The sequence below is a fragment of the Mangrovivirga halotolerans genome (genome assembly GCF_026241165.1).
Lineage (GTDB): Bacteria > Bacteroidota > Bacteroidia > Cytophagales > Cyclobacteriaceae > Mangrovivirga > Mangrovivirga halotolerans.
In genome coordinates, this window is record NZ_JAPFQN010000007.1 from 171,517 (window position 1) to 224,735 (window position 53,219).

Here is a 53,219-nt window from a genome sequence, read left to right on the forward strand (position 1 = left end):
AGTCCGTTTTTTTCCTCTGAAAGGGCCTCCACTTGCGGTTAATATTATTTTCTCTATCGGATTATGAAATTCTCCTGCAAGACACTGGAAAATCGCCGAATGCTCTGAATCTACCGGATAGATATTAACTCCTTTTTGACGGGCTAATTCTGTGATTAGTTCACCAGCTACCACAAGGGTTTCTTTATTTGCCAGTGCGATTGGTTTTCCACTTTCGATTGCTCTTATCGTAGGCTTAAGACCTGCATAACCCACTACTGCCGTAAGAACAATGTCGATAGTATCCATTTCTAAAACGGAAGAAAGTGCATTTTCACCTGCATAAACTTTAATATCATGCGGATCTAAAGCATCAAAAACTTCCTGATACTTGTCTTCATTTGCAATAACTACCGCATTGGGTTTAAATTTCAAAGCCTGCTCAATAAGCTTCTCAGCACTATTTTGTGCTGTTAAAACCTCTGCTACAAATCTATCAGGGTTTGCTTCGATCACTTCTAAGGCCTGAACACCAATAGAACCAGTCGACCCCAGTATCGCAACATGTCTCTTCTTCTGATCTTTATTTTCAATCATTATTTTCTAAAAAATTCTGCAGTTCATCAGCAAGTGACCTGTCGTTTGAAAGTCGTGGTACTTTATTTTGACCACCCAGCTTACCTCGCTGCCTCATCATTTCTATGAATGCATTCTTTTTTAATGGCCTGACTTTCAGCTTTCGTAAAATATTTCCGCTAATCAGGTCATCGTAATAAACATTCAATTCCCTTAATTTATTATCAATTTCTGTTTCGAAATCCTGCAAATTTAATGGTTCTTTATCAAATTCTATATACCATTCGTGTAAAGGAAGCCCTTCGTCAGGATTTACTTGTGGAGCAACCGTAAATTCTACAATTTCTGTTTCCGGAAATTTCTCCACCGCTGATGCTAGTGCCTTTTCAACTTCTTCTCCAATAACATGTTCTCCGAATGCTGAAATGAAATGTTTAATTCTTCCTGTCACTACCAATCGATGAGGGAATTTGGATACAAATTTTACTGTATCTCCAATATTATAACCCCATAAACCGGCATTATTATTAATAATTAGTGCGTAATTTTTATCCAGCTCAACCTCTCCTATACTCAGCCTTGTAGGATTTTCATCAAAGACTTCATCAGCAGGGATAAACTCAAAAAATATGCCGCTATCCACCAACAATAGCAAGCCTTTATCTCCTTGCCTATCCTGGTAAGCGATAAACCCTTCTGATGCAGGGTATGTTTCAATACTATCGACATGACGACCAATACTTTCAAATAACTTGGCCCGGTAAGGTTCAAAGTTTACACCTCCATAAACAAATAACGAGAAGTTTGGGAATAATTCACCTGCCTTCTTACCTGTCTCTTCTTTTAGCTGGTCAAAATACATTTGCACCCAGGGAGGAATACCCGAGATCAAAGTCATATCTCTTTCCTTGGTCTCACTCACTATCGCATCAAGTTTTTCTTCCCAGTCTTCAATACAATTGGTTTTATAACTTGGAAGCTGGTTAGTTCTTAGATAATTAGGTACGTGATGGTTAACAATTCCTGATAATCTACCTGTGAGGATTCCGTTAGTTCGGTACATTTCCGGGCTTCCGGACAGAAATATCAGATTGCCTTCAACGAAAGAACTATTCCCTGTTTCGTGGATATAATTCAACAAGGCATTCCTGGCACTATTAATATGATTAGGGATTGAGTCTTTGGTAATCGGAATATACTTGGTGCCGGAAGTGGTACCACTTGTTTTGGCAAAATATTTAGGCTTTCCCTTCCATAGAATATCAGGTTCACCATTAACAACCCTGTCAAAATACGGTTTCAATCCTTCATAATCCCTTATAGGGACTCGCTTTTTAAAATCATCGTGACTTTTAATATTCGCGAAATCATGATCTTTACCGAAAACAGTCTTACTTCCAACCTTGATCAGGTTGTCGAATGCTTTTTGTTGATATTTTACCGGATCAGCAGACCATTTCTTCTGTTTAGCAGCTATATAAGCCGCAAATGGTTTACTTAAAAAAGACTTTAATCCCATAGCCATGCAAGTTAATAAAATTAATGCTTAGGACGTCAACTTTTCCCCCCACAACAACTGGCATTTATTTTGATACGTAATAAAAGAATAACTTTAAACATAAAAGCAAAGGAGTCAGACATGAAAAAAACACTTTTTGTCATAGTTGTGTCATTTTTGTCAGGAATTGCTGGTGCTTTTTTTTATTCAAATATCAGTGTTGACCCGACAGATGATAATGATTTTGTTTTTGCCTCAAATGAGTATAAGCAATCTCAAACCCAATTTACAAGTGATAATTCCAGGAATATTGCGAGAGAGAGTATTGAAAATATAAATATTGATTTTCGCGAAGCTTCAGAAAAAGCAACAGAAAGTGTGGTTTACATAAAAACCATGGCTAGCGGAAGAAGTGGCGATTCATTTTATGAATGGTTTTTTGGAGGTGGTAGCCCCACGCCAAGAGTAAGTTCTGGATCAGGAGTAATTTATACATCAGATGGATTTATTATCACAAATAATCACGTGATCCAGGGAGCAGACAGGATCGAAGTGATGGCTAAACAGCGATCGTATGAAGCAACTGTAATTGGCACAGACCCATCAACTGATATTGCTGTATTGAAAATCGATGCTAAAAATCTTCCAGCTATTGAGATTGCCAGCTCAAGGGAAGTTGCTGTTGGAGAATGGGTATTGGCCGTTGGAAACCCATTTAATTTAACGAGTACTGTTACTGCCGGGATAGTAAGTGCTAAAGGAAGATCTATAAATATTTTAAAAGGAAACTTTCCGATCGAATCCTTCATCCAGACTGATGCAGCTATTAACCCTGGAAACAGCGGTGGAGCTCTGGTCAACGCAAAAGGTGAGTTGATTGGAATAAATACTGCGATACTATCAAAAACAGGATCATATGCTGGATACGGGTTTGCCGTTCCAATCGATATAGCAAAGAAAGTTGTTAATGACCTGATAAACTACCGGGAAGTTCAAAAAGCATTTATAGGAGCATCTGTAATCGATATTACCTATGAAAACAGGGAATATTCACCAGACGGATCTACTAATGGTGTACTTATCACCAAATTATACGATGATGGAGCTGCAAAAGAAGCCGGCCTGAAGGAAGGGGATATGATCACTCGAATTAATGATATCCCTGTTCCAAATAAAACAGCATATGATGAGACACTTGGGTATTTTTCTCCGGGTGATAAAGTTACTGTTTACTTAAAAAGAGATGATAATGTAATCTCAAGACAAGTCACGCTTACAAATGCACTTGGCACCACTAATCTTATAAAAAGAGAATTCTATTCTTCTGAAAGACTTGGAGCAGATTTCGAATCCCTTTCTCCGGATGAACTAAAAGCCTATGATGTCGAAGGTGGATTAAGAATTAAAAATGTTAAACCTGGTCTGATAGAAAGAATGGATCTGACAGAAGAGTTTATAATTACCAAAGTAAATGGTGAGGTAATCGACTCAGCTCAGGAACTGGCAGATATTCTCCAGGGAGCACGGGGCAGAGTGGTAGTTGAAGGAATAAATCAACGGGGAGTAAAAGGATATTTTAGTTACTTATTCTAAAACAAAAAAGGCTGCGATTGCAGCCTTTTTTATTTATCTGTTATACGATTTTATCTGTAATTTCTTTCTGATATTATCGACCTCATCTTTAAACTTACTATCAACTTCCATTAAGTCACTTACAGTTTGTACTGCGTGAATCACGGTACTGTGGTCACGACCTCCAAAATGATAACCAATCGATTTTAATGATAAAGAAGTATGCTCTTTGCTGAAATACATTGCTACCTGTCTGGCAACCACTATTTCTTTCTTCCTGGTTTTTGATTTAATATCATCCAGGCTCACATCGTAATGCTCAGCAACTGTTTTTTGAATAAAGTCTACTCCAACATCACTATCAATATCCTGTACTATATTCTTTAACGTATCCTTAGCTAATTGAAGGTCAATTTCTTTTCTGTTAAGGGAAGCCTGAGCAACCAGTGAGATCAAAACTCCTTCAAGTTCTCTTATATTCGTATCAACGCTATAAGCAAGGTACTCCAAGACATTATCAGGAATATCAATTCCTTCAGACTGAAGTTTTTTCTGCATAATCGCAATACGGGTTTCAAAATCTGGTGTCTGAAGGTCAGCAGTTAATCCCCACTTAAACCTTGATAGCAATCTTTCCTGTAACCCCTTAAGATCTCGTGGCGGGCAATCACTAGTCATGATTATCTGCTTTCCAGACTGATGAAGGTGGTTAAAAATATGGAAGAAGATTTCCTGAGTCTTTTCTTTTCCTGACAGGAATTGTACATCATCGATAATAAGTGTATCTACCTGAAGATAATAATTACTAAAATGCTGAATATTATTATTTCTCAGTGCTTCAATAAACTGGTTAGTGAATTTTTCTGATGAAACGTAAAGAACGAATTTGTCAGGATACTGCCCTTTTATTTCATTGCCAACGGCTTGGACCAAATGAGTTTTTCCCAGACCAACCCCGCCATATAAAAGCAATGGGTTAAAACTAGTTACCCCTGGTTTCTTTGCAACAGCATATCCGGCTGAGCGAGCCAGCCTGTTACAATCGCCCTCAACAAAATTATCGAAGATATAATTTGAATTTAAATTTGACTCATGTGTAGGTGCCGAAGACTTAATATCAAAAGGACTGAAATTTTCAATATTGCTCTTCCCATTTACCTTGCGGTCAGAAGTCGGGTAATTGACCGACATTGGCTTATGGCTCTCGTCACCTTTATCGACTATTACAGAATACTGAAGTCTGGCCTTGTTTCCGAGATTCGCCAAAAGAGACCTCCTCATAGGCCCTATAAAATGTTCTTCAAGGTATTCATAAAAAAACTGACTGGGTACTTGTATGGTAAGTACCTGTCCCTCTAATTTTAGAGGCACTATTGGTCTGAACCACGTATTAAAGCTTTGTTCTCCGATCTCGGCTTTAATATGGCGCAAACAATCTTCCCAAACTGTCTTGCAGTCTTTTTGCATTTAACTTAAAAACGATGGCTTTCTATGGATTATTCCCAAAACGGGAAGACAAATTTGACGAAAAAATAGTTCTAAAAAAAATGTGTATTACCTTGACTTTTTGTAAAAATGCCATTCCTCTAAATATTATAGGATTAAGGAAGAATAAAAATCTATAATTCATGATATAATACCACACATTATTAAAAAAAGACAAAGTGTGTTTTAGGGTATTTTAATGATAAAAATAGCTATCTGAGGTAAAATCACTGTAAAATCATCAGTTTCGGTGTATATTTGAAAAGAATCAATGAACAATATTTCCCGTGGATAAAATTAAACTTGAGAACCAATCTTTTAACCCGATCGATAAACCTCAATGGTATGACAAGATCATTGAGGATCTCAAAGGAAAAACTTCCATTGAAAAATTAAAGGCTAAAACCTATGAGCCTTTTGATATAGACCCTTTTTATACTGAACAGGAATCAGGTCAATGGAAATACCTGGAAATTTTAAATCGTCCCTCTGATAAAAATAACCCGAGAGAATGGTGTTATCTGGAGAGAATTAAGGTAACCAATGATTTCAATGCTAATAAGGAAATTAAAAAAGCATTAAAAACTGATGTAGGTGGGTTTATTCTTGACCTTTATGATGATCCGGATATTCAATTCAATAAAATTCTGGACAGCATAGAAGAAAGCAAATTTAAAATATTTTTAGAGTCCGACAACAGGGCTTTTACTTGTCTGAACAGGTTTACAGACTATTCAAAAAATGAAGTGATTCAGAACCTCTCCGGAGGAATACTTTATGATCCGTTGTCTCTTCTTAGCAGACATGGCTCAATTGATGATGCGGTATTTTCCAAAATCATTTCTATGCTTGAGAGAACTGAAAATATAAAGGATTTCACAGTTTTTTCAGTTGACTCTTCTACTTTCAGCAACGCAGGTGCATCTGTTACCCAGGAATTAGCTTTTTCGTGTTCTGAATTTTCTGAATACTGCACGAGGCTTTCCGATATGGGAGTTCCTCTCCAGAAAACCATTTCTGAGAAACTGACTATTGAAATGGGAACTGGGCAAAACTTCTTCCTGGAAATTGCCAAAGGAAGAGCCCTCAGATACCTTTTTTATAAGATTGCACAGGAATTTGGTGTTAAGGACATCAGTCCTCACGATTTTAATATTCTCAGTAGAACTAGCATGTGGAATAAAAGCCTTTTTGATCCCTATGTTAATATTTTGAGGACGACTACTGAAACAATGTCTGCTCTGTTAGGTGGAGCTGATTATATAAAAGTTGCTGATTTTAATGCTCCATTCCGTGCGAGCGACGATTTCAGCAGAAGAATTTCAAGAAACATAAGTCACCTGCTTCGATATGAAAGTCACTTTGATAAGGTTGCAGACCCGGTAGCAGGAAACTGGTTAATCAATAGTCTGACAGATAAATTGATTGGTGCTGCATGGGACTTATTTATTAAAACTGAAGAACATGGGGGATATATGGAAGCCCTCAAAGAAGGTTTCATCCAGCAGGAAATCAATGAAGTGAGACTAAAAAAGATTAGTGACCTCGCTGCTCATAAAGAAGATTATATCGGAACCACAAAATATCAAATGTCAGCAGAAATTATTGATCCGGATGCTATCAATCATGATTTCAATGGGGAGCCGAAGATCGATAAAGCCCTAACCCCTATTTCTGCGATGACTGAATTTAACCAATTGCGTCTGAGGACAGAGGCTTTTGTTAAAAGACATGGTCAGGATTTTAGACCTAAGGTTATTCCAGTTTTACTAAATAAAACATCTGTTGCACGAGCAAGAAAAGATTATGCAGGCTTATTCTTCGGTTCTGCAGGATTTCGTTTTGAAGACTCAATGGTTAATAAGCCTCTTGATGAGCAGTTAGAATATGCACATAAATTTCCCAAAGCAATCATTGCTTTTTGCGCAGATAATGAAGCCCTGGTTGAAGAAGAGATCAAGCTTTTTGAAGATTATAAGCATCATGAAAAATCAGAGGATCAAATCCTAAGCGTACTTGGTAAGCCTACTGATTATGACAAACTAAAGAGTTGTGAAGCAATCGACTTTTTTATTAATCAAAAAACAAACACAATCGATCTGCTGACCCACATGCAAAAGAAGCTGGGAGTAATTTCAACTGTAAAAGAAACTGAAGCATGAGACCCGATTTTAATAAAACTGATCTAAAAGAAAATAAAAAATTTAATACCCCTGATTCTAATGGCCATGACCCTTGGCTGTCAGGGGAGCAGATCAAAATCAAATCTGTATACGAAAAAAGTGATCTGGATGATCTTAATCACTTACATTATGGGGCAGGTGAACCTCCTTACCTCAGGGGGCCTTACAGCTCGATGTATGTTACCAGACCCTGGACAATTAGACAGTATGCAGGGTTTAGTACAGCCGAAGAATCTAATGCATTTTATAGAAGAAACCTGGCAGCAGGTCAGCGCGGTTTGTCTGTCGCTTTTGACCTGGCAACTCACAGAGGTTACGACTCCGATCACCCTCGTGTAAAAGGGGATGTTGGTAAAGCCGGAGTGGCTATCGATTCGGTACTGGACATGAAGGTGCTTTTTGATCAGATCCCACTGGATAAAATGTCTGTTTCAATGACTATGAACGGAGCTGTTATTCCGATCATGGCATTTTACATTGCAACTGCTAAAGAACAGGGGGTATCTCCAGAAAAATTAACCGGAACAATTCAAAATGACATCCTTAAGGAATTCATGGTTCGGAACACTTACATTTATCCTCCAGAACCCTCGATAAGAATCATTGCGGACATTTTTGAATATACTTCCAAAAATATGCCGAAGTTCAACTCTATCAGTATTAGTGGTTATCATATGCAGGAAGCTGGTGCTACCGCAGATATCGAACTCGCCTATACTCTGGCAGATGGACTCGAATATATCCGAACTGGTTTAAAAGCCGGGATGGACATCGATAAGTTTGCTCCACGACTTAGTTTCTTCTGGGGTATTGGTATGAACCACTTCATGGAAGTTGCTAAGATGAGAGCAGCTAGAATTCTCTGGGCTTCGATCGTCAAGCAATTCAATCCTGAGAACCCAAAATCAATGGCTCTTAGAACTCACTCACAAACAAGTGGGTGGAGTTTGACTGAGCAAGACCCATATAATAACGTGGCAAGAACGTGTATTGAAGCAATGTCTGCAGCTTTGGGCCACACGCAATCACTACATACCAATGCCCTTGATGAGGCGATTGCCTTACCTACTGATTTCAGTGCACGTATCGCACGAAACACTCAGCTGGTTCTTCAGGAAGAAACAGGTATAACCAATTTCGTTGATCCGTGGGCTGGTTCTTATTATGTTGAAAAGCTTACCAAAGAACTGATAGATAAGGCCTGGAAACATATCGAGGAAATCGAAGAACTGGGAGGTATGGCAAAAGCGATTGAAACCGGCCTTCCAAAAATGCGAATTGAAGAGGCTGCAGCCAGAAAACAAGCGGGTATCGATACAGGAAAAGATGTGATCGTCGGAGTTAATAAATATATTTCTGAAGAGGAAACCGAGCTTGAAATACTTGAAATCGATAACTCTGCTGTAATGAAATCGCAGTTAGACCGACTTGAGGAGCTTCGAAATAATAGAAATGATGAAGAAGTTCAGGAAGCAATGGATGCAATCACTAAAGCAGCTGAAAGTGGTGAAGGGAATCTACTGGAACTCGCTGTTATCGCTGCTGAAAAAAGAGCTTCATTAGGAGAAATATCTTATGCCATGGAAAAAGTATTTGGAAGACATAAAGCAGAAAGCCAATCCGTATCCGGAGTTTATGGCGGAGAATCTAAAGAAAATGAAGCATTTAAGAATGCGGTAAAAATGTCTGATGAATTTGCTGAAACTGAAGGTCGCAGACCTCGGATTATGATCGCCAAAATGGGTCAGGATGGTCACGACCGTGGTGCCAAAGTGATTGCCTCAGCTTTTGCGGATATTGGCTTTGACGTTGACATTGGCCCGTTATTTCAAACCCCTGAAGAAGCAGCAAAGCAAGCTGCTGAAAACGATGTTCACTTTATTGGAGCGAGTAGTCTTGCCGGAGGTCATAAAACACTTATTCCAGACCTGATCAATGAACTTAAAAATATCGGAAGAGATGATATTATGGTAATTGCAGGTGGTGTGATACCTCAACAGGATTATCAATTCCTTTACGACTCAGGTGTGTCTGCAGTGTTCGGACCTGGAACAGTGATACCGGATGCAGCAGTGAAGATTATGAAAAAATATCTTGAAGAATAAAAACTAACTGGAACTTTAAGTTTTAAAAGCGAGGATGGATGTTCTCGCTTTATTTGTATAATTCGGATTGCAAATCCTATGATAGTGATTCGACATTGCAAATGTCGAACAGCGGCTAACGTTTATTTACTTAAGGCAGCAATATCAGCGTTATAAACGCTGTTCTCAATAACAACCTCGTTACGCTTTGCTAAACAAGGTCGATGCATCATTTTTTATTAATGTTCCCTACAGAGAAGTTTATCGTCCTCGTTTGCAACGAGGATGATTGAGATTGGCGATTGTATCGCCATTAAGCTATACCTACTTTCAACTAATTCGGATTACAAATCCTATGATAGTGATTCAACATTGCAAATGTCGAACAGCAGCTTTTATTTTTGATTCAAGTTTTTAAAATGTGGATCATCTTAAATAGATGCTCTTCGGAATTTGTAATTCCAAAGCCTTATCCCTGGATTTGTAATCCGGTTTTAGATTTCATAAGTCAGTTCCACCCCAACAACTCCCTGATTTTAATTTAATTAAGATTTTTTTTTGTTATTTTTGAATTCGGTGGATTAGATTTTTTCGATTATGCGACATATTTTACTTTTTCTTACTCTTTCAACAATTACATTATCAAATTCGATAGCTCAAGATTCAAAGCTTGACAAATATCTTTCCCGAATAAAAGATGAAATCCTGGAGGGGGATTATGATAAAGCCCAAAAATTCAATGAAAAGTTGCTGGAAAAATCAAAAAAGAGATACGATTCCAATAATCCATACCTGGCTCATCATCAGCTCAACATTTTAAAACTTGATTTTTACACTGGTCAACCAAAAAATCTAAATCAAGATATAACAAAGCTTCTCGAACTGATTAACGTGATCTATAAAAATGATGATCCACAAGGGCCTTACCAGATACTCGAGGCTGCAGAAGTATTTTCAGATTACGGTGACATCCTTTTTTCAGATAGCCTTTTGAACCTGGCAGAGAAAAAAATCACAGAAAACGATCTGCCCCGTACAGGAAGCTATCTTTCACTATACCGTCTAACCAAACTAAAAAACCTCACTACTAAAGGCCAATATCAAGAGGTGTTCAGCCTTTACAACGAATATAATGAATTCTTCGGTCAGCGACTTTTTAAGGCTCAATCATCAAAAGCAGAGGATCTTACAATGGTAATCAACCATTATTCGTCATGGAATAATTACTATGGACTTGCACTTGCTAAATATGGAGAAATTCAGAAGGCTTTTTCACATTTGACCTCCACAGCTTCCTTTATCCGAAGTAAAAAAGGGGACGAAACCCAGGGTTATGCAGAAAACAAATTCTTTACCGGGATCATTGCGAATGAAAACGGAAGTTTTGACGTTCCTGACGAACTGATTGTTGCCTATCACGACTTTAAAGATGCCGATGACAGTCACTTTCTAAAGATGCAGATACTTAGAGAGTTGGCTTTAGCCTACCTCTACCGCGGCAATGAAAGTGGTTTTAGGAAATATGAGAGCCGATATAGAAAAGAAGCAAGATCATATGATGAATCTTCAGTTTACAATCTCCACCATAAGGCTTTAAATACTGGCCGTAAACTGACCGATTCTGAGCTTTCCACAGTAGAAAATACTTTGAATAATATTCTACATGCACCTCAGTTACCTGAAAATTATCCCGGTAAAATAGGTTGGTATTATTCACTTGCTGAAGTAGCCATTCTAAGAGAAACCCCTTCGAATGTTGAGAACTATCTTAAAAAAGCCCTGGATCTGAAGAAAAATATCTACGGTACAGAATCAGTGGAATACCACTGGTCAAAAATCGATCTGGCTAATTTCTATGTTGATTTTACCGCTAAGCTCAAATCAGCCGGAGAGATCTATAAAAACAGCTATGAAAAAATCATAAAAGATCAATCCACCAATCAGCATACAAAAGTTCTGAATCTGCTCAACCACCTGGCTACCTATTATGAAATGGCTGATGAACATCAACTGGCTATCCAAACTCTTGAAGAAGCTAAAGATGCAACAGATAAAAAATTCAGAGGTGTGGAAGACGATCCGGCAAGAGCAGTACAGTTGGAATACATGGCATCTCTTCAGGTTAAACTAGCCGATTATGATAAAGCACGCATAAACCTGGGAAAAGCACTGGAGATCCTGGAAGAAAACAAAAAAGATACTGAGTATGGGATCTATTATCCAAAAGCCCTGCTTACCAAAGCTAACCTCAAAACAATTGAAGCGGAATATGATGAGGCTGAAGAACTGATTGAAGATGTGGATAAGCTTATCCGCAAGGCTGATATCATTATGCAATCAAAATTCAAAAGCTTTAGTACTGAAGCTGAAAAGGCAAAGATCTACCTGGCTATCGGAGAGTATGACGAAGCGCTCGATATTATCCATACACAATTAGCTGATACAAAGGCTAAATATGGGGAAGGCCATTTTAAAATGATCATTCCGAACACCCAAAAAGCGGAGTTGGAGTTCATTTATGGTGATTATTCTACCGCCGAGGTATTTGCATCCAGAGCGCGAAATATTGCTTTGTCTTATTATGGTGAGAATACTTCCAAGGCAATTCAACCAGCGAAAATACTGGCTAAATTAAGCACTGCCATTGGTGATTATAAAAGTGCCGAAGAGCTTACCCGCGAAGTACTTGAAACACAGATCAGGTATTTTGGTGAAGACCACATTGACGTAGCCTCTTCCCAGGCTTACCTGGCATTATTGCTTAATTACCAGAATAAGAATGAGGAAGAAATTGAAAAGCTATTTAAGAGTGCTATTGCCACACTGGGTGCTAAATTAGGAACTAAAAACCCGGATTTTGCTTCCGTATCCAAAGATCAGGCAGTTTATTATATCAGGAAAAAAAGATATGCGGATGCCATGAGACTTCTCAATCACGCAGAAGCAGTTTATGAGGATAAAATCGGAAGAAGAAACAACGTTAACCTGGCGTCTATCCTCTCGTTAAAAGGCGACTGGCACTACAGTAAAAAAGAATATTCCAAGTCTGAAGATTATTATGAAGATGCCAGAAAGACACTTCGAAAGATTTTCAATGAAAAGCATCCTGAATACGTAAAAAACACAGCTAAACTTGCCCGGGCAGAGTACATGCAGGACAATACGAAACGTGCAGAGATTTATTTACAGGAAGCACTGGACAATCATCTGGTCTACCTGACTGACTATTTCCCTGCCCTTTCTGAAAGAGCAAAAACCCAATACTGGAATACTATTCGTGATGATTTTGAATTTTATCACTTTCTGATAAGCAAAAAAGATGATCCGAAAGATAAAGAGCTGGAGCAGGCTTATGATTATGCCCTGGTAACAAAGGCTATTCTTCTCAATTCAGGACTAAAATTGAGGAATCGCATTCTGAATTCAGGTGATGAAGAACTGATCGACATGTTTGAAACGTGGCGAATGTCTAAAGAACTTATGGCACAAGCAGTTTCAATGAGTGCAGAAAGACAAGCCGAACTCGGTATTGATATCAATGACCTTTCAAAGCAAACTGAAAAGCTGGAAAAACAACTTACCAGTAAGTCAGTATTGTTCTTGCAGGAAGAAGACAGAAATAAGATTACTTCAGGAGATGTTCAAAAAAGCCTGGATGGCCAGGAGACAGCAATTGAAATGGTCAGAATCAGAACCTTCGATCAATATTTTGGCGATAGCGTCATCTACGTTTGTTATATGCTGACCGATAAAGAGATCAAACGGGTAAACTTACCTCGAGGAAACTACATGGAAACAAAAGGGCATTCCTTATATAAAAACTCAATATATTTTGGTCTTGAAGACAATGAATCTTACCACCTGTACTGGAAATCAGTGGCGAAACAGATTCCTGATGCATCAAAGATTTACTTTTCACCAGATGGAGTGTACAACCAGATCAACCTCGAAAGTTTAAGTGATGAAAATGACAGCTATGTATTTGATGAAGCCAACATTATTCTGGTAAGTAACACCAAAGAAATCTACCAGAAGAGAAATAAAAAGGAAATCAAGAATAACAATAACAAGGCAGAGATTATTGGTTCACCTCAATTTTACTCCAGCAATAACGTGAGTAAGCGGACAGTAAAGTCATTGCCCGGCACCAAAAAAGAAGCAGAAGAACTAAATACGCTGCTATCGTCTAACGGATGGACAACCAATACGCTGACCGGTGCAGAGGCGAGTGAGCAAAAGATAAAAGAAATCAAAAACCCGAAAGTATTTCACGTGGCTACTCATGGTTTTTTCAATGAAGGTTCCGGCCAGGGACCAGACTTACAAAACCCGCTTTATAATCCGTTATTGCGTAGCGGTTTACTATTATCTGGCGCAGGAGACCTGCTAGCTGAGCATCCGGCAAATTACAATGCAGATAATGGCGTGCTGACAGCTTTTGAGGCCATGAATATGGATCTTGACAATACTGACCTTGTGGTATTGAGCGCCTGTGAAACTGCTGGTGGAGACATCAAAGTTGGTGAAGGAGTGTATGGATTACAGCGAGCCTTTTTAGTTGCCGGTGCAGAAACTCTTGTAATGAGTCTGTTCAAAGTCGACGACAAAGTGACCAGTGAATTTATGATCACATTTTACAAAGAAATGCTGGATGGCAAAGACAAAAGAGAAGCTTTCTATGCAGCCAAAAAGAAGGTGAAAGAAGATCATGCCGCACCAAAATATTGGGCTCCTTTTGTTATGATTGGGATGTAATTATTTTTCTATGGCCATGGTTCGTGTCCTCACGAACCATTTTTAATGCAGAAACTTCTCCCTACAACTGGCGCAAGGTACTGTCTTAAAGATATGAGCGTCGCGCTTGTGCCTACTTTCAATTAATTCGGATCACAGATCCTATGATAAGAGTACGACATTGCAAATGTCGAACAGCTGCTTTCTTTAATGAAAGCTCTTTCAATTTTGAACCTCTGTTTAATAAAAAACTATTGCTCTTCTGGATTTGAAATCCACATTCAACTATCTTGAAACAGCTATATCAGCGTTGCAAACGCTGTTCTCACCAACAACCTCGTTACGCTTCGCTAAACAAGGTCGATGGGTCATCTTTTATTTATGTTTCCTACAGAGAAGTTTATCGTCCTCGTTTGGAACGAGGATGATTGAGATTGGCGATTGTATCGCCATTTTTCATGCTCTTCGGCATTTATAATTCCGAAGCCCTATCCATGGATATAATCCATATTTAAGATCTAATTCTATCCCCCTCCACCCTAAAAACAAAAAAAGTCCGCAGCTCTCACTACGGACTTTACACAACCTATTTTTGTCAATTAATCACCTTATGCAATTTCCGTGATGAATTCTTCCTTTGGAGTTCTTACCTTCTTCATATTTACTAACCAGTCGTTTTCTTCATCTCTGTAGCCTAATGCTAAGATTAATGAACTTTTCAATCCTTGTTCTTTAAGATTTAGTAGCTCATCGACTTTCTCAGGAATAAATCCTTCCATTGGTGTAGCATCAACTTTCTGTTCTGCCGCTGCTGCGATAGCAAGTCCAAATGAGATGTATGCCTGTTTCGCTGCATGGTGTGCATGCCATTCCTGCCCTAACGGCTCGTACAAACTCCAGATATTATTTCTGTAATCGTTCATCGTTTCACGAGGAAGGCCACGCTCATCCATCATAAAATTGAATACATTTTCGATTCGTTCGTTGGTGTATCCATCCCACGAAGCAAAAACCAAAAGATGTGATGCATCAGTTACCTGAGACTGATCCCATGCAATTGGTTTCATCTTTTGTTTAAGTTCTTCATTTGTGATTACAAAAATCTTGTAAGGCTGTAGTCCTGAGGAAGAAGGGGCTAACCTTGAAGCTTCGAGTATATAATCAAGTTTATCCTGAGGCACGACTTTTCCATTCATTTTTTTAGTCGCGTATCTCCACTGCAAATCATCTACTAAACTCATTTTCTGTTTCTTATTTAACTATTGAATTTTTAAATATTTGTTTAAACAACTATAAGAACGAGAAGGTTAAATAAAGGTTCGGGAAAGTTTACGGTTTTTTAGAAAATGTAAGATTGTGACTTTCATGGTTGATTTTCAGGATAATAAAATATCACCATGAAATGTAGAAAAAGCAGAAACCAATCCAAACAACGTCACCTCGACGTCAGGAGAGGTCTGTTTATGCATAGCACATACCTTCAACTAACTGCTTACCATAAACAGATTTCTCACTTAATGACTTGGCTCACACCTCGCATTACCAGACGTTCGAAAGGACGAGTAGAGTGGTGGTTTGAATAGTTTTATGGCAATTCTTGTAATCATCAATTACTTACATAAATAAAATTAAAAAAAGCCTCCAGAAATAATCTGAAGGCTATTTATTTTAATAATAATGTATCATGATACCGAACTTGTATTGCTTCGTTAAGCGCTTGATTGGAACAGCAATTTCAGCGTTACAAACGCTGGTCTCAATAACAACCTCGTTACGCTTCGCTAAACAAGGTCGATGGGTCATCTTTTATTTATGTTTCCTACAGAGAAGTTTATCGTCCTCGTTTGGAACGAGGATGATTGAGATTGGCGATTGTATCGCCATTTTTCATGCTCTTCGAAATTTGTAATTCCGAAGCCCTATCCATGGATTTTTAATCCATATTTATCACTAAATTCTATTATACGAATTCATCAATATTATTTGATACATATATTCACTGACATCCTATCATCCTCCTATCCTACCAATCCTAGCACTGACGAAACAAAGTTTGTCAGCATTTACAATTCAGACAAAAAAAGCCTTCAGAAATAATCCAGAGGCTATTTATTTTAATAATAATGTATCATGTTACCGAGGATAATGAACAAAAGTATATTTAATAGTCCTATTTTCATTTACAAGAGTTAAATACAAAGTATCACTAAATTCTTTTTTTAAAATATAATCTCCTTTTCCTGCTATAATTCCAAACGACCCTGATACTACTTGCCCCTCAACCAACCTTGGTGCAAAATAAAATGTTTTACCATTCTTTAAATTTATTCTTACCCCCCCGGTTGATGATTTTATTTCATCGATATATCCTGAAATACTCATTGAATCGAATTTGGTGAATTCGCTAGCAAAGTTTTTTCTTTGATTCAAGCCAAAAAAAACAACCATAAGGCTAACAAAAGTAATTAATCCTAATATTGAAAGAATAATTTTTAAAGATTGTTTATTCATAAACTACATTATTAATTATACCAGCTGACCTCACAAAATTAGATACCTAACAAAAATAATTACTTTGGATCGCAGATCCGTGGATAATAGTCCAGTCTTACAAATTTAAATCAGTTACAAAAACAAAAATCCCCCCCTGGCGCAAGTATTCACTTGTGCCATCGCCATTAAGCAAAACTATAAAATTAATAACTTTAATGCTGGATCATAGATCGGTAGATAACTGTTCCCGTTACGAATAACTAACATCCAAAAAAACAAAAAATCCCCGGAATAACCCGGGGATTTCTTTATCAATTGTTTTTCACTCTGTAATTCTAGTTTTCAATCTTTGTATACTTACTCTGCACTCGCAGCATACATTAAATATGTATTTCTGAATACCTCCACATCCGGAGCCAATTCCACTGCCTTATGATACGCACTCAGAGCATCTACTCTCAACCCGTGCTCCTCAAAGAATGTTCCCAATATTAACATGTCAAGTGCATTATCTTCACTTAATGATTCCTTCAGCTTTTTCAATTCAGGTTCGATTTCACTTCTCCTATCTTCTTCAAGCTTTTTGATTCCGACCTTGTTCGAAGTTACCATTGGTCTTCCATCAACACTTACATTGATAAGAAGCATCTTAGACTCATTAAAAGGAGCTTCATCAAAACTTAAGGTGAAACTGGTATCCTGAACAGCTTCTTTTTTAAGCACTTCATCATAGATATTTTTCACTTCAACCAGATAACTTGAATTATTCAGATCAGGCATGCTCGTCCAGGTAAAATTTACTTCAGGACCATACGCCTCACTTAATTCAGGCATCAAAACAAGAATCTGATCATCGGCACGCTTTACTGCCCCGGTGACGTTCATATACCTTTCCTTATTCTTATTAATATCTTCATTGTCTGATTCTGATAGCTTATTCACAACAAACTCTGCGTATTTATCACTTAATTCGGTACTCCCTGCAGAAGCAACCGCTTTATCGTTGATCTTTTTAAGGTCGTAAACTCCAGCCTTTTTGATCTCGAATGTCTTCCCGGTTTGATGTATTAATCCGACATATGAACCATCCGCAGTCTTGATCTTAGAATTACCAGAAAGCTTTACCCCAACCTTTAAAGGTTTCCAGGCTGCCCCTCCCTCTGAATATTGGTTAGCACCGCTAACAGCCAGTACTCTGAAGCTGGTACTTTGTGCAGACATACTAAATGTTAGTCCAACAGTTAATAAAAAAATTATTATTCTGACCATGATAGTTTTGGTTTGATCTTTCTTTTAATCTTTATACTTATATTCTTTATTACTCCATTATATATCTCCAGCATATCTCCGGATAAAGCAATCGCGATGATAGCTAACTCCAAATGCATTTTATAGCTGTAAACCGCAAAAACGTAAATAATTACGAAAAACAAAAAAATCACCTCAACCAACTGTATCAGCTTCGTAATCCCGTCATACCAGTCAGGCAGACGATAATATACTATCATAAAGCATGCCACGTTTAATAAACACAGTAAAATAGCCCAAACAATTGACTGAGTTTGTCCCATTTCATTGATATAATCCTCGTCAAGGATCATGCTTATAATATTCGCATGGATAACGGCTCCGAACATATCCGGATTGGTCCGTCCGGCATAATTAACATTTAGTGGGGTGATATATTTATCTTCCCAGCTTGGGTCCAGAATGTTCTCCCCGAGGTATCCAAGAATAACTATTCGATCTTTAATAATCTCCGGTTCAAAATTTTCTTCCAGTATTTGGAATGGATCCACAGATAAGTATCTTCCGTGAAAAACACTGTATCCATACGGATCAAAAATATTTCTCCTGAAATTGATTAATTCATATGGATTGCCTCTTTCGAGAAAAGAATTGGTTTTTTCCGGTGAATACATTTTTGCCAGCGCTACACTAAACGCCATCATCGAATCCCTGGTTGTCGGTTCTGCAGGAGAAAACGACCGGCATGTTTTTAATTGCTCCTGACTACCGGCGGGAGAGATCAGGTTTGCATATGAAAGAGTGCCGTGCTCCAGAAAAGATTCAGGTGGCGTAACTACATTAAATATCCCGGAACTACTGTCATATTCCAACCTGGAAATTAATACCAGGTTTTCAGTTTCTGCCAATCCGAATTTCAACATCAGGTCGCTAATGGAATCTTTAGCTCCGTCAAATTCAATATCAACACCCACAACCTTAGGGTCGTATTTATTTATTATTTCCAGTTGCCTTGCTATTCCTGCCCGGTTGAGTTGCCCGATATTTACTAATGTAATCCGTTCATCATCGGTAGGTTCTTCCCTGAATTCGATAAAAGCAATATCAGTAAAATCAAAATCAGCCAGTGCTTCTCCGACAGGATCAAGAAAATCTAATGAATTCAAAAACTTCCCGGCGATAAAAATAAAAGCAAAAATAAAAAATGTAGCCCCGATAACATGACGAAAAAAACTTCCGGAGCGTATTCTAAAATCCGAATTCCGCTTCATGGGGACAAAATACGGATAATTAGTTAAATTCCAGCAAAATTTTTAATATCTGTTCATGGACCAGGCAAACAAAAGGAGAAAAAAAAGACGACTAACAAAGGAAGAATATCTCAACGGTATTTTGTCCGGAGACCGCTTTATCCTAAGTAAAGCAATCACCCTGATTGAAAGCACGAGAGACGATGACAGGGATTTGGCTAAAGATATTATAAAAGAAATACCTAAAAAGGATGATACGATAAGAATCGGAATAACCGGGGTACCGGGAGTTGGGAAAAGCACCTTTATAGAGTCATTTGGCTTAAAACTAATAGAGGAAGGATATAAGATCGCAGTATTGACCGTTGACCCATCAAGTAGAGTTACGAGAGGTAGTATTTTGGGTGATAAAACAAGAATGGAACACCTGAGCCGTAATCCAAATGCCTACATCAGGCCATCTGCAGCCGGCACATCTTTGGGAGGTGTGGCCAATAAAACCCGTGAAACCATGCTTTTATGTGAGGCTGCCGGCTATGATATGATATTAATTGAAACAGTAGGGGTTGGCCAAAGTGAAACGATGGTCAAAGAAATGGTTGATTTCTTTTTATTATTAATGCTCAGTGGCGCAGGAGATGAACTCCAGGGAATTAAAAAAGGAATTATGGAAATGGCAGATCTTGTTACCATTACGAAAGCCGATGGTGACAATGTAAAACAAGCCGAACGCGCCAAACGCACTTATAAAAATGCAATGCATCTATTTCCTCCAAAACCCAATGGCTGGACTCCACAAGTAACAACCTCCTCTGCTATTAAAAATAAGGGCATGAATGAAGTGCTTTCTATAATAAAAAAATTCGTTTCACAAAATCGAAAATCAGGGCACTTTGAGGAAAATAGAAAAAATCAAAACTTATATTGGTTTAATACATTAATCTCCGAGGAGCTTCTTGACATTTTCTATAAAAACCCTGCTGTAAAGGAAAAAATTTCGTCGATAAAATCCGGGGTTTTGTCGGGAAATATTGACGCTTCGGCAGGAAAAGACAAGTTACTTGACATTTTTCTTAGAAATAGTGTTTGAATGTTAAACTTTTTTTCTATCTTAGCGTTATCACATTAGCATAGTTGATAAATCCTAATGTTTTGGTTGAAAGATGGCTGTCCTCCCCGGACAGCTTTTTTTATGCCCAAATCTTTGTTCCTACCTATGTATGATATGTGGATAACCTGCCCAATATTATCTTGCTTATTTCGTTAATCTGTTATACTTTGAGTAAACATTTAAGCTATATAAAGGCACTATATTTTTATGGATAGTTCTGAAGAATGGCTATTGCCAAAAGAAAAAACTGAGTTCAGGCAATTTTTAGACACTAAAAATATCGCTACCTCAGAGAAGCATTCAGGGTTGAAGTCCACAGTTGAGAAATTCAGGACACTATTCAACAGAGCCAATTTATTTTTGTATTATATACTTGGCTTTTTTGCGGTATTATTTATTCCGCTTTCCCTGGTTACAAAGAGTTTCCAGACGGGCATTTGTCTGGCATTGGCAACATCAGTATTTATTGCCAATTGGTCAGTAATACATTACCCACGAGGGTTCTTTTCTCACACAAATAAAAAAATGCAAAAGGCTCCTGTTGAAAAGCAGGAAAACATCAAACATTAATCCTACTTTATATCGATAAATCCAAAATGGGTATCGTGTGCTCCGGGACTTGAGGCTGGATATGTTTTCTCTACAATTTCACCCTTCTCAAAAGTTATTGGATCCTTAAAAATCGGCCCGTCATAAACAAAGGTGTGGAATTCACCATTCTCACCGCATGGATCAACATTTTCAGGAAGATCCTGGATAAATGAATAATCTATTTCTCTTCCCAAAAAAGATTTATCTAATTTCTCCAAACTACAGCAAACGACAATCGCTTTAAAGCCCAGGTTGATCCATTCCAGTAAAAGGTCTTTAGTATTGTTCCGCTCAAAAATCGGGAAGTGTGCTGTTAATCCGGCTTCCTTCATTTGTTCTTCCCTCAATTGCTTTAGATCTTCAAGAAAAATGTCTCCAAAAACACAACCTGAATATCCTTTCTCCTTTAATTTAATCGTTTCCTCGCGCATAATTTGCCGGTAACTTTCCATGGAGGTTTCCGGAGACAAATTAACTGTATGCAGAGGCAAGCCAATAGAATTAGCCTGTTTTTCAATTAACTCAATCCTTACTCCATGCATGCTTACTCGATTAACTGAAGCCTGAACAGAGGTGAAAAGCAAGTCGATATTCATCCCCTCTTTTTGGGCAATATATAAAGCAAGAGCGGCATCTTTACCACCGCTCCAACTTATGTAGTTTTTATTTTTGGACATATGTAAATCCATTTGGAGCTATTCCAACAGTTTCTTTTTTAACAAATGAACCATCTGTATTAAAGATATGAATTTCTCCAGCAGTAGTAAACCCAACTGGAACAGCTACAGCTATCCAGTCATTTGCTTCAATATATTCCATCCCATAAACTCCTGAGATATCAATTAAAGACTCAGTCAGTTGACCAGTCTGTACATCTAAAACATGAATTCCATCAGATGTACCCAGATAGATTAATCCTGAAGTTGAATTGTACGATGCAGAATTAAAATATCCTCCATCCGGACCCGCAATTTCTTGCTCAAAGTTTCCATTTCTATCATACTTCATGATGGAAGAAGGTCTTACGCCTTCTGCAGGCCAGGACTTCCCCTTACAAATAACCCATACTTTTCCAGCTGCGTCCTCAATGATAAAGGCGGGGTTTATTCCTGTATATATTTCTTTATCAAATGAAAGGTCAGTATTAAAAATTGATACTGTACTATCGGTCGAATAACCTCCTGCATTCGGTACCCATATTTTTCCATTGATAGCATTAGGCAGGCTTGGTCCGGATCCCGTTTCAACAGAATCAATAACTTGAAAATTAGAAGGATCAACTTTCTTCAACCAACCGTTATAGCCATCATTCCAATCTGAAACATAAATTCCTTCACTACCAGCGTAAGTATATCTTGGTGAAGTCAGTCTGGAATCTACAGTTGATATTTCACTAAAATCAGTAGAATTAATTATTTCGATTTTACCTGAATTCTGAATAGTTAAAAAAATGTTACCGTCATATCCGGTAATTCCCTGAGCCTGATCACCAAGGCTTCTATTATTTGCAGCAAAGAAAACATCATTCGTTACGGTTGAATCGGACATTGAAAAATAAGAAAGTGAAGCATTACTTCCTTGAAATGCGCCTTCATTAAGAATTAAAAATCCGTTTTCTGAGACTGTAGGTTGTGGACTTTCATTATCATCACAAGCAATAGTAAAGGCCATTCCTAAGGCGATAATTAAAAATTTTAATTGTTTCATATTAGTGGTTTAATAAAAGGTTTATTGAAATTCCATAGTTTCTGCCGGGCATAATCCGTTCTCTTCGAACTTCATACTCGGTATCAAAAATATTTTTTACTTCTCCTGATACAGAGATTTTATTTTTCCCTACACTAAAAATATAGGCCAGGTTAACATCTGATAAAAACCAGCCTTCCAGTTTCCAGCGCTCATTATTATCGAGGGTAGTATATTGATCACCGGTGAACTGATTAAAAATAGCCAGCAACCATCGTCTGTATTTCACTGAGAGGTTAGCTCCAAAAATATGTTCAGGAGTGTAAAACAATTGATTTTCTGTCCCGGTATATTCATCAGAAATAGTGTTGTCCTTCATCAGCGATGCCCTGGTCATTTGGTAGTTTAACCTCAGCAAAAATTCAGACTCTCCATACCTGATGCTCGAAACTGATTCCAGTTCTATCCCCCGTGACCATACCTTTTGTAAATTCATCGGAGTCCAGTCGCCTTCAGAATCCGGTGCCCATACAATCTGATCATTCAGGGTTGTACTATACAGGTCTAGACTTAAAGATGAATTAAAATATTTCGCTGGGGATGTTTTAAAGTTTATCCCAATTCCGCCATTGTAACCAGATTCGGGTCTAAGATCCGGATTTCCTTTGGCTCCGGCTCCCTGCCAATAGAGATCATTGAACGTTGGTATTCTGAAAACCCTGCTAAATTCTCCATGCACGGTTAAAACCGAGCCCAATTGGTGTGACACAGATAGTGAAGGGGTAGTCGGGATACTGATATCTTCGGCCATCGATTGATTTATTCCTGCTGTAAAGATGGTTCCGGCCTTAGGTTCATATCTGATAAAACCTGACAACTCACCGGTCAGGCGTTCTTTTATCCTTGGATAGCCCTCATTATTGAAGGTTACTTCTTCTCTGTTTGCTTTTCCGGTAAAATTAAAAGTCCAGTTATCGAGATAATAAGTGTACAGCAAATTGTTTTGCCACCTGAAGCTTGTAGTCTCCGATTCTAGGTCAGTTGCATTATTGAGATAAAGTATCTTTTGTAAATCAACACCAGAAGTAAAGCGAAGATCATATTGCTGGTCTTTTACTGAGAAATTTACAGCCCCGCGGTGATACCTGTCATTTTGTTCTTCCTGGGAACCTGAAGTTTTTGAAGCTAGAGGTGGTAATTGACTATCTGAAAATAAACCCCAATAAGAGGATGACAATTTTATTTTATCAGATAACTGAAATGAATAATCTGCAGAAACAGACCCGGACTCTCTGTTTGCATGAGCGAGTCTTTCTTTCGGTGCCCCACTTTTATAGGTGTTTATAAATGGATAATCATTATCAGATTTTTGGTAAAATATCTTTATATCTCCACTATGTTTACCTTTGGATAGTTCAGTCTTTCCTCCTGCAGTCAGGCTGCCAAAACTTGCTGCCCTGAGAAATAATTGACTTTGATTGTCTCCCCTGGTTTTCGCATCCAGAGGCTCCAGATTTAGAATCCCTCCTATTGCTGCTGATCCTGCTACTGCGGATTGGCCGCCACTATACAAAGTCATGTTGTCAAAGAAAAAAGCAGGTATTTGACCGATATCCAGGCTGCCATTTGAAAGACTCTGCAAATCGATCCCATGCCATAATATTTTGGTTCGGCCCCCCCCAAATCCACGTTGAGAAATTGTGGTCAATCCGGTTACTCCATAAGATCGGATGTTAACAGGAGCAATATAATTCAGCCTTGAAGCGAGGTTTTGATATGGAACCAGTGACTTAATCACTGAATCTGCTGTATACTTTTTGTGAGATGGAACAAACTGCTCCCAGGGAGAAGAAATCACTTCAACCTCATCCAATACACGAACAGTATCGGTTTGTCCCAGACCCAGGTAGGGAATAGAAATAAAAAAAATCACTATAAAAACTACTACTCGCATTTGAATCATTTTTAATTAATGATCCAAAGCTTCTGGTAACACGATAACGTGAAGAATTAAAAGACTAAGTCTTCCAACGCTTTTCATCCCGAAAGCCTTGAATATTGAGCAGTCTGGCAGGTCTCCTGGCTTGCATTTCTGTTGTCGCCTTCCCGTGTTTTCACAGTGGCAGATTGGACAACAGCTTCGTAATGCTTACAGTTGCGGGTACAGCTTTCGATTTACACGAAATTCCCTATTAATTCTCCGGACGATAGCCCTTCGAAACCAAAATGCACTGCAAATGTACAAAGTATTGATGAATTTCATAGTTTTACATCCATATTATTGATTCACCTTCATAAGCATTAATACTACTTAATTAATGAAAACTAACATCAGATTTATTTTTATGATATTGATCCTGATAATTGCTATTTCAGGATGCAAAAAACAAAATCCAGAAGAAAGCACATCATCTTCTGAAATTTTAAAGAATGACTACGCTGAAGGATTTTCAATAACCAAAACTGAAGACGGATACCTGCTGAGATTATTCGATGTTAATAATTCCACTCCATTGAATGAAATTCTCCTAACTGATAAAAAGTCTGAGCAAAACAACAATTATCAACAGCTTGAAATACCATTAGAAAAGATAGTAATTGGCTCATCCACTTTCATAGGTTTTCTTAATACACTTGATAAAATAGAGGTAATTCAAGGCTTCCCCGGAAAACAACTTATATACAATAAGGAATTACTTGCTCGTATCGAAAAAGGTAAAGTAACAGACCTTGGAAACCAGATTTCATGGAACGTTGAAAAAGTTGCTGAAATGAATCCCGATGCAATGATCCTGAATCTGTTTGGAGCAGAAGATCCAAGTATCGAAAATATCAGAAAGCTGGGCATCCCGGTAATTTTTGTCCAGGATTTTCAGGAAACACATCCACTGGGAAAAGCCGAATGGATCAAAGTTTTCGGGTTATTAACCGGTGAATACGAAAAATCCGTAGCGATCTTTGAAGAAATAAAAAATAACTACCTTGTCTTGAAAGAAAAGTTAGGTACCGTGAAAAATAAACCTGGCGTAACAAGTGGTATGGTCTATGAAGATGCCTGGTTTGCTCCAGGTGGACATTCATACATGGCTACTTTGATATCCGATGCTGGAGGAAATTATATTTGGAGTGATAAAGAAGGAACCGGTGGAATCCCTCTTGCTAAAGAGGTAGTTCTCACTCGCGCAGACCAGGCTGATTACTGGATCGGTGCAGCAGCATTCGATACTTATGAAAAACTTAAAGAGCACGATAAGTTGTTTGAATCCATCAAAGCCGTTGAAAATAAGAATGTGTATACGTACATTGGAAAAATAAGGAAAAATGGTGGAAATGATTATTTTGAAACCGCCCCTGTAAATCCTGATATTTTGTTAAAAGATATTGTACTTATATTGCACCCGGAAATGATCTCCAATCATAAATTGGTCTACTATAAAGCTTTAAAATGAGTAAAACTACCATACTGATCTTTCTGGTGATAATCCTTTTTGCAGGTTTTATATTAAGTCTGTGTCTGGGATCAGTTTTACTTTCCCCTTCACAGATTATTGACGCATTGTTTTCGGCCAAGAGTTCTATATATACGGATATAATAGTAGAATACAGACTGCCAAAAGCCATAACAGCAGTTATCGCTGGCATGGCTTTATCGATCAGCGGGTTATTAATGCAAAATTTTTTCAGGAATCCGCTAGCAGGACCATTTGTCCTGGGGGTAAGTAGTGGTGCAGGGCTATTTGTAGCTATATTAATAATGACCGGATGGTATGCTGGATTGTCGCTTGGAAGCATTGATATTCACCAATCAACCGTGGTCAGTATTGCGGCCATTTTGGGTGCAATGGCCGTTTTATTACTATTACTTTTAATACAGTCGATCAATAAAGATTATACAACCTTACTTATTGTCGGACTAATGATCTCCTCAGCAGTCAGTGCAGTAATCAGCCTGATTCAATATTTTAGTCAGTCACAGGATATTCAGCGGTATTTATTATGGACAATGGGTAGTCTTGGTGCATTAAGCTGGTGGGAAATTTCAGGCCTTGCAATCGCATTACTAGTCTGCGTAACAGTATTAGTAATAATAATAAAACCATTAAATGCACTGAATCTTGGTGAATCGTATGCCCTTTCAATGGGAGTAAAAGTTCAGACCGTAAGAATTTTAATATTATTAACTTCCGGAGTGCTTGCAGGTATGATCACAGCATATTGCGGACCAATTGGGTTTATTGGTTTAGCTGTACCTCATTTAAGCCGGCAGTTTTTAAAAACTTTTCATCCAGCTTGGTTGATACCCGGAACAGCAATTACTGGTGGAGCTATTTTGCTTTTTTGTGACATTATAGCACAGGTGCCGGGTATGGATTTTGTCCTTCCTATTAACACCGTCACTGCTCTTTTTGGAGCACCATGGGTCATCATCTATTTATTGAGAAAAAAATTAAGTGGCACTTTTAATTGACAGATAAGTATAACGATATCGCTCTTGAGTTTGACTCACTTTCCATTGGCTATTCTAAAAATGAACCAGTGGCTACCAACCTCTCCGCCAAAGTTTCATGGGGTGAAAATATTGCGCTGGTAGGGCAAAACGGAAGTGGTAAATCAACGCTTTTGAAAACCCTGAGTCTCTTGCAGGCGAAACTTCATGGAACAATTACTATTAACGGCAAAAATTCAGACCATCTTGACGATAAAGATAAGGCTCAATTTACTGGTATTGTTTTAACGCGAAGAGAAGTGATCGCAAACATGACCGTCGAAGATCTGGTTATGTTAGGGAGATATCCTTTCACACCATGGCATGGCAGGTTGACTAAAGAAGACCTTAAAAAGGTAAGTAATGCCCTGGAAGCAACCGGAATCTATAAAAAAAGAAAATCACTATTAAGTGAACTAAGTGATGGCCAGCTTCAGAAAGCCTGGATAGCTCGTGTTCTTGCTCAGGAAAGCAAAATTTTATTTTTAGATGAGCCAACTTCATTTCTGGATCAGCCAAGCAAAATGGAAATATTCGGACTGATCTCCGATCTGGTAAGAAAAGAAAATAAAACTGTCATCACTGCAACCCACGACCTGGACCTGGCTATTCAAAAATGTCACCGGTTTTGGCTGCTCAATGAAAAAGGTGAGTTGGTTGATAAACTTCCCGAAGAACTGATAATGGATGGCTCAATCAATGATCTTTTTGCCGGAAAAGGGTTTGAATTCGATCTAGACCAGGGAAGATTTATTAGGAAAAATAAATTTTCAAGAAATTATAATATTAAAGGATCGCCACATTTGGTCAAGTGGGTGGAACATGCTTTTAATAAACATAATATCTCAGAAAACATACCTGAAAAGCTTTCAGTGACAGAAAGTGACAAAAAACTGATCTTCAGGTTAGGAGAAAAAGAATTTACCAGGATGTCACAATTTCTGGAAAGCATAAAAAGCATGTAATATTTAAACAGGGGAAATTATTATTTTTAAAAAATCATTTTTTATATTGGAAGACATTTTTTCGATTTTAACCTAACTAATATGAGATCTTTTTACTTCATTCTGGCACTAATTATAAGTGTGAATGTATCTTTTGCGCAAAATCTGATCCCATTTCGCAAAGGAGATAAGTGGGGATATGTCAACAAAGCTAAGAAAGTAATCATCAATTTTAAATATGACAATGCAAACCCGTTTTCAGAAGGGTTAGCTGCTGTAGAAATGAATGGAAGGGTTGGTTTTATTGATGAAACTGGAGAGCTGGTTATCCCTTTTCAATACTCAAAACTAATTGAAGACTTCGAAAATGGTCTTGCCAAAGTACTTAAAGGAAATGATCTAGGTATGATCAATACCAAAGGCAAGGAAGTTGTAAAATTTGGCGAGTACGATAAAATTTCCAGCTGGAATGGTGACCTCGCTCCAGTATTTAAAAATGGCCTGTGGGGTTTTATAAATAAAAGTGGCCGGGAAGTAATCAAAGTACAATATCAAAGTGTTCCATTTGCCAGAATTTTTACTGAAGTGGCTCCAATTATATGTGTGAAAAAGCGAAATAAATGGGGCTACATTGATAGAAAAGGCAAAGTTGTCGTTCCTTTTGCTTATGAAGATGCACTCTGGTTTACTGAAGGCATGGGCGCGGTAAAACTCAATGACAAATGGGGATTTATAAATGGACAGGGGATGATAGTTATCCCGTTCAAATATGAAGATGTTGACCATTTTTCAGAAGGCCGCGCTGCAGTAAGACTAAATGAAAGATGGGGGTATATCGACAAAAAAGGAAATAGAATAACCGAATTTGAATACGACCTGCCGGTAGTGAAATTTTCTGGTGGATATGCAATGGTCAATCAGGATGGAAAGATTGGCTTTATTGATAAAAGCGGAAACGAAATAATAAAACCCAGATACGACTTTGGAGGTCCTTTTGTAAATGGCTACGCAGTTGTCGGAGACAAAGGTCAGGCAGGGGTTATTAATACTGACGGAAAAACCATTGTGCCATTCTACTATGATAAAATGAGTGAGTTTTTCGGAAATGGACTGATCAAAGTTTATAAAAATGGCAAATATGGTCTTGTATCAATTGATAATAAGCAAGTAACCGATATAAAATATGACCGGATTGGCACTCCTTTAAGTAATATGAACAATGGTCTGATTGAAGTAAGAGTTAAAGGAGTAAGAGGATTTATTGATCCGAATGGTAACGAATATTTTGAATAATTACTTCATTAAAATAAAAAAGAGGCTGTGTAAAAACAGCCTCTTAATCAACAACCAATTTATTTAAATTCAATAGAGGATATAAATCCCCAATCGTATTTATATTATGTTATTATATACGAGTTTATTATATCCTTGGTTTTATATTTACCTTTTCGAGCTAATTAAGCTAATTTAATAGCTATAAATCATTTTCTTTAGCTCAACTCACCAGCATCTACTCTATAATTTTTTGGCTCTGCCATTCTTTGACCTATCCTGAAATTGAAGGAATTACTTTAATACTTAAAACTGAATGGAGAGGGTAATTTTCTTCCGTTACCTTAATATCAAAGTAATGTAGATAGGTTCGTATTTAATTATATCCTTGTCGATACTATGTTTTTGTCCCCAAAGGGACAATTGTAATGATTAAAGGTTCAAAAACAACACTACTTTTATATAAATTAGTGATATTGAAATTGAACAATAACCACTGATGGAAAAGATCGTGATCATAGGTAATGGTATCTCAGGTGTGACCTTCGCCAGGTTCATGAGAAAACTGGGGTATCAGGAACAATTAATAATTATCTCATCCGAAACGAAACATTTTTTCTCCAGAACTGCTTTGATGTACATCTATATGGGGCACATGGAGTATAAACATACAAAGCCCTACGAAGATTTTTTCTGGTCGAAGAATAATATAGAACTTGTCTATGATCATGTTAAAAAGGTAAACACACAAGACAAATCACTTAAACTTGAATCAGGAGAAGCAATTAACTATGATAAGTTGGTTATTGCTACAGGCTCAAAACCTAATTTTTTCGGTTGGCCAGGTGAAAAATACAATGGCATCCAGGGATTATATAGCTATCAAGACCTTCAGAAGATGGAAAAAAATACTGAGGGAATAAAAAAAGCAGTAATAATAGGGGGTGGTCTCATTGGTGTGGAAATGGCTGAAATGTTAAGGACAAGAGATATTGAAGTGACATTTTTGGTTCGTGAGGGCCATTTCTGGGGAAATGTACTTCCCAGAGAAGAAGCAGAAATGATCGCAGACCATATGCGAAAACATCATATTAACCTTCATTTTAATGCTCAAGCGAGTGAATGTAAAAGTAAAGATGGCAAAAGAGTTAGTAGCGTGCTAACTACAGAAGGCGAAGAATTTGAAGCTGATTTTGTAGGTATAACTGCCGGGGTCTCTCCTAATATAGACTTTCTGAAGGAATCAAATATAGAAACAGATAAAGGAGTATTGATCGATGAAAAATTCCAGACCTCAGTTAATGATATTTATTCTATTGGGGATTGCGTTCAGCACAGAAACCCGCCGGCAGGACGAAAAAGTATAGAGCAAGTCTGGTACACAGGCAGAATTATGGGTGAAACGCTCGCACAAATCCTTACTGGAAAAGATGTAAGATATAATCCAGGGCCATGGTTTAATTCAGCCAAATTTTTTGACATTGAATTTCAAACCTATGGAACAATTGATGTTGAAAAACAAGAAAATGAAAACAGATTTTTTTGGAAACATCCCAAAAACAATGTGGCGATTCATCTTGCATTCGACAAAAATACAGGCAGGTTTATCGGGATAAATAATTTTGGCATCAGGTTAAGGCACGAGTTTTTTGATAAGAAACTTAAAATGAAAGCCCATATCAGTGAAGTTATGTCTGACCTGAATGAGGCTACCTTCGACCCTGAGTTTTTTAGAAGTTATGAAGATGAGATAATCTCAGAATTCAAAAATTCCTATCCTGAAATTGAAGTAAAAAACCAGCATAAACCCTGGTATAAAAAGATTTTTGCATAATATGAATACAATTCAAAAAATTGGAATAATTGCATTTTGTTCTTCCCTGTTCATATTCATCGGGTTGCTGTTTACCTCTTCGTTTACACTGACTAGTGAGATCACCGGGGAGGTGATTAATGATTCATCGCATTTTGAGAGTCTGTCGCCTGGACTTGAAGAAATATATGACAAGCAACTGGAGAAACCAGAGTTCATTTCCAGTGTAAACGCTGTTAAAGAAGCTGTTAACCAGCAATACAGAAATAATGAAGAATGGGATAAAGTAATTCATACCGATTATACTTTATCATTGACCAGGGCTGCCCTTTCAGGACCTGTCAAATCAAACACTCTTCTTTGGCTTTTAGTTATTCTCGGTTTAAGTACGCTGGGAGCTCTAATGTATATCAGTCAGAAATGGAAAGATCAACCTGCAGGTATTAAAAATGATCATCTTATGTTCAGGTCAATGACCAATCGGGGGATAATCGGTATAGCCTTAGGTGTTTTCCTGATCTTGTTCTATATCTTTTTATACAAGCTTCCGGCATACATCATCGAATGGATCATGCTGTTCGATCCGGTGACAATGCTTATCAAAGGAGAGCCGGCAAGCCAGTGGTTTATGTATGGATTCTTTTACACGATGGCTATAGTGATCATGGGTATAAGAATGTTTAAAAAATACCGTCATAGTAACTACCAGTTGCTTAGAACAACATCGGTAATGTTCTTTCAGGTCAGTTTTGCATTTATGATTCCTGAAATCCTATATATACTCAACCTGCCTTCTGTTGATCTGAAAAATATCTGGCCGCTTGATTATACCTTTTTCTTTGAATACAGATTAAATGAATACATAGAATCAGGAACTATAGGCATCTGGATGATGGTCTGGGGAATTATTTTGATTATAATAGGCGTTCCCCTCCTCACTTATTTTTATGGTAAAAGATGGTATTGCAGCTGGGTCTGTGGTTGCGGAGGACTTGCAGAAACCCTCGGTGATCCATACAGGCACCTGAGTGATAAATCTTTAAAAGCATGGAAAGTAGAAAGAGTATTGGTTCATTCCGTTTTGGTGTTCGCTGTGGTTATGACAGGTGCTGTTCTTTATACCTATTTTACTGGAAAAGCAAATATAATTGGTATCAGTAGCTATGAAATACGAAGCTGGTATGGCTTTGGTATCGGATTCATATTTTCTGGCGCGATCGGAACCGGATTTTATCCGTTTATGGGTAATAGGGTATGGTGTCGGTTTGGTTGCCCACTGGCGGCTTACCTTGGACTTGTTCAACGATTTAAATCAAGGTTCAGAATAACAACAAATGGAGGTCAGTGTATTTCATGCGGCAATTGCTCAACTTATTGCGAGATGGGTATTGATGTGAGATGGTATGCACAGCGAGGTCAGAATATAATCAGATCTTCTTGTGTTGGTTGTGGAGTATGTTCTTCAGTTTGCCCAAGAGGAGTATTAAATCTTGAAGTTAAAGATGGTAAAGGAAGATTTGGAAACAAAGTTCTTACCGGCAATGAAAATACTGTTTCTTCATAAATGAATTGCTTCAGAGCTTGAAATGACTGTTGTGGGGCTGTAATTTTGCCATTTTTTAACCTCTTATGGAAAGAAAGCCAGATATAAGAATAATAATACCAGCCTTTAATGAAGAAAATGCTGTGGGAAAAGTAGTAAAAGAAATTCCCATGGATTTAGTTAAAGAAGTGATTGTGGTAAATAACGGATCTGTAGATCAAACTTCGAAGGAAGCGTCAAAAGCAGGAGCCACTGTGCTTGATCAACCTCAAAAAGGGTACGGAAGGGCATGTTTGAAAGGAATTGATTATCTCAAAACTTGTGATAATACTGACATTGTCGTTTTCCTTGATGCTGACTATTCTGATTATCCGGAAGAAACTTATAAACTAATAGAACCCATTACAAAAGAAGGTTATGACATGGTGATCGGATCAAGAGCCCTTGGTAACAGGGAAAAAGGATCAATGACCCCGCAGCAAATATTTGGAAACTGGCTGGCAACAAGAATGATCAGATGGTTTTACGATGAACACTTTACTGACCTGGGGCCTTTCCGCGCTATTAAATACCAAAAGCTATTAGAATTAAATATGCAGGATCAAACTTATGGCTGGACAGTGGAGATGCAGGTTAAAGCAGCTAGAAAAAAATTAAAATCGACAGAAGTCCCTGTAAAATACCGCCAGCGGATCGGAGTAAGTAAGGTCTCTGGCACTGTTAAAGGTACTGTTATGGCAGGATATAAAATTATTACAACGATATTAAGATATGCAGGTTAGTATCTGGGAGTTGGCTATATTGATCATTTATGTTGTGGCGCTGTTCTTCATCTTTGCCTTTAGCCTGACGCAGCTACATCTGACCAGTGTATATAAAAAGTTTAAAAAACGCTCAAAATTAAAAGCTCCTGAAGTAAGTAATTGGCCGCGTGTAACTGTTCAACTGCCGGTATTCAACGAACTATATGTAATTGAAAGACTGATCGAATCAGTAGGCAAGCTTAACTACCCAAAAGAAAGACTGGAAATACAGGTACTGGATGATTCTACCGATGAATCAGCTGAAATTGCAGCAAAAAAAATAAAAGAGTTGCAACAAAAAGGAATCGACATAAAACATATATTTCGCCCGGATAGAAGCGGTTTCAAGGCAGGAGCTCTTGATTATGGACTGAAATCTGCAAAAGGAGAGTTTATTGCCATTTTTGATGCTGATTTCATTCCAGCACCGGACTTTCTGAAGAAAACTATTCCCTATTTTATGTATTCAGAGATTGGCGTTGTTCAGACCCGATGGGGCCATATCAATAAAAATTACAGTATTCTTACTAAACTCCAGGCCTTTGGACTTGATGCCCATTTTTCGATTGAGCAGGTAGGAAGAATGGCTTCAGGTAGCTTCATTAACTTTAACGGTACAGGAGGGATATGGAGGAAAAACTGTATAATAGATGCTGGAGGGTGGAATGATGATACGCTAACCGAAGACCTTGATCTTTCTTATCGGGCTCAAATTTCAGGATGGAAATTTCATTATCTCGAAGACCTGGTTTCACCGGCTGAGCTTCCGATCATTATGCCTGCAGTAAAATCCCAGCAATTCAGGTGGAATAAAGGTGCGGCTGAGACTGCCCGTAAAAACCTCAGCAAACTTTGGCAAACAGAGCTGCCCCTACTAAATAAAATTCATGGCACTTTCCACCTCCTGAATTCGAGTGTATTTCTTTTTCTATTGGTTGCTGCAATTATCAGTGTACCATTGCTTTATATTAAGGACTCGTCGCCCGGCCTAAACTGGCTGTTTGACCTGGGAACTGTATTTTTAATTGGCTTTCTCGGTCTCTCTTATTATTTCTGGGAGGCAAATAAACATATTGGGAATTCAGGAAAAACATCCTTCTGGAGATTTCTCAAAACTTATTTCCTATTCCTTACTATGTCAATGGGCTTGTCTCTTCATAATGCTATTGCTGTATTTGAAGGATGGATAGGTAAACGCTCTCCGTTTATCAGAACTCCTAAATTTAATGTATCAGATAAAAAATCATGGCGTAAAAACAGATACCTCAATCTTGCTTTTTCTCCAATGATCCTTTTAGAAGCATTCTTTGCTCTTTATTTTATTTTTGGTATTGCATATGGTATTTATATAGAAGATTATGGTATGATCTTATTTCATTTTATGCTAGCCACAGGATTTTCAATGGTTTTTTACCACTCAGCTAAAGCAACCTGATAAAAATGAATTCAGGATATCGACCAGTTAATACTAAAAATATTCTTGGAGCAATTCTCCTTATTTCTGGAATTATAGTTCAGGGACTTTTTATTAACAGAAATAATGATTTTGGTTTACTGATAACATATTTTCTTGCTTTTGCAGGGTATCTGACCATGGTTATAAATTCGAGCAACCATGGCTTTAAAATCGGCATTGCTATATTTATCCGGATAATCCTGATATTTATTGTTCCATGGCTCTCAGAGGATATCTACCGGTTTATTTGGGACGGAGCATTATGGAGAGAAGGTATTCATCCATTTTCTGCCACTCCCAGGGAGGTCATGGATAGATTTATACTTCCAGAAAACCTCCAGCAACTATACAACGAGCTTAACTCTAAACAATATCATACCATTTATCCTCCTGTTTATCAGGCAATAGGATACTTATCTTCGTTTTTACTTCCTTTTTCAATAGTTGCACCACTAATCTTTATTAAATCTGTACTTGTCGCCGCTGAATTAACCATCTTGAAAATAGGCAGAAGACTAAAAAAACACACCCCAAATATCTCACAATGGCTTACTATTTATCTTCTTAATCCACTTGTAATAATAGAAGGAGCAGGTAATGCCCATTTTGAGATTATGCTCGTACCGGTACTGATTTTTCTTGCTTATTACGTCCACAAAAAAAAATATATGCTGGCAGGAATTGCTTTGGGTGTATCAGTTGCTATCAAATTATTACCACTCATTTTTGGTCCATTTTTGCTCTTTACATCGGTTCGTGACAAAAAACTAATTCCTTTCCTCCTGGGATCAGTTTTGACTACGCTGATTTTATTTTCTCCTTTATATAGTGCTTCTTTCGTTGGTGGAATTATTGAAAGCACTACTCTGTATTTTCAAAAATTTGAATTTAATGCTTCGATATATTATCTCTTAAGGGAGGTTGGATATATGATAAAAGGTTATAATACTATTCAAACCCTGGGCCCTTACCTTTCAATAATTACAACATCAGTATTGCTTGGGATTTCGTGGTTTTACCGCAAAAAAGAAGCTTCCAAATTATTTTTTTGGTTATGGGCTATTTATCTGGTTTTTTCAACCACAGTACACCCCTGGTATGTAATTCCTTTGATTGGTTTATCGGTTATTAATAACTATAAATCCGGAATTATATGGTCCTTTTTTATCTTTTTTACCTACCTCGGATATTATGAAAATGGATATATTGAATCTTCATTAATCCTTTTTTTAGAATATTCTGCAGTCTTTATTAGCTTTTTATTTGATTTGAATTGGGTTAAATTTAAAAACAACCCTTTGATAAAATGACCGAGGCTAAATTAATAGTATTTGTAAAGCAACCTGAAATAGGTAAAGTTAAGACCCGCCTTGCAAAGGATATTGGTGAGGAAAAGGCACTGCAGATATATAAAAAATTATTAAAAAAAACTGCTGAATTAATAGAAGAAAGCCATTGGCCTACATTTGTTTATTATAAAGATCAGATTGGTAAGAATGATCATTTCTCCATTCCGTGGGTGATAAAAAAAACTCAAAGCGAGGGTGATCTTGGAAAAAAAATGCATGATGCATTTGTTGAAGTAAAAGAAGAAACTGAAGCTGATAAAATTATTATCATAGGTTCTGATTGCTATGACCTTTCGCTTGAACATCTTGAAATTGCAGCACAGAAATTAGATAATAATGATGTCGTAATTGGCCCGTCAAATGACGGGGGCTATTATCTTCTTGGCTTGAAATCTATATACAAAAAATTATTTTCAGGGATAAAATGGTCTACTCCCGAGGTGCTTGATAAGACAATTGAAAAATGTAATTCTTTAGGCCTTAAAATAGATTTTATAGAACAATTGATCGATATAGATACATTAGATGATTTGAACTCTATTAACCACAGTTCTTTATGAGGAAACTAATTACATTGATCACCCTGGTAGCAATATCTTGCAATCCCGAAAGCGGAGTGCATAAGGATAAAGAAATGCCATGGAATAATCACTTCAATAATAATTGGACGGATAATAAATTGTGGGATGACGGCTTAGCAGAAGTTAATATTTATGATGCTCAAAGAGTGATATATGGTGAACCCCGAAATTATGAACAAGTTTATGTAGCAGTCAAAGAGACTTTCAACAAGGAGTACCAGGTAAAAACTGACAATTATCAACGTGATGACCTTTTTGAGGTAATAAAGGTTAACCTGTTTTCTGATATCCCCACACATAGGTATCCCTACCATTTTTTAATGAGCATTTTTTTTAAAAGACAAAGTCCCGATGCCGTTTATAAATTAAATGTTTCTTCACAGGAATGGTGTGGAACCACCTTTAAATCAATGAGGAAAAAATCGTATGGTTATGACGAAAACTACAACAGCTATTGGGATGGTGAAGGAAGAGGAGAAAGACAAATTGAACAAGTCTGTTTAATAGAAGACCAATTAGTATTTTCGTTGAGAGCATTAAAATTTGAAGATGGATTAAACTTTTCTGCTCCTGTCATGAAATCCAGGATGACTTCCAAAGCTACAGATCCTGTTATAGAAAATTCTGACTTCACGGTAACTGATACAGCAGAAGCATGGTCTGTTAAAGTCGAAGGGGCACATATTGGAAAAATAAATTATCTTTTTGAAAAAGATTATCCAAATAAAATGATATCGATGGAATCCAGTGATGGTAGAATTTGGAAATTAAAATCATCAGAAAGAGATGATTACTGGTTAGATTAAGCCAATGCTTCGAGATCCCTGAAAAGAATTCTTCTTCTGTCAATATTAATAAGGTTTTGATCTTTTAACTCATTTAAAACTGTAGTAACAGTTTGTCTTGATGTACCGGTTAGGGCAGCAATATCTTTATGTGTGAGGTGATTCTTAACCATCACTTCATAGCCTACCTTTGTGCCTTTTTCCTCTCCCAATTCTTTCAAGAATTCCACAATTCTTGTACGAGCATCTTTGAATACCAGCGAATTAACCTTTCTTTCCATCTTTTTGAGGCGAAACCCAACTAGTTTAAGAAGTTTTAAGCTCAAACTTTGATCATCTCTCATAAGTTCCTCCATATGATCAATAGTCATCTGGCATACTATAGTTTCTTTATCCATAGCCTGGGCAAAATCATTACGTTTTCCTTCCCCTGAGAGAGCCAATTCTCCAAACAGTTCCCCTTTCCCAAGAATAACTTTTAGATTTTCTTTTCCGTCCTCACTATAGTTCCCGATTCTTACTCTGCCTTCTGCCACAAGGTAGATTTGATCTGACGCATCATTAGGGAAATAAATAAATTCATCTTTGCCAAATTCCATCATCACATGATCTTTACCTGCAGCTGCTCCTAATTTATGAGGACACATAACACCAAAAAGATCTACATTTTCAAAATACCATAAGTTATTCCCGTCATTCATACCTGAAAAAATATTATTGCTTTGTGAAGAATTTTTCTTAGTTCTTATTTAAATATATGATTTTTTAAAATTGCTTTTCAATTAATTATTATTGAATTCAATAAACATCGCTATTTTTGAACCGTAATACATTTTAAACGGTAATGTACAAGAATGAGTTTCTACCTATACGCAAAAGCACTTCATATAATTTTTGTTGTCAGTTGGTTTGCAGGTCTTTTTTATATTGTAAGGCTTTTTATTTACCATACGGAAGCTCTTACAGAAAGACAGGAGCCCGAAAAAACCGTATTAAGTGATCAGTTGAAATTAATGACAGCCAGACTTTGGAAGATTATTACAGTACCAGCTTCGGTCTTAACAGCAATCTTTGGATTCTGGATGGTCTATGAATTAGGGAACATAAGCGGGTGGTTATGGGTTAAACTTGCATTGGTAGCTGGATTATATGGATACCATTATTGGTGCTGGCGAATTTATCGCAACTTGCAAAATGAAAAGGTGACCTATACTTCTGATCAATTAAGGATGTTTAATGAAGGAGCGACTTTATTTTTAATTTCCATTACGTTCATTGTTGTCCTTAAAAGTGCTCTTGATATGGTATATGGAGTAATCGGGCTTTTTGCGGTAATGATCTTGTTAATGATAGGGATCAAATTATATAAGAAATATAGAAAAAATTAAATTTGATATGATAAGAAAATATTTAACAGCGCTTTTGATTTTATTATCTATAGTAGCCTGCAATAAAAATAATGAAAGCAGTTCAGGACAAATCATCTCGATTGACGAACCAAATAAAAAGCTGGGTTATATCGGTAATTTTCAGGTTAAAGACACAGTAATTAACGGTGAGAAAATCTCCGATACAGTCTACCATACGATCGGTAATTTTTCCCTTGTAGATCAGGATAGTAATGTTGTTACTCAGGAAGATATCGAAGGTAAAATTGTTGTAGCTGACTTTTTCTTTACTACCTGCCCTTCAATTTGTCCTACTATGGCTGCTCAAATGTTGAGAGTTTATGAAAAATATAAAGGTAATGATGACTTATTGATACTATCACATAGCATCGACCCTTACAATGATACTGTTCCGGCATTAAAAGATTATGCCAATAAGCTAGGTGTAGATAATGATCAGTGGTTATTTATGACTGGAGAGCTTGATGAGATATTTAAGCTCGCTGAAAAAGAATATATGGTTACAGCATACCAGGATCCTCAGGCTCCGGGGGGATTTGCACATAGTGGTGCATTTGTATTGGTTGATGAAAAAGGAAGACCCCGTGGTATGTATGACGGAACTAAGAAAGACGATGTCGATAGAATGATGAACGATATCGATAGACTTTTAAAGGAATAATTATGAAAAATTATATTAGTTACCTGCCGCTACTTATATTTTTTGTTTTAATGTCATGCAATTCAAAATCTGAAAATGGTGGTTCAGAAAGTTCCGGAACCGCATCTGATGAAATGAAGTTTAAGCATTACATGATCGCCGGTGAACAGCTTTATAAAAAGCATTGCAGTAACTGCCATCAGGAAAATGGAGAAGGTCTGGCTTCTTTGTTTCCGCCCCTTGCCAAATCTGATTTTATGCTAAGTGATGTTGACCGTGCCGTGTGTATTATTCGCTATGGCTTAAAAGGAGAGATAGTGGTGAATGGTAAAACATATAATCAACCAATGACAGCACTGAATTATTTGTCGGATATGGAAGTAGCGGAAGTCATGACTTTTGTATATAATTCCTGGGGAAATGAAAAAGGTCTGATCACTCAAAAAATGGTCAGCGATGCCTCTGAAGATTGTGAAGATTAAAAAAAGCCTCAAAAATTGAGGCTTTTTTAATTAGCTAAACTATCGGCTAGCAATGCTTTTTCGGTTGTCTTTCTGAGTTCTTGTAATTTAATGTACTCACCTTCCAGATATTCAATTGCCATTGTATCTACCATGGCATCATATTCAGTTACTTTATCCTTTGCAACTCCTTTTCTTTTGAAATTCATCATCCAGGTCCGCATAGCATTTTGTGCTGTCAATATCTCAAGATGTGCTTCCTTAAGATTTGAATAATAAACATTATTAACCGTATCACCTGCTGTGGAAATTGAATCGAGCTGCTTTTCGACATTACTTCGCATTTTGTTTAATGTGGTCGCTGGGTTCATAAGTTCATCATGCTCATGCATTACTACATTATATAACGAGTCACGCTTTGCACTCAAATCCTCAGTAGCTTTCTGGCTATCACCGCAACTGCCTAAAGACAATAGGCAAATAAATGAAATGGAATAAATAAAATATCTCATATTTCTACGTTGTCAATTCTTTTCTTCAACAAATTAATAATGTTATCAATAGTATTAAAAACCTTTTCAACCTCACCTTCTTTTTCCTCTGTGGTAAGTCCGTTTTCTAATGCATTTCTCGAGTTATTTATCAGATTAAGCAGTTCATTTGCTTCTAAAAACTTAAGCATTGACTTTATTTTATGCACTACATCTGAGATAACATCAAAATTCTCTTCGTGATAAGGTGATTTATACCTGACTTTAAACTCTTCCAATTGAGTTATATAGGAATTTACAAATTCTTCCTCAAAGGTTTGATTCCCTTCAGTCAGGTAATCTATTTTTTGAAGGTTTATCAATGAATCTTTTATCAATCCTTCAGTCAAATCTCCCGGGATCATTTCCTGGGGTTCCTTTATTCTGTCAGTTTTTACAAACTTAGAAATCTTTTTATAAAGATCTGCTGGATGAAAAGGCTTAGAGATTAGATCATTCATCTCTGCATTTTCAACTTTTTCTCTTACTTCATCAAGTACATGGGCTGTAAGAGCTATGATAGGGACTCTATTTACTTTACTATTAGTATGTGCACGAATTCTTCTGGCTGCCTTAATTCCATCCATAACAGGCATCTGAAGATCCATTAAAATAAGGTCATATTCATTTATTGACGCTTTTTCAACTGCTTCTTCTCCATTTATTGCAGTATCAATCAACATGCCCCACTTTTGTAAAAATCTCTTGGCGATATTGAGGTTAACAGGATTATCTTCTGCCACAAGTACTTTAATTCCTTTGAGTATTCCCGTATTCTTAGAATTAAGTTCACTAATTCCATCACCCAGGATTAATTTGCTGCTTTTCTTCAGTTTTAAAACAAAACTAAATTTAGAGCCTTCACCATAGGAACTTTCTAAGTTAATTTCACTACCCATTAGTTCAAGCAATCTCTTTGTAATTGCAAGGCCTAAACCTGTCCCTCCAAATTTTCTGGTCGTATCAGATCCAGCCTGTTCGAACCTTTCAAATATAAGCTTATGCTTTTCTTTTGGAATACCAATGCCAGTATCCTCTACGGCAAAAGAAATAAATACTGATTCTTCATCTTCAGATTCTAATCCGATGTCTAATATGACTGACCCTCGGTCGGTAAATTTTATTGCATTACTAACAAGATTGGTAATTACCTGACCTAACCGTACCTGATCACCAATGACAATGTCAGGGATTCCCATGTCTATCCTTACTTTGAAGGAAATGTTCTTTTCTTCTGCTTTAGGTGATAACGACTGGCGAATGCCACTAACTAGTGATGGAAGCGAAAAATCGATGTTCTCGATAGAGATCTTACCTGCTTCGATCTTATTAAAATCCAGCACATCATTGATCAGTACCAATAAGTTATCAGCTGAAAACTTTAATGTTTTCAAACTTTCTATCTGCTCTGGTTTTGGAGATTCATCCAAAAGTAAATGAGTCATTCCGATTACAGCATTTAAAGGAGTTCTGATTTCATGACTCATTGTGGACAAAAAGAAAGCTTTCGCTTCCGAAGACTCCTCAGCACGCTTTTTACTGTCGATTAGCTCATTTTCCTGAATTTTCCAGTTTGTTATTTCTTCAGAAAAAATAATTATTCCCCCTATTTCATAATTTTCATCAAACCAGGGCCTTACCTCCCACCTGAACCATCTTTCGTTCCCTTTCTTATCGATGATCATTTCTTCTTCCTCATATTCAATGGCGCCATTGAGGCATCGCCTATGAATATTTCGCCATTCCTGAGAAGCATTAGGAAACAAATCATAATAAGGACGGCCTAAATATTCTTTTTCCCTAAGGTTATAATCATCTACCCATTTGCCACTTGCAGCAATAAAGTTCATTTCCTTATCAAACATGGCCAATGGTACTGGCACCGTTTTAACAAAAGATTCTAATTGTTGCTTTTTAAGATAAAACAATTTTTCTCTTTGTTTTATATCGGTAATATCCTGAACCATCGAATAAACACCCTTAATGATTCCACGCTCATTATAGCTTGGCCTTCCGGTATACTTAAAAATCTTTTTGGTATTATCTTCAGTAAGGTGTGTTATTTCCAATTCGAAGGTGTTTCCGCCCTGACTAGCTCCTTCAATTGCTTTAAAAAATTTAGCAGAATCATCTAAATCAATAGTATCGACAAATGTTTCCAGATCAATTCTGTGACTATTGGAACAGATATTAAAAAGCTCACAAAGTATAGGAGACAACTCCACTTCCTGATTTTCCAGACTAATCTCAATAACACCGGTTCTGGTCATTCGCTGGGATTCGAAAAGTTGCTGCTCTCTGTAGGCTATCTCATCTCTTAATACTTCATTATCTGCATTCTTGTCAAATAGTGCCCTGCTTAATTTTTTATTATCATTTCCTATTTGATCCAATTGAGTTTTATACTCGTTGTTTTCCTCCTCTAATTCCTCGTTTTTAATGCGTATATTATCAACCTTAGCCTTTAGCAGATTATACTTTGTGATTTGGTAATTAAATGCATGGGATAAAGTGAAAGTTGCTAGCGCAACAACAAGATAATAACCATAAAGTAAATGATTTGAAAAACTAACCCACAAATCCGTATCATGGATCAAGGGATATACAATATCCAATAGTGCAATAAGTAGCAGTATTATGACTATATTACTATAGTAATTTATTTTACTCCTTAAGGATGCTCCGGTGAGTAATGGGATTATGCAGGATGCAATTAAAACAATGTGAACCGAATACCTGAAAGCTACTAGATGAGAGGTAGTTAAAAATTCAGATGAAAGGGTAACTACCGCTACCAGAAATATATAAAAATAAAACAATAAATGTCTGCTGATCTTAAATTTACCCTTAGGATCAATCAGGTAATACATAAATAATGCTATAAAGCACAATCCACCTGCTATCACTGAGGAATATGTTTCCGCATTCATCAATAATGCAATTAGCAATATTAATGATATGAGTAAAATAAAACGGTAAACCTTTACGTATATATATGATGAATGCTTTTCGAGGCTATTCATATTTTAACTTTTGCAATAAAAATAGTAAGATATCAAAAATACATTCATTGAGAAATTAATATTAATCAAAACTTAGAAAATTAAATACAGAGTAATGTTTAATTCAAATAAACAAAATATGGCAGCGGAAGATAAACAATCTGCCGGAGCCGGCAGTATAGTGAGCTCAGGAACCACATTGAAAGGCAATATCGAATCGAATGACCTTTTAAGGGTTGAAGGTAAAATAAATGGGGATATTCTTAAAGCTCCACGGGTAATCGTCGGATCTAAAGGAGAAGTTCACGGAAATATTACATGTGGCCAGCTCGATGTTGAAGGCACAATAGAAGGGAATGTGGCTTGTAAAAGCAAAGTAATATGTAAAAGTACTGCAAAGATCACTGGAGAAATTAAATCAAATGATCTCAAAGTCGAAGCTGGAGCCCTGATTAACGGGAAAATTTCTATAGGCAACCAGCAAGAAAAACCAATGGCAACAAGTAAATAAATGAAATCTCAATAATAGTCTGCTTATAAATCCTCTGTTTTACGTAAATGAATCCACTTTCCATCCTTGTAAATTATGATTCGTGATTCTGTAATAGAATCTATTCCATATGTTACTATTTCAGTACGATCATTATAATATAATGTGATGGAATTTTCTGTTTGAATAAATCTATCAAAATCAAGCCTTTGAACATTGGGGCAAATAGGAATAGCTTCTGCTGTTTCGTCAGGGTAAAAGATAAAATCGGTAGCCAGACGATCGATTTCATTGCCTTGCCCACAAGTGCTTCTGTCAATTATCATATCTCCGTTAGCACTATAAAGCGTGGCTTTTTCAAATTCCCAAACACCAACAAAATCAGAATCCGAGCGATAGGGTTCTTCAACAAAATCATCGGTACTGCACGATATTAAACTTGCACCAAATGCTAAAAGCAGAACCTTACTAAATAAATTTTTAAATATGTACAAATTTCCCATAGGCCATAGCATTTAAGATTAATAATCCTTAAATATTAATTGATTATAGTCTGCTGTGGTGGCTTTGATCTATTATAATATACGTAAAAAATCACTTTTGTTTTAATAAAATTTATAAAAAAAGGTTATATATAAGGGGTTAAATAAAGAAAATTGAACAAAACTTATACCTCACCACTTAAATTGCAAAATATCGATAAGGAGATATGAATAAAAAAATATTTAGAATTTAATTACTAATTGTCAACAGCCATTAAAAATTAGCTGTTGAATTACGCTGCCTGAACTTTGATCTTTCTTTTTGGAGATTTCGTCTTCCGGCCATACCAGATCAAAAGCCCGGTAACGGGCATCGATGCGATGATTAAACTGAAAATAAAAGCCAGGAATTTACCTGGGATCCCACCTATGGCACCAACATGAACATCATAATTCAAGCGCATTATTAAATCTGCTGTTGAGGATTTATTATACCTGTTCCAAATATGGTCAACTTCCTTTTCTTCTAATGAATATTGATCAAAGTAACGGTAATCCATTTTCCAGTAAGTAGAAGCATCCGGATTTGCATTAGCAGCAATTGTAGTTAGTGAATCATGTGGTGGATGAATTTCAATCCATTCTGCCCTGGGATATTCCTTTTTCATAATTTCCCAAACTGTATCGATTGATGGTTTATTATTATCTGTTTCATGATTTGTGCCAGAGAGTGGTTGAGAATAATTTTCAAATTTATCCCCTCCTGATATGCCAGTATAAACCATATCCCGAAACCATTGAAAACCCCAGATTAACCCGGTAATCGCAAATAATGTCGCAAATACAGAAACATAAAAACCTAAAACGGTATGAAGATCAAAATTGGTTCTTTTCCATTTCCCCTTAAATTTGATTTTAAATCTTTGGGATGAAGCTTTTTTATTTTTTGGCCACCACAAAATCAGCCCTGAAACAACAATTAACAAAAAAATTAAGGTCGCTGAAGCTACCAGTGGCTGACCGATTTCATGCGGCAACCAAAGATAAAAGTGGCCATCTAAAACAATTCTGAAAAAGCTGCTTAGCTCATCTTTGACATGGATAATTTCCCCAGTATACGGGTTCAAATAAACAAAAAAATAATACTCATTTTCATTACTGTAAAATATTGCTTTTGCTGACCGGTTTTGATTGTAATACATTAATGCATGCAAAGACTTCTCCGGATACTTTTCCTTTACAATTTCCTGTAACTTCGAGGGCTCCAGTTTGTTTTGATCAGAATTTTCAATAAACCTGTAAGGCTGGGTCAAATCCTGTATCTCTTCTTGAAATGCATAGAGACAGCCAGTTAAAGCAACTATGAATACTATTGGCCCGGTAATGAAACCGAGCCAAAGATGTATCTTTCGTACTACTTTCTTGAAAGACATAATTAAAACCTGATATTTACTGTGAAACGGTAATTTCTTGGTGGTTCTACTTGCCAATAGTAGAGTGTTAATCGCTCTTGCCCATTACTGGAGCCTACTGTAGTTGGGGCTCCTGAATAAAGATATTCATCCAAAATATTATTAACTGTCAGGTTAAAGCTCACATTTTCAATTGCATATCCCAATCCTCCGTCTAACCTGAAATAATCTGGTAAAGAGGCCTCTGTTTTATCAAAAATGAACCATGATGATCTTTCTCCCTGATAACTGTACCCTAGCGATAACCTAAGGTTCTGTTTTAAAAGATCTCTTAAATTATAGGTCAACCAGGTATTATGAAGATGTTTTGTCGCTCCTGGAATGCGATTACCTACTAACTCAGGATTTGAATCTTTAGTGATTGAGCCATCTGTATATGCATAATTAAATATTAGCTGCAGATTTGGTATTACTTCACCTCGTACATCTAGTTCAACTCCTTTAACTTTTTGCTGTCCTGTCTCCTTCTGATAGAATTGACCGGTAGGCTGGCCGTTAGAATCTAAAATCGGATGCTCTACATCAGTGGTTAAAACATTGTTCTTAGTTATTTGATATAGGGATAAGCCCATGTTCCATCGCCCATCAAACCAATCTTTTTTTACTCCGATTTCTAAGTTATTTCCAACCACCGGATCAAACGGTCTGTTGTTATAACCTGTGCCAAAATTGGGTAAAAATGTCTCATCATATAAAAAATAGGTAGAAAGATCACTTCTTACTGACCAACTAATACCAAATCTCGGAGTAAACATTTCATCCGACTTTGTACCTGAATACGGGTTAACAGTTTTGCTCTTATTGTATCTTCCCGCTAGTGTAACTCGAAGTTTGTCATTGAAAAAGCCTAGCTGGTCCTGAATGTAAAGGCCTGTATATCCATTATTATAATGTACTCCTCTTTCCTTGATATCATCAGTGCGGTCAAATTCAGGATAGTCATTGGCTGCAACCGTTCCATATTCGGGATCATAAATATTAAAATATCCTCCCATCGTTCCGCCCTGATTCCAATCGGCATAATAATCCTTATGATTTAAGTCAATGCCCGCCATTATTTGGTGAGAGATACTACCGGTTTGTTCACTTCCGTAAACAAAGACCTGCGAATTTTTACTATCCCCTAATGCATCCCAGATACTTAGGTTTCTAATAATTAAACTATCATTATCAACATCAGCCATTCCCGGCCATATACTTTGACCCTCCTGCTGATATCTCATATATGAAACTTGTGCTATTAACTGCCATTTCTGGCTAATTTGATGTTCAACAGAGGCAAAAATGCTTTGATCCACCATGTCCACAGGATCCATATTAGGTTCAGAAAGTGTAAAATTTGTTGACAGATCTCCATAACCTCTTCGAGAGAACGAATAATTGCTGCCAATAACATTTACTCTGGCAAATTGCTGATTGTATTCAAGTGTTAAAGTAGTCTGATCTGAAACCAGATACCTTAATACACCTGCAAACGAATACCGCTTGCTCTTTTCAAAATCTCGATACGAACCTTTTGATTGTCCCATGACATTGAATCGATATAATAACTTACCATCCTTAGATAATTTACCATCAAGGTCAGTGGTTAATCTGTATGTATCAAAACTACCAAGGGACATGGAAACTGCTCCACCTGGTATTCCGGTTGGCTTTTTGGTTACAACATTATAAAAGCCACCAGGCTCTCCATTTGCCAACATAAATCCTGCAGGTCCTTTTACAAATTCAATCCGCTCTACCATACTCATATCTTCAGAGAGCGGGCCCCAATTACTAATCTGTACATTCATTCCGTTTCTAAAGGGGGTGGCTCGACTTCCTCTGACATTTATTCTAGCATAAGTTTCCCAATGCTCTAGTCGCTGAGCTCCACTTATGTTTCTCTCAATGCCATCAGTCATTTCAAAAATTTGCTGATCATTTAATAGAGAACCGGTAACTGTTTGAATATTTTGAGGAGTTTCAAGTATTGGAGTCTGAATCCTTAATGAAGAAGAAGGTAATTCAGTATAATACTTATTCCTTTCTGAAGAAATGATGACTTCGTTTAATGTTTGAAGGGATTCTTCAAGTGTAAAAAATATGCGAGTGATTGCATCTTGATTCACACTGATTTTCTTGCTTTGAGCATCCAGTCCAACAAACGAAGCAATAATTTTATATTCGCCAGCCGTTACATTCTGTATTAAAAATTGACCCGACTCATCAGAAACGGCACCTTTTGTAGTCCCCTCTATACTAATATTTACGAATGCGGCTGGTTTGCCGTCTGCTGTTTCTACTTTACCTTGAACTGTTCCACTTTGAGCACTCATAGTAAAAGCGAACAAGGATAGAATAAATAAAAAAAGACTTTTATGTTTCATAATACTTTGCTTTAACGCTGTTAATTATGATGCAAAAGTCTTATTTAGAATCATTCTAAACAATACCGCTAAATAGGGAAAATATATTACCTTCTGGCAGGTAGTATACCCTGGATAAGGTATATATCTCTACTTATTTACCAGCTTGTTATCAAAGGCGTACCTAACCAACTCAGCCAGGGAACTTATCCCTAATTTTTTCATGATATTTTTTCTGTGAGTTTGAACTGTATGAATACTTAAGTAAAATTTACTAGCTATTTCACTATTGCTCAATCCTTCTGCCAGGGCAATTGTAACTTCAAGTTCGCGGGGTGAGAGACCTGTGGATATTTCTTTTTTACTAATAGGATCTGAAGAGGTAGATATTTGATTTGACACTATTAAATTTACTACCCTTTTACAATAAAACTTTTCACCAACGCTAGTTGAAGAAATGCTTTCTTTTATTTCATTAGCACTACATTCCGGACTGATAAATCCTTCCAAATTATATTTTAATAGCTCAAAGAAATTATCACTCCCATTAAATGAAGAAATAACTAGAATTGGAACATTAAATTCTGTTTTTATTTTCTCAACATAACTTATTTCTGGAAGGTAATGATTATCAAAATCTATGATTAAAACCGAACATTCATTTTGCAGGACTTTTCTTAATTCATTTAGCGATTTTGGTATGACAATCCTGGTGTCAAAGTTTTCAGATATAATTGATTTCAACCCCAGATTGAGAAGTGTATGTTTGCTTGATATCACTATGGAAGGATCCTGCATGGGTTTAATTAAATTTATTTAGACTTATTCTAAATAGCAAAATAACATCTTATTAATAAAAAAAGCAATACCCTGTCTAAGGTATTGCTTTTAAGGTTCTAGCACGTTGAGGAAAAGTTAACCATTTATCTCAAAAGAGATTTTGGCATTCACACCATAACTTATGATTTTATCTCCTTCAACATTTCCATTCATATTTTCAATATAAATAGATTTGATATTTTTAACTGTTTTGGATGCTTCTTTCACAGCATTTGCTGCAGCATCATCAAAGCTTTTGTTCGAAGTGGCGATTACTTCTATCACTTTTACAATTCCCATAATTCAGTTGGTTTATTTTATTATTTGGATGATAAATTAAGTGCTCAGTAGATTTCCAAGCAGGTACTTATAAGTTACAAAAAATGTAACTATTATTCTATTGTATTATATTTTTCATATATAAATATTGTTGTTCAATGGCATATTTTTACTAGATTAATAGAACAAATCCAGGAATAACATGCCTCAGGAAATTAGTTTTCAGTTATTTACACTTTTAGATGTCCTTATAGCAACTATTTTGTGTGCTGCGGTAGGATATGAAAGGGAAAGCGCTGAAAAACCTGCTGGACTTAGGACAAATATGATAGTGGGAGGAGCTGCTTGCCTGATTGTGTCATTAACAATCCCGTTAGTTGATTTTGTACAGATCAAAAATGTCGGAGATATAATTAGAACTGATCCGATAAGGGTTCTTCAGGCTCTTGTCGTTGGTGTTAGTTTCATTGGCGCCGGAACAATTCTAAAAAAGAGTGAAGATGTGAAAGGTCTGACAACTGCTGCAACCCTATTGTTTTCCCTTGGAATAGGTATTTCAATAGCACTAGATCAATATTACATAGCAGTAGGTGTCACTCTTCTAATATTAATAATTAACAGACTCATGGCTAAAATCTTGGATCTAAATTAATACTAATCAATGTTTGATATTTCAAACCAAATAAAAGCCTACTTAAAAGAGAATGCAGAATCAGTTATTGAAATAATTGACGATTCTGAATCTGATGTCAAAATAAAAATACATGAAATAAGAAAATGCCTCAAAAAACTAAGAGCAGCCTTGCGTTTAATTCGAGGTAATTTTGATGAGTATAAAAAATACAATGTGATTTACAGGGATGCTGGAAGAAAATTATCCCTGGCTCGTGATGCAACTTCCGTAATTGAAGCGCTAGAGAATCTAAAATCGACTTACAACAACCAATTATACAAAAACACATTTAAGTCTTTCACAAACTTTATAGTAGAAAAAAGAGATCGTTTGCATGATTTGAAAAATATGGAAAGAATCTTTCAGGAGATAAAAAACGATATTCTTGAGACATTGCAAAAAATGGAAGTTTGGGAAATTGAAAACTCTTTTGCTTTCATTAAACCCGGTATGATTAAGGTTTATAAAAGAGGGAAAAAAGCCTATAATCGATGTTGTGAAGATGCTTCACCTCCTAAACTTCATGAATGGCGAAAAAGAGCTAAATATTTAAGATATCAACTGAGAATCATAATCCCTTTGTGGCCTGAAATAATTGATCCCCTGGAAGATGAATATCACAAGCTAACTGATTTCCTAGGTGACGACAGGGACCTGTTTATGCTAGAAAATGTTGTTGATAACAACGAGCACCATTTTGCATCTGAAGAAGATAGTAAACTTTTAAAAGCCATAATTAGCTCTCAAAGAAGAGAATATCAAATGGAGGCGATTAAATACGGAAAAAAACTATACTCCTTACCTAAAAAGGAATTCACCGAATGGCTAGGATCTTCCTACACACAAGTTAAATAACTCATTTTCAAATGATTAAGTGAATTCATTTTCACTAATTTGTTGAATAAATTACACAGTCTATTCCCTTCAACACATTTTAAGTAACTATAAATTTGTTTAATAGCAGATCCAGTCTTTGGCATAAATTTTTCACTTATATAACTGATTTTGAATCAAAAAAAATAATATTATGAAGTACTTAAATAGAAACACAGCAATTAAAGTTATGACTGTGATTTTAGCTGTTTTATTTACTTCGAGTCAAGTATTAAGTCAAAACAAAATTATTGATTCAGATAAAAGGTTAAACTTCGATTTCGAAGATTATGAATATTTTGAGTGGGCATCTCATGCCACTAATGAATTTGGCTTGTATACACTCGACAATCATTTATTAAAAGCTAAAATCAGAAATGCAATCGAGCATGAAATGGAAGCCAGAGGCTACGAATATATGCCCGGGCAAGATGGATTGATCATTAACTTCAGAGTTTTTGATAAACCAACAAAGTTTACCGGCTATATAGACACTTTTCAGGATGAAAATTACTGGTCTTCTGATGAAGTAGACAAAGAAATATTAGGACTAGTTCCTGAAGCTGAAGTAAGAGAAATAGAAGATAAAAGAACTTATTATTTTGAGGAAGGAACTTTACTAGTAGACATAGTAAATAAGAAAACTGGTAACCTTGTATGGCAAGGTTATGCCTCAGGAATGATGGACGGTGAAGTGCTTGATGCAGATGAAGAAAAAATTACTGAAACCGTTCATGAGCTTTTCGATGAAGAGTTCTTTTGGGAATCTGAGGTTGCTAACAGGTAATAAATTAAAAAGTAAAAGTTTTAAAGGGTCGGTGTAGCACGCCGGCCTTTTTATATATGTTTAATTCAATAATAGAAAAGCCTTAAGTTTATTGATATATAATTCAATAAACTTAAGGACTTTTTTATTTAACTATTTAATTCTAATCTTTATAACCAGGTTTATTTCCTACCACCACCGATAGCTATACCCACTTTAACACCAAGATAATCCTGACTTCTACTCTCTTCACCTAAAACAGCATTGTATTCTACTGCAAATCTCAAGTGTCTGAACTGGAATCCTACCCTGGGGGCAAAACCAAACTTTCTTCCAATATAATACTCTTCTATAGTATCTTGTGTTTCAATAAACTCTCTGATATTAAAAAAACCGATACCCATTCCAGCCCATGGCCTGAAATCATTCGTATTTAGGAAGTATTTACCATTAACTAACCACGACCCCATACGGGCTCCCTCAAGGTACAAATTTTCATCAGTACCTATTAAAACAACCCCTTCATACTTCAATGAAGCCTCAATCTTATCTGTAATTTTGTATGCTGGTTCAACAGCAAATAAAAACCCAAATCTTGTTGCCAAGGTTTTATCAATCGATAGACTGTAACCTAAATCAACCCCTACGCTAAATGGCTTAAATTCCTGTGCTTTGACTGTTACATTGATAAATATTAATGCCACAATAGTTAATAAAAACTCTTTCATAGTGATAGAAAATAAAAAAAGTTGAAAAATATCTTATAATAATAAGCAATGATACTTGATGAATAAAAAACAGGCAACATAATTTCGATCAAATAACTAAAAGCTCAATTCAATCACTTACTACCCTAAACGCTCATATCTCTAATTAACTGCGAATTAAGATAATAATAATGCCTAACCTAAATTAAAACGTTCGCCAAATAATTACATATTTAGTAATCCACTGTAAAATGGAAAAATAGATTCATCCATTAATTTGAATTTAAATAAACTCAAAAACTTTTGACAAAAAGAAATACTTTAAAAACACTCCTGTGAAGTGTTTTAGTGAGGAGCAGGCTTGAGGGAAGCATCCCTCCGGCCATACATAAAAAAAAGCAGCTACCAAATTAATGATAGCTGCTTATGCTCTTTTGAGGTTCATTCTGTGGAGCCGGATGGGTGGCCGAGCGTTTAAAAACACTCCTGTGAAGTGTTTTAGCGAGGAGCAGGCTTGAGGGAAGCATCCCTCCGGCCATACATAAAAAAAAGCAGCTACCAAATTAATGATAGCTGCTTATGCTCTTTTGAGGTTCATTTTGTGGAGCCGGATGGGTGGCCGAGCGTTTAAAAACACTCCTGTGAAGTGTTTTAGTGAGGAGCAGGCTTGAGGGAAGCATCCCTCCGGCCATACATAAAAAAAAGCAGCTACCAAATTAATGATAGCTGCTTATGCTCTTTTGAGG

General features: G+C 36.7%; 44 protein-coding genes and 1 riboswitch (1 of these 45 running past the window's edge). Of the genes, 25 read left to right on the forward strand and 19 right to left on the reverse strand.

What is annotated here, in order from left to right:
• Positions 1-576: the 5' end (the start) of a 1-deoxy-D-xylulose-5-phosphate reductoisomerase gene (locus OO013_RS14525; RefSeq protein WP_266057637.1), read on the reverse strand. The gene continues 597 nt to the left of window position 1, outside the view; the window shows 576 of its 1,173 coding nt (coding positions 1-576); it begins with the start codon at positions 574-576; the stop codon falls past the left edge of the window.
• Positions 569-2,074 (reverse strand): GH3 auxin-responsive promoter family protein, encoded by a 1,506-nt coding sequence (locus OO013_RS14530; RefSeq protein WP_266057638.1) that lies wholly within the window; start codon positions 2,072-2,074, stop codon positions 569-571. Before OO013_RS14530 ends, OO013_RS14525 begins: the two co-directional genes overlap by 8 nt.
• A gap of 120 nt (positions 2,075-2,194) precedes the next feature.
• On the opposite strand from OO013_RS14530, the gene OO013_RS14535 reads away from it, so the two are divergent.
• On the forward strand, positions 2,195-3,646 hold the full coding sequence (locus OO013_RS14535; RefSeq protein ID WP_266057639.1) for a trypsin-like peptidase domain-containing protein: 1,452 nt from the start codon (positions 2,195-2,197) through the stop codon (positions 3,644-3,646).
• Between the two features lie 33 nt (positions 3,647-3,679).
• Here the strand turns inward: OO013_RS14535 and dnaA are convergent, their stop codons facing one another.
• Positions 3,680-5,092: a chromosomal replication initiator protein DnaA gene (gene dnaA, locus OO013_RS14540; RefSeq protein ID WP_266057641.1), complete on the reverse strand. Its 1,413-nt coding sequence runs from the start codon at positions 5,090-5,092 to the stop codon at positions 3,680-3,682.
• Positions 5,093-5,397: 305 nt separating this feature from the next.
• Here dnaA and OO013_RS14545 point away from each other — a divergent pair, with 305 nt between their 5' ends.
• From OO013_RS14545 to OO013_RS14555, 3 genes are all read left to right on the forward strand, one after another.
• Complete coding sequence (locus tag OO013_RS14545; RefSeq protein ID WP_266057642.1) at positions 5,398-7,272, forward strand: methylmalonyl-CoA mutase family protein; 1,875 nt, start codon at positions 5,398-5,400, stop codon at positions 7,270-7,272.
• Positions 7,269-9,398, forward strand: coding sequence for a methylmalonyl-CoA mutase (gene scpA / locus OO013_RS14550; protein WP_266057643.1), 2,130 nt, complete (start codon positions 7,269-7,271; stop codon positions 9,396-9,398). The genes OO013_RS14545 and scpA overlap by 4 nt, the downstream gene beginning before the upstream one ends.
• Before the next feature lie 576 nt (positions 9,399-9,974).
• Positions 9,975-14,132: a CHAT domain-containing protein gene (locus OO013_RS14555; protein ID WP_266057644.1), complete on the forward strand. Its 4,158-nt coding sequence runs from the start codon at positions 9,975-9,977 to the stop codon at positions 14,130-14,132.
• Between the two features lie 587 nt (positions 14,133-14,719).
• On the opposite strand, the gene OO013_RS14560 is transcribed toward OO013_RS14555, so the two are convergent.
• Positions 14,720-15,352 carry an NAD(P)H-dependent oxidoreductase gene (locus tag OO013_RS14560; protein ID WP_266057645.1) on the reverse strand — a complete coding sequence of 211 codons (633 nt, stop codon included), beginning with the start codon at positions 15,350-15,352 and terminating at the stop codon, positions 14,720-14,722.
• Positions 15,353-15,508: 156 nt separating this feature from the next.
• Here OO013_RS14560 and OO013_RS14565 point away from each other — a divergent pair, with 156 nt between their 5' ends.
• Positions 15,509-15,694 carry a hypothetical protein gene (locus tag OO013_RS14565; protein WP_266057646.1) on the forward strand — a complete coding sequence of 62 codons (186 nt, stop codon included), beginning with the start codon at positions 15,509-15,511 and terminating at the stop codon, positions 15,692-15,694.
• A gap of 550 nt (positions 15,695-16,244) precedes the next feature.
• On the opposite strand, the gene OO013_RS14570 is transcribed toward OO013_RS14565, so the two are convergent.
• The 3 genes from OO013_RS14570 to OO013_RS14580 all read right to left on the reverse strand — a co-directional run bounded on the left by OO013_RS14570 (position 16,245) and on the right by OO013_RS14580 (position 19,123).
• On the reverse strand, positions 16,245-16,622 hold the full coding sequence (locus tag OO013_RS14570) for a hypothetical protein (protein ID WP_266057647.1): 378 nt from the start codon (positions 16,620-16,622) through the stop codon (positions 16,245-16,247).
• Positions 16,623-16,961: 339 nt separating this feature from the next.
• The gene (locus OO013_RS14575) at positions 16,962-17,873 is read right to left on the reverse strand and encodes a FecR family protein (RefSeq protein WP_266057648.1); all 912 of its coding nucleotides are present in this window, start codon (positions 17,871-17,873) and stop codon (positions 16,962-16,964) included.
• On the reverse strand, positions 17,861-19,123 hold the full coding sequence (locus tag OO013_RS14580) for a CHASE2 domain-containing protein (protein WP_266057649.1): 1,263 nt from the start codon (positions 19,121-19,123) through the stop codon (positions 17,861-17,863). Before OO013_RS14580 ends, OO013_RS14575 begins: the two co-directional genes overlap by 13 nt.
• Before the next feature lie 55 nt (positions 19,124-19,178).
• Here OO013_RS14580 and meaB point away from each other — a divergent pair, with 55 nt between their 5' ends.
• Positions 19,179-20,192 (forward strand): methylmalonyl Co-A mutase-associated GTPase MeaB, encoded by a 1,014-nt coding sequence (gene meaB, locus OO013_RS14585; RefSeq protein WP_266057650.1) that lies wholly within the window; start codon positions 19,179-19,181, stop codon positions 20,190-20,192.
• A gap of 228 nt (positions 20,193-20,420) precedes the next feature.
• Complete coding sequence (locus OO013_RS14590) at positions 20,421-20,783, forward strand: hypothetical protein (protein ID WP_266057651.1); 363 nt, start codon at positions 20,421-20,423, stop codon at positions 20,781-20,783.
• A gap of 2 nt (positions 20,784-20,785) precedes the next feature.
• On the opposite strand, the gene OO013_RS14595 is transcribed toward OO013_RS14590, so the two are convergent.
• From OO013_RS14595 to OO013_RS14605, 3 genes are read right to left on the reverse strand one after another with little or no spacing between them, the layout of a single operon-like run.
• Complete coding sequence (locus tag OO013_RS14595; protein WP_266057652.1) at positions 20,786-21,481, reverse strand: Dph6-related ATP pyrophosphatase; 696 nt, start codon at positions 21,479-21,481, stop codon at positions 20,786-20,788.
• Positions 21,468-22,511, reverse strand: a complete 1,044-nt coding sequence (locus OO013_RS14600; protein ID WP_266057653.1) for a YncE family protein — start codon at positions 22,509-22,511, stop codon at positions 21,468-21,470. The genes OO013_RS14595 and OO013_RS14600 overlap by 14 nt, the downstream gene beginning before the upstream one ends.
• A gap of 1 nt (position 22,512) precedes the next feature.
• Positions 22,513-24,444: a TonB-dependent receptor plug domain-containing protein gene (locus OO013_RS14605; protein ID WP_266057654.1), complete on the reverse strand. Its 1,932-nt coding sequence runs from the start codon at positions 24,442-24,444 to the stop codon at positions 22,513-22,515.
• 98 nt (positions 24,445-24,542) lie between these two features.
• Positions 24,543-24,731, reverse strand: a riboswitch (cobalamin riboswitch).
• A 77-nt stretch (positions 24,732-24,808) separates the two neighbouring features.
• On the opposite strand from OO013_RS14605, the gene OO013_RS14610 reads away from it, so the two are divergent.
• The 11 genes from OO013_RS14610 to OO013_RS14660 all read left to right on the forward strand — a co-directional run bounded on the left by OO013_RS14610 (position 24,809) and on the right by OO013_RS14660 (position 37,543).
• Positions 24,809-25,939 carry an ABC transporter substrate-binding protein gene (locus OO013_RS14610; protein ID WP_266057655.1) on the forward strand — a complete coding sequence of 377 codons (1,131 nt, stop codon included), beginning with the start codon at positions 24,809-24,811 and terminating at the stop codon, positions 25,937-25,939.
• On the forward strand, positions 25,936-26,958 hold the full coding sequence (locus tag OO013_RS14615; protein WP_266057656.1) for an iron chelate uptake ABC transporter family permease subunit: 1,023 nt from the start codon (positions 25,936-25,938) through the stop codon (positions 26,956-26,958). The genes OO013_RS14610 and OO013_RS14615 overlap by 4 nt, the downstream gene beginning before the upstream one ends.
• Complete coding sequence (locus OO013_RS14620) at positions 26,955-27,941, forward strand: ABC transporter ATP-binding protein (RefSeq protein ID WP_266057657.1); 987 nt, start codon at positions 26,955-26,957, stop codon at positions 27,939-27,941. Before OO013_RS14615 ends, OO013_RS14620 begins: the two co-directional genes overlap by 4 nt.
• 81 nt (positions 27,942-28,022) lie before the next feature.
• Positions 28,023-29,213: a WG repeat-containing protein gene (locus OO013_RS14625; protein WP_266057658.1), complete on the forward strand. Its 1,191-nt coding sequence runs from the start codon at positions 28,023-28,025 to the stop codon at positions 29,211-29,213.
• 478 nt (positions 29,214-29,691) lie between these two features.
• Positions 29,692-31,026 (forward strand): NAD(P)/FAD-dependent oxidoreductase, encoded by a 1,335-nt coding sequence (locus OO013_RS14630; protein ID WP_266057659.1) that lies wholly within the window; start codon positions 29,692-29,694, stop codon positions 31,024-31,026.
• 1 nt (position 31,027) lies between these two features.
• Positions 31,028-32,569, forward strand: a complete 1,542-nt coding sequence (locus OO013_RS14635; RefSeq protein WP_266057660.1) for a 4Fe-4S binding protein — start codon at positions 31,028-31,030, stop codon at positions 32,567-32,569.
• 65 nt (positions 32,570-32,634) lie between these two features.
• A complete protein-coding gene (locus OO013_RS14640; protein ID WP_266057661.1) occupies positions 32,635-33,330 on the forward strand; it encodes a glycosyltransferase family 2 protein in 696 nt (231 codons plus the stop codon).
• Positions 33,320-34,786, forward strand: a complete 1,467-nt coding sequence (locus OO013_RS14645) for a cellulose synthase family protein (RefSeq protein ID WP_266057662.1) — start codon at positions 33,320-33,322, stop codon at positions 34,784-34,786. The genes OO013_RS14640 and OO013_RS14645 overlap by 11 nt, the downstream gene beginning before the upstream one ends.
• A 5-nt stretch (positions 34,787-34,791) precedes the next feature.
• Positions 34,792-36,117 (forward strand): MptA/MptB family glycosyltransferase, encoded by a 1,326-nt coding sequence (locus OO013_RS14650; RefSeq protein ID WP_266057663.1) that lies wholly within the window; start codon positions 34,792-34,794, stop codon positions 36,115-36,117.
• A complete protein-coding gene (locus OO013_RS14655; RefSeq protein WP_266057664.1) occupies positions 36,114-36,716 on the forward strand; it encodes a TIGR04282 family arsenosugar biosynthesis glycosyltransferase in 603 nt (200 codons plus the stop codon). The genes OO013_RS14650 and OO013_RS14655 overlap by 4 nt, the downstream gene beginning before the upstream one ends.
• Positions 36,713-37,543 (forward strand): hypothetical protein, encoded by an 831-nt coding sequence (locus tag OO013_RS14660; RefSeq protein WP_266057665.1) that lies wholly within the window; start codon positions 36,713-36,715, stop codon positions 37,541-37,543. The genes OO013_RS14655 and OO013_RS14660 overlap by 4 nt, the downstream gene beginning before the upstream one ends.
• On the opposite strand, the gene OO013_RS14665 is transcribed toward OO013_RS14660, so the two are convergent.
• Positions 37,540-38,223, reverse strand: coding sequence for a Crp/Fnr family transcriptional regulator (locus OO013_RS14665; protein ID WP_266057666.1), 684 nt, complete (start codon positions 38,221-38,223; stop codon positions 37,540-37,542). The genes OO013_RS14660 and OO013_RS14665 overlap by 4 nt on opposite strands.
• 153 nt (positions 38,224-38,376) lie before the next feature.
• On the opposite strand from OO013_RS14665, the gene OO013_RS14670 reads away from it, so the two are divergent.
• Genes OO013_RS14670 through OO013_RS14680 form a run of 3 tightly spaced genes read left to right on the forward strand, consistent with a single transcriptional unit; the run spans position 38,377 to position 40,053 of the window.
• Positions 38,377-38,910: a CopD family protein gene (locus tag OO013_RS14670; protein WP_266057667.1), complete on the forward strand. Its 534-nt coding sequence runs from the start codon at positions 38,377-38,379 to the stop codon at positions 38,908-38,910.
• 7 nt (positions 38,911-38,917) lie between these two features.
• Positions 38,918-39,592, forward strand: a complete 675-nt coding sequence (locus tag OO013_RS14675; protein WP_266057668.1) for an SCO family protein — start codon at positions 38,918-38,920, stop codon at positions 39,590-39,592.
• A 2-nt stretch (positions 39,593-39,594) separates the two neighbouring features.
• A complete protein-coding gene (locus OO013_RS14680) occupies positions 39,595-40,053 on the forward strand; it encodes a c-type cytochrome (protein ID WP_266057669.1) in 459 nt (152 codons plus the stop codon).
• 26 nt (positions 40,054-40,079) lie between these two features.
• Here OO013_RS14680 and OO013_RS14685 read toward each other — a convergent pair whose 3' ends face one another.
• On the reverse strand, positions 40,080-40,544 hold the full coding sequence (locus tag OO013_RS14685; protein ID WP_266057670.1) for a hypothetical protein: 465 nt from the start codon (positions 40,542-40,544) through the stop codon (positions 40,080-40,082).
• Positions 40,541-43,585, reverse strand: a complete 3,045-nt coding sequence (locus OO013_RS14690; protein WP_266057671.1) for an ATP-binding protein — start codon at positions 43,583-43,585, stop codon at positions 40,541-40,543. Before OO013_RS14690 ends, OO013_RS14685 begins: the two co-directional genes overlap by 4 nt.
• A 94-nt stretch (positions 43,586-43,679) precedes the next feature.
• On the opposite strand from OO013_RS14690, the gene OO013_RS14695 reads away from it, so the two are divergent.
• The gene (locus OO013_RS14695; RefSeq protein ID WP_266057672.1) at positions 43,680-44,075 is read left to right on the forward strand and encodes a bactofilin family protein; all 396 of its coding nucleotides are present in this window, start codon (positions 43,680-43,682) and stop codon (positions 44,073-44,075) included.
• 23 nt (positions 44,076-44,098) lie between these two features.
• Here the strand turns inward: OO013_RS14695 and OO013_RS14700 are convergent, their stop codons facing one another.
• The 5 genes from OO013_RS14700 to OO013_RS14720 form a co-directional block, all read right to left on the reverse strand.
• On the reverse strand, positions 44,099-44,557 hold the full coding sequence (locus OO013_RS14700) for a hypothetical protein (RefSeq protein ID WP_266057673.1): 459 nt from the start codon (positions 44,555-44,557) through the stop codon (positions 44,099-44,101).
• Between the two features lie 272 nt (positions 44,558-44,829).
• Positions 44,830-45,969 (reverse strand): PepSY-associated TM helix domain-containing protein, encoded by a 1,140-nt coding sequence (locus tag OO013_RS14705; protein ID WP_266057674.1) that lies wholly within the window; start codon positions 45,967-45,969, stop codon positions 44,830-44,832.
• 2 nt (positions 45,970-45,971) lie between these two features.
• Positions 45,972-48,377 carry a TonB-dependent receptor gene (locus OO013_RS14710; RefSeq protein WP_266057675.1) on the reverse strand — a complete coding sequence of 802 codons (2,406 nt, stop codon included), beginning with the start codon at positions 48,375-48,377 and terminating at the stop codon, positions 45,972-45,974.
• Positions 48,378-48,506: 129 nt separating this feature from the next.
• Positions 48,507-49,154 (reverse strand): helix-turn-helix transcriptional regulator, encoded by a 648-nt coding sequence (locus OO013_RS14715; RefSeq protein WP_266057676.1) that lies wholly within the window; start codon positions 49,152-49,154, stop codon positions 48,507-48,509.
• 117 nt (positions 49,155-49,271) lie between these two features.
• Positions 49,272-49,475, reverse strand: a complete 204-nt coding sequence (locus OO013_RS14720; RefSeq protein WP_266057677.1) for a dodecin family protein — start codon at positions 49,473-49,475, stop codon at positions 49,272-49,274.
• Positions 49,476-49,656: 181 nt separating this feature from the next.
• Here OO013_RS14720 and OO013_RS14725 point away from each other — a divergent pair, with 181 nt between their 5' ends.
• From OO013_RS14725 to OO013_RS14735, 3 genes are all read left to right on the forward strand, one after another.
• On the forward strand, positions 49,657-50,106 hold the full coding sequence (locus OO013_RS14725; RefSeq protein WP_266057678.1) for an MgtC/SapB family protein: 450 nt from the start codon (positions 49,657-49,659) through the stop codon (positions 50,104-50,106).
• Between the two features lie 9 nt (positions 50,107-50,115).
• Entirely contained in the window at positions 50,116-50,982 is an 867-nt protein-coding gene (locus tag OO013_RS14730; protein ID WP_266057679.1) for a CHAD domain-containing protein, read from the forward strand.
• 172 nt (positions 50,983-51,154) lie between these two features.
• Positions 51,155-51,787 (forward strand): DUF4136 domain-containing protein, encoded by a 633-nt coding sequence (locus tag OO013_RS14735; RefSeq protein ID WP_266057680.1) that lies wholly within the window; start codon positions 51,155-51,157, stop codon positions 51,785-51,787.
• A gap of 161 nt (positions 51,788-51,948) precedes the next feature.
• On the opposite strand, the gene OO013_RS14740 is transcribed toward OO013_RS14735, so the two are convergent.
• Positions 51,949-52,494, reverse strand: a complete 546-nt coding sequence (locus tag OO013_RS14740; RefSeq protein WP_266057681.1) for a hypothetical protein — start codon at positions 52,492-52,494, stop codon at positions 51,949-51,951.
• Positions 52,495-53,219: the final 725 nt, after the last annotated feature.

What these genes read in the sequence shown, in the direction of transcription:
- OO013_RS14610 (WP_266057655.1), top strand. Translation starts at nt 24,809, where the DNA reads ATGAAAACTAACATCAGATTTATTTTTATGATATTGATCCTGATAATT.
- OO013_RS14570 (WP_266057647.1), bottom strand. Translation starts at nt 16,622, where the DNA reads ATGAATAAACAATCTTTAAAAATTATTCTTTCAATATTAGGATTAATT.
- OO013_RS14720 (WP_266057677.1), bottom strand. Translation starts at nt 49,475, where the DNA reads ATGGGAATTGTAAAAGTGATAGAAGTAATCGCCACTTCGAACAAAAGC.
- OO013_RS14705 (WP_266057674.1), bottom strand. Translation starts at nt 45,969, where the DNA reads ATGTCTTTCAAGAAAGTAGTACGAAAGATACATCTTTGGCTCGGTTTC.
- OO013_RS14645 (WP_266057662.1), top strand. Translation starts at nt 33,320, where the DNA reads ATGCAGGTTAGTATCTGGGAGTTGGCTATATTGATCATTTATGTTGTG.
- OO013_RS14625 (WP_266057658.1), top strand. Translation starts at nt 28,023, where the DNA reads ATGAGATCTTTTTACTTCATTCTGGCACTAATTATAAGTGTGAATGTA.
- OO013_RS14730 (WP_266057679.1), top strand. Translation starts at nt 50,116, where the DNA reads ATGTTTGATATTTCAAACCAAATAAAAGCCTACTTAAAAGAGAATGCA.
- OO013_RS14605 (WP_266057654.1), bottom strand. Translation starts at nt 24,444, where the DNA reads ATGCGAGTAGTAGTTTTTATAGTGATTTTTTTTATTTCTATTCCCTAC.
- OO013_RS14685 (WP_266057670.1), bottom strand. Translation starts at nt 40,544, where the DNA reads ATGAGATATTTTATTTATTCCATTTCATTTATTTGCCTATTGTCTTTA.
- OO013_RS14665 (WP_266057666.1), bottom strand. Translation starts at nt 38,223, where the DNA reads ATGAATGACGGGAATAACTTATGGTATTTTGAAAATGTAGATCTTTTT.
- OO013_RS14555 (WP_266057644.1), top strand. Translation starts at nt 9,975, where the DNA reads ATGCGACATATTTTACTTTTTCTTACTCTTTCAACAATTACATTATCA.
- OO013_RS14740 (WP_266057681.1), bottom strand. Translation starts at nt 52,494, where the DNA reads ATGAAAGAGTTTTTATTAACTATTGTGGCATTAATATTTATCAATGTA.
- OO013_RS14615 (WP_266057656.1), top strand. Translation starts at nt 25,936, where the DNA reads ATGAGTAAAACTACCATACTGATCTTTCTGGTGATAATCCTTTTTGCA.
- OO013_RS14700 (WP_266057673.1), bottom strand. Translation starts at nt 44,557, where the DNA reads ATGGGAAATTTGTACATATTTAAAAATTTATTTAGTAAGGTTCTGCTT.
- OO013_RS14690 (WP_266057671.1), bottom strand. Translation starts at nt 43,585, where the DNA reads ATGAATAGCCTCGAAAAGCATTCATCATATATATACGTAAAGGTTTAC.
- OO013_RS14530 (WP_266057638.1), bottom strand. Translation starts at nt 2,074, where the DNA reads ATGGGATTAAAGTCTTTTTTAAGTAAACCATTTGCGGCTTATATAGCT.
- OO013_RS14735 (WP_266057680.1), top strand. Translation starts at nt 51,155, where the DNA reads ATGAAGTACTTAAATAGAAACACAGCAATTAAAGTTATGACTGTGATT.
- dnaA (WP_266057641.1), bottom strand. Translation starts at nt 5,092, where the DNA reads ATGCAAAAAGACTGCAAGACAGTTTGGGAAGATTGTTTGCGCCATATT.
- OO013_RS14580 (WP_266057649.1), bottom strand. Translation starts at nt 19,123, where the DNA reads ATGAAGCGGAATTCGGATTTTAGAATACGCTCCGGAAGTTTTTTTCGT.
- OO013_RS14680 (WP_266057669.1), top strand. Translation starts at nt 39,595, where the DNA reads ATGAAAAATTATATTAGTTACCTGCCGCTACTTATATTTTTTGTTTTA.
- OO013_RS14575 (WP_266057648.1), bottom strand. Translation starts at nt 17,873, where the DNA reads ATGGTCAGAATAATAATTTTTTTATTAACTGTTGGACTAACATTTAGT.
- OO013_RS14715 (WP_266057676.1), bottom strand. Translation starts at nt 49,154, where the DNA reads ATGCAGGATCCTTCCATAGTGATATCAAGCAAACATACACTTCTCAAT.
- OO013_RS14655 (WP_266057664.1), top strand. Translation starts at nt 36,114, where the DNA reads ATGACCGAGGCTAAATTAATAGTATTTGTAAAGCAACCTGAAATAGGT.
- OO013_RS14635 (WP_266057660.1), top strand. Translation starts at nt 31,028, where the DNA reads ATGAATACAATTCAAAAAATTGGAATAATTGCATTTTGTTCTTCCCTG.
- OO013_RS14695 (WP_266057672.1), top strand. Translation starts at nt 43,680, where the DNA reads ATGTTTAATTCAAATAAACAAAATATGGCAGCGGAAGATAAACAATCT.
- OO013_RS14660 (WP_266057665.1), top strand. Translation starts at nt 36,713, where the DNA reads ATGAGGAAACTAATTACATTGATCACCCTGGTAGCAATATCTTGCAAT.
- OO013_RS14630 (WP_266057659.1), top strand. Translation starts at nt 29,692, where the DNA reads ATGGAAAAGATCGTGATCATAGGTAATGGTATCTCAGGTGTGACCTTC.
- OO013_RS14640 (WP_266057661.1), top strand. Translation starts at nt 32,635, where the DNA reads ATGGAAAGAAAGCCAGATATAAGAATAATAATACCAGCCTTTAATGAA.
- OO013_RS14725 (WP_266057678.1), top strand. Translation starts at nt 49,657, where the DNA reads ATGCCTCAGGAAATTAGTTTTCAGTTATTTACACTTTTAGATGTCCTT.
- OO013_RS14565 (WP_266057646.1), top strand. Translation starts at nt 15,509, where the DNA reads ATGAAATGTAGAAAAAGCAGAAACCAATCCAAACAACGTCACCTCGAC.
- OO013_RS14650 (WP_266057663.1), top strand. Translation starts at nt 34,792, where the DNA reads ATGAATTCAGGATATCGACCAGTTAATACTAAAAATATTCTTGGAGCA.
- OO013_RS14535 (WP_266057639.1), top strand. Translation starts at nt 2,195, where the DNA reads ATGAAAAAAACACTTTTTGTCATAGTTGTGTCATTTTTGTCAGGAATT.
- OO013_RS14600 (WP_266057653.1), bottom strand. Translation starts at nt 22,511, where the DNA reads ATGAAACAATTAAAATTTTTAATTATCGCCTTAGGAATGGCCTTTACT.
- OO013_RS14710 (WP_266057675.1), bottom strand. Translation starts at nt 48,377, where the DNA reads ATGAAACATAAAAGTCTTTTTTTATTTATTCTATCCTTGTTCGCTTTT.
- OO013_RS14590 (WP_266057651.1), top strand. Translation starts at nt 20,421, where the DNA reads ATGGATAGTTCTGAAGAATGGCTATTGCCAAAAGAAAAAACTGAGTTC.
- OO013_RS14560 (WP_266057645.1), bottom strand. Translation starts at nt 15,352, where the DNA reads ATGAGTTTAGTAGATGATTTGCAGTGGAGATACGCGACTAAAAAAATG.
- scpA (WP_266057643.1), top strand. Translation starts at nt 7,269, where the DNA reads ATGAGACCCGATTTTAATAAAACTGATCTAAAAGAAAATAAAAAATTT.
- OO013_RS14675 (WP_266057668.1), top strand. Translation starts at nt 38,918, where the DNA reads ATGATAAGAAAATATTTAACAGCGCTTTTGATTTTATTATCTATAGTA.
- OO013_RS14595 (WP_266057652.1), bottom strand. Translation starts at nt 21,481, where the DNA reads ATGTCCAAAAATAAAAACTACATAAGTTGGAGCGGTGGTAAAGATGCC.
- OO013_RS14670 (WP_266057667.1), top strand. Translation starts at nt 38,377, where the DNA reads ATGAGTTTCTACCTATACGCAAAAGCACTTCATATAATTTTTGTTGTC.
- meaB (WP_266057650.1), top strand. Translation starts at nt 19,179, where the DNA reads ATGGACCAGGCAAACAAAAGGAGAAAAAAAAGACGACTAACAAAGGAA.